Annotated in this window: 45 protein-coding genes and 1 tRNA gene (1 of these 46 running past the window's edge); 22 read left to right on the plus strand and 24 right to left on the minus strand. The window is 47.8% G+C overall.

Annotated elements, in window-relative coordinates:
• Position 1: 1 nt before the first annotated feature.
• From Q1B47_RS07345 to Q1B47_RS07375, 7 genes are all read left to right on the plus strand, one after another.
• Positions 2-77: transfer RNA gene (locus tag Q1B47_RS07345), tRNA-Val, on the plus strand.
• A gap of 213 nt (positions 78-290) precedes the next feature.
• Positions 291-518: a hypothetical protein gene (locus Q1B47_RS07350; RefSeq protein ID WP_299791015.1), complete on the plus strand. Its 228-nt coding sequence runs from the start codon at positions 291-293 to the stop codon at positions 516-518.
• A 408-nt stretch (positions 519-926) separates the two neighbouring features.
• The gene (locus tag Q1B47_RS07355; protein ID WP_299791018.1) at positions 927-1,961 is read left to right on the plus strand and encodes a TRAP transporter substrate-binding protein; all 1,035 of its coding nucleotides are present in this window, start codon (positions 927-929) and stop codon (positions 1,959-1,961) included.
• A 76-nt stretch (positions 1,962-2,037) separates the two neighbouring features.
• Entirely contained in the window at positions 2,038-2,742 is a 705-nt protein-coding gene (locus Q1B47_RS07360; protein WP_299791021.1) for a TRAP transporter small permease, read from the plus strand.
• Positions 2,742-4,139: a TRAP transporter large permease subunit gene (locus Q1B47_RS07365; protein ID WP_299791024.1), complete on the plus strand. Its 1,398-nt coding sequence runs from the start codon at positions 2,742-2,744 to the stop codon at positions 4,137-4,139. The genes Q1B47_RS07360 and Q1B47_RS07365 overlap by 1 nt, the downstream gene beginning before the upstream one ends.
• A gap of 116 nt (positions 4,140-4,255) precedes the next feature.
• Positions 4,256-6,097, plus strand: a complete 1,842-nt coding sequence (locus Q1B47_RS07370) for an ATP-binding protein (protein WP_299791027.1) — start codon at positions 4,256-4,258, stop codon at positions 6,095-6,097.
• Positions 6,084-7,451 carry a sigma-54 dependent transcriptional regulator gene (locus Q1B47_RS07375; protein ID WP_299791030.1) on the plus strand — a complete coding sequence of 456 codons (1,368 nt, stop codon included), beginning with the start codon at positions 6,084-6,086 and terminating at the stop codon, positions 7,449-7,451. The genes Q1B47_RS07370 and Q1B47_RS07375 overlap by 14 nt, the downstream gene beginning before the upstream one ends.
• A 50-nt stretch (positions 7,452-7,501) precedes the next feature.
• On the opposite strand, the gene Q1B47_RS07380 is transcribed toward Q1B47_RS07375, so the two are convergent.
• Positions 7,502-8,782: an MFS transporter gene (locus Q1B47_RS07380; protein WP_299791898.1), complete on the minus strand. Its 1,281-nt coding sequence runs from the start codon at positions 8,780-8,782 to the stop codon at positions 7,502-7,504.
• A gap of 151 nt (positions 8,783-8,933) precedes the next feature.
• On the opposite strand from Q1B47_RS07380, the gene Q1B47_RS07385 reads away from it, so the two are divergent.
• A complete protein-coding gene (locus Q1B47_RS07385) occupies positions 8,934-9,821 on the plus strand; it encodes a LysR family transcriptional regulator (protein ID WP_299791033.1) in 888 nt (295 codons plus the stop codon).
• Between the two features lie 38 nt (positions 9,822-9,859).
• Here Q1B47_RS07385 and Q1B47_RS07390 read toward each other — a convergent pair whose 3' ends face one another.
• The 16 genes from Q1B47_RS07390 to phhA all read right to left on the minus strand — a co-directional run bounded on the left by Q1B47_RS07390 (position 9,860) and on the right by phhA (position 31,346).
• On the minus strand, positions 9,860-12,967 hold the full coding sequence (locus tag Q1B47_RS07390) for an efflux RND transporter permease subunit (protein ID WP_299791036.1): 3,108 nt from the start codon (positions 12,965-12,967) through the stop codon (positions 9,860-9,862).
• Entirely contained in the window at positions 12,964-14,313 is a 1,350-nt protein-coding gene (locus tag Q1B47_RS07395; RefSeq protein ID WP_299791039.1) for an HlyD family secretion protein, read from the minus strand. Before Q1B47_RS07395 ends, Q1B47_RS07390 begins: the two co-directional genes overlap by 4 nt.
• Positions 14,303-14,959 (minus strand): TetR/AcrR family transcriptional regulator, encoded by a 657-nt coding sequence (locus tag Q1B47_RS07400; RefSeq protein WP_299791042.1) that lies wholly within the window; start codon positions 14,957-14,959, stop codon positions 14,303-14,305. The genes Q1B47_RS07395 and Q1B47_RS07400 overlap by 11 nt, the downstream gene beginning before the upstream one ends.
• Positions 14,960-15,377: 418 nt before the next feature.
• Positions 15,378-16,787, minus strand: coding sequence for a multiheme c-type cytochrome (locus Q1B47_RS07405; protein ID WP_299791045.1), 1,410 nt, complete (start codon positions 16,785-16,787; stop codon positions 15,378-15,380).
• Between the two features lie 158 nt (positions 16,788-16,945).
• Positions 16,946-17,923 (minus strand): LysR family transcriptional regulator, encoded by a 978-nt coding sequence (locus Q1B47_RS07410; protein ID WP_299791048.1) that lies wholly within the window; start codon positions 17,921-17,923, stop codon positions 16,946-16,948.
• A 123-nt stretch (positions 17,924-18,046) separates the two neighbouring features.
• Positions 18,047-18,517 carry a hypothetical protein gene (locus tag Q1B47_RS07415; RefSeq protein WP_299791051.1) on the minus strand — a complete coding sequence of 157 codons (471 nt, stop codon included), beginning with the start codon at positions 18,515-18,517 and terminating at the stop codon, positions 18,047-18,049.
• A 19-nt stretch (positions 18,518-18,536) separates the two neighbouring features.
• Positions 18,537-19,193 (minus strand): molecular chaperone TorD family protein, encoded by a 657-nt coding sequence (locus Q1B47_RS07420; RefSeq protein ID WP_299791054.1) that lies wholly within the window; start codon positions 19,191-19,193, stop codon positions 18,537-18,539.
• Between the two features lie 62 nt (positions 19,194-19,255).
• Positions 19,256-19,891 carry a DMSO/selenate family reductase complex B subunit gene (locus Q1B47_RS07425; protein WP_299791057.1) on the minus strand — a complete coding sequence of 212 codons (636 nt, stop codon included), beginning with the start codon at positions 19,889-19,891 and terminating at the stop codon, positions 19,256-19,258.
• Positions 19,892-19,903: 12 nt separating this feature from the next.
• Complete coding sequence (locus Q1B47_RS07430) at positions 19,904-22,339, minus strand: DMSO/selenate family reductase complex A subunit (protein ID WP_299791060.1); 2,436 nt, start codon at positions 22,337-22,339, stop codon at positions 19,904-19,906.
• 36 nt (positions 22,340-22,375) lie between these two features.
• On the minus strand, positions 22,376-24,379 hold the full coding sequence (locus Q1B47_RS07435; protein WP_299791063.1) for an MtrB/PioB family decaheme-associated outer membrane protein: 2,004 nt from the start codon (positions 24,377-24,379) through the stop codon (positions 22,376-22,378).
• Between the two features lie 14 nt (positions 24,380-24,393).
• A complete protein-coding gene (locus tag Q1B47_RS07440; protein WP_299791901.1) occupies positions 24,394-25,341 on the minus strand; it encodes a DmsE family decaheme c-type cytochrome in 948 nt (315 codons plus the stop codon).
• Between the two features lie 1,039 nt (positions 25,342-26,380).
• Positions 26,381-27,040: a maleylacetoacetate isomerase gene (maiA, locus tag Q1B47_RS07445; protein ID WP_299791904.1), complete on the minus strand. Its 660-nt coding sequence runs from the start codon at positions 27,038-27,040 to the stop codon at positions 26,381-26,383.
• 73 nt (positions 27,041-27,113) lie between these two features.
• Entirely contained in the window at positions 27,114-28,100 is a 987-nt protein-coding gene (locus tag Q1B47_RS07450; protein WP_299791066.1) for a fumarylacetoacetate hydrolase family protein, read from the minus strand.
• A gap of 230 nt (positions 28,101-28,330) precedes the next feature.
• Positions 28,331-29,869 (minus strand): transcriptional regulator TyrR, encoded by a 1,539-nt coding sequence (gene tyrR, locus Q1B47_RS07455; protein ID WP_299791069.1) that lies wholly within the window; start codon positions 29,867-29,869, stop codon positions 28,331-28,333.
• A 292-nt stretch (positions 29,870-30,161) separates the two neighbouring features.
• Positions 30,162-30,494 carry a 4a-hydroxytetrahydrobiopterin dehydratase gene (locus Q1B47_RS07460; protein ID WP_299791071.1) on the minus strand — a complete coding sequence of 111 codons (333 nt, stop codon included), beginning with the start codon at positions 30,492-30,494 and terminating at the stop codon, positions 30,162-30,164.
• 54 nt (positions 30,495-30,548) lie between these two features.
• A complete protein-coding gene (phhA, locus tag Q1B47_RS07465) occupies positions 30,549-31,346 on the minus strand; it encodes a phenylalanine 4-monooxygenase (RefSeq protein ID WP_299791073.1) in 798 nt (265 codons plus the stop codon).
• Between the two features lie 296 nt (positions 31,347-31,642).
• Between phhA and galU the strand changes: the two genes are divergently transcribed.
• From galU to Q1B47_RS07485, 4 genes are all read left to right on the plus strand, one after another.
• A complete protein-coding gene (gene galU, locus Q1B47_RS07470) occupies positions 31,643-32,563 on the plus strand; it encodes a UTP--glucose-1-phosphate uridylyltransferase GalU (protein WP_299791075.1) in 921 nt (306 codons plus the stop codon).
• Positions 32,563-33,576 (plus strand): UDP-glucose 4-epimerase GalE, encoded by a 1,014-nt coding sequence (galE, locus tag Q1B47_RS07475; protein ID WP_299791077.1) that lies wholly within the window; start codon positions 32,563-32,565, stop codon positions 33,574-33,576. The genes galU and galE overlap by 1 nt, the downstream gene beginning before the upstream one ends.
• A gap of 134 nt (positions 33,577-33,710) precedes the next feature.
• A complete protein-coding gene (gene napF, locus Q1B47_RS07480) occupies positions 33,711-34,205 on the plus strand; it encodes a ferredoxin-type protein NapF (RefSeq protein WP_299791079.1) in 495 nt (164 codons plus the stop codon).
• 134 nt (positions 34,206-34,339) lie between these two features.
• Positions 34,340-34,744, plus strand: coding sequence for a polymer-forming cytoskeletal protein (locus Q1B47_RS07485; protein WP_299791082.1), 405 nt, complete (start codon positions 34,340-34,342; stop codon positions 34,742-34,744).
• Positions 34,745-34,847: 103 nt separating this feature from the next.
• Here Q1B47_RS07485 and Q1B47_RS07490 read toward each other — a convergent pair whose 3' ends face one another.
• The 3 genes from Q1B47_RS07490 to mak all read right to left on the minus strand — a co-directional run bounded on the left by Q1B47_RS07490 (position 34,848) and on the right by mak (position 37,393).
• Entirely contained in the window at positions 34,848-35,525 is a 678-nt protein-coding gene (locus Q1B47_RS07490) for a DUF2982 domain-containing protein (protein ID WP_299791085.1), read from the minus strand.
• A 22-nt stretch (positions 35,526-35,547) separates the two neighbouring features.
• Positions 35,548-36,327, minus strand: coding sequence for an ElyC/SanA/YdcF family protein (locus Q1B47_RS07495; RefSeq protein ID WP_299791088.1), 780 nt, complete (start codon positions 36,325-36,327; stop codon positions 35,548-35,550).
• Between the two features lie 175 nt (positions 36,328-36,502).
• Positions 36,503-37,393, minus strand: coding sequence for a fructokinase (gene mak / locus Q1B47_RS07500; protein ID WP_299791907.1), 891 nt, complete (start codon positions 37,391-37,393; stop codon positions 36,503-36,505).
• 285 nt (positions 37,394-37,678) lie between these two features.
• Between mak and Q1B47_RS07505 the strand changes: the two genes are divergently transcribed.
• Positions 37,679-39,142, plus strand: a complete 1,464-nt coding sequence (locus Q1B47_RS07505) for a capsule assembly Wzi family protein (protein WP_299791091.1) — start codon at positions 37,679-37,681, stop codon at positions 39,140-39,142.
• A 234-nt stretch (positions 39,143-39,376) separates the two neighbouring features.
• Here Q1B47_RS07505 and Q1B47_RS07510 read toward each other — a convergent pair whose 3' ends face one another.
• From Q1B47_RS07510 to Q1B47_RS07525, 4 genes are all read right to left on the minus strand, one after another.
• Entirely contained in the window at positions 39,377-40,117 is a 741-nt protein-coding gene (locus Q1B47_RS07510) for a phosphatase (RefSeq protein WP_299791094.1), read from the minus strand.
• 168 nt (positions 40,118-40,285) lie between these two features.
• Positions 40,286-41,788 (minus strand): sigma-54 dependent transcriptional regulator, encoded by a 1,503-nt coding sequence (locus Q1B47_RS07515; protein ID WP_299791097.1) that lies wholly within the window; start codon positions 41,786-41,788, stop codon positions 40,286-40,288.
• 70 nt (positions 41,789-41,858) lie between these two features.
• Positions 41,859-45,368, minus strand: a complete 3,510-nt coding sequence (locus Q1B47_RS07520) for a PAS domain S-box protein (RefSeq protein WP_299791100.1) — start codon at positions 45,366-45,368, stop codon at positions 41,859-41,861.
• Positions 45,368-46,285, minus strand: a complete 918-nt coding sequence (locus Q1B47_RS07525) for a phosphate/phosphite/phosphonate ABC transporter substrate-binding protein (RefSeq protein WP_299791103.1) — start codon at positions 46,283-46,285, stop codon at positions 45,368-45,370. Before Q1B47_RS07525 ends, Q1B47_RS07520 begins: the two co-directional genes overlap by 1 nt.
• 403 nt (positions 46,286-46,688) lie before the next feature.
• Between Q1B47_RS07525 and Q1B47_RS07530 the strand changes: the two genes are divergently transcribed.
• The 9 genes from Q1B47_RS07530 to Q1B47_RS07570 form a co-directional block, all read left to right on the plus strand.
• Positions 46,689-48,125, plus strand: coding sequence for a SpoIIE family protein phosphatase (locus Q1B47_RS07530; RefSeq protein WP_299791106.1), 1,437 nt, complete (start codon positions 46,689-46,691; stop codon positions 48,123-48,125).
• A 32-nt stretch (positions 48,126-48,157) separates the two neighbouring features.
• Positions 48,158-48,550 (plus strand): ATP-binding protein, encoded by a 393-nt coding sequence (locus Q1B47_RS07535; protein ID WP_299791109.1) that lies wholly within the window; start codon positions 48,158-48,160, stop codon positions 48,548-48,550.
• 587 nt (positions 48,551-49,137) lie between these two features.
• Positions 49,138-49,479: an STAS domain-containing protein gene (locus Q1B47_RS07540; RefSeq protein WP_299791112.1), complete on the plus strand. Its 342-nt coding sequence runs from the start codon at positions 49,138-49,140 to the stop codon at positions 49,477-49,479.
• Positions 49,480-49,556: 77 nt separating this feature from the next.
• Complete coding sequence (locus Q1B47_RS07545; RefSeq protein WP_299791115.1) at positions 49,557-50,861, plus strand: polysaccharide biosynthesis/export family protein; 1,305 nt, start codon at positions 49,557-49,559, stop codon at positions 50,859-50,861.
• Between the two features lie 32 nt (positions 50,862-50,893).
• Positions 50,894-52,303 (plus strand): exopolysaccharide biosynthesis protein, encoded by a 1,410-nt coding sequence (locus Q1B47_RS07550; protein ID WP_299791118.1) that lies wholly within the window; start codon positions 50,894-50,896, stop codon positions 52,301-52,303.
• Between the two features lie 190 nt (positions 52,304-52,493).
• Positions 52,494-53,741 (plus strand): O-antigen ligase domain-containing protein, encoded by a 1,248-nt coding sequence (locus Q1B47_RS07555; protein WP_299791121.1) that lies wholly within the window; start codon positions 52,494-52,496, stop codon positions 53,739-53,741.
• 569 nt (positions 53,742-54,310) lie between these two features.
• Positions 54,311-55,741, plus strand: coding sequence for an oligosaccharide flippase family protein (locus tag Q1B47_RS07560; protein WP_299791124.1), 1,431 nt, complete (start codon positions 54,311-54,313; stop codon positions 55,739-55,741).
• Entirely contained in the window at positions 55,731-56,774 is a 1,044-nt protein-coding gene (locus Q1B47_RS07565) for a glycosyltransferase family 2 protein (protein WP_299791127.1), read from the plus strand. Before Q1B47_RS07560 ends, Q1B47_RS07565 begins: the two co-directional genes overlap by 11 nt.
• Before the next feature lie 482 nt (positions 56,775-57,256).
• Positions 57,257-57,671, plus strand: partial view of a WecB/TagA/CpsF family glycosyltransferase gene (locus tag Q1B47_RS07570; protein ID WP_299791130.1) — the start only. The gene runs 1,682 nt beyond the window's last position; the window shows 415 of its 2,097 coding nt (coding positions 1-415); its start codon is at positions 57,257-57,259; the stop codon falls past the right edge of the window.

A 57,671-nucleotide genomic window follows, 5' to 3' on the forward strand; every position in this document is an offset into this window, starting at 1 on the left:
AGGTCGATTAGCTCAGCTGGGAGAGCACCTCCCTTACAAGGAGGGGGTCACTGGTTCGAGCCCAGTATCGACCACCACTTTCCTCTTCTCATCATTATCACTTAAGTTCCTTCTTAATCGGAATAGCCCACACTTAGTTCATATACGCTATGCTGCAACCCCTTCGATGATCTTACTTAATCGAATAACATCACTACTCTCTATAACATTTCTCAATATTGCCCTCTAGCCCGCCCTAATACTGCTAATTTCAACTATTCTTCAATAATAATGCATATGAGGATCATACTATGGCAGATGTCAGTCAATCCGCCTCTTTGAGCAGCATAGCGGCCTATTTGAAGCTCACTCACAATTGCGATGAACAAGCGGCATTAAAAGAAGCAAAAGAGGTAATGAATAACCTCGTAATTATGAGGCAAAAAGGCTTCATTACCGGTTGGTATTTCGACGAATATGGCCACTTAGAGTTGCTACCCAGTGAGTCATTAGTCAAACACGTTCCCCCAGAGAAGTAACCGGGAACTCCATCCTATCTGTGCCGGTATTCTCTTACCGGCAGTTCAGCTTGGATAATCAAGCCGGCCATTTCACCTATTTAAACACCTCTTAATCCCCCTTTGAGCTGCTATGGGTGGATTTCCACCCATCAGGCATATCTTCCTAGGCCATTTCCCACTCATATACACAACACAAACAAAACAACACCCTGGCAACATGCGCGCAACAACCGGTTTACCGGTAATTTTTAAAAGTTGGCTTACTCTTTGCTGATAGCAGTATTAAGTGACTGATGCTGTGAAGCATGAACCCACTTTACATTAGCTAAGGGAAGCCAGGTCGTATCCCGACGATGATAAACCCAACTCCAGATATATTTATCCTATTTATCATGGAGATAAAAAATAAAGTTAAGGGAAAAGAAGATGACTAGCAAACTAAAATCTACGCACTTTTGTACACTTACACGTTCACTGAAAATGCTGTTGAAAACAACGGTACTTGCAGGCTTGCTTACCGGCAGTACCCACGCGCTTGCAGAGCCGGTACAGATCAAGTTTTCTCACGTTGTAGCCGAAAACACCCCCAAAGGACAGATGGCTCTGAAATTTAAAGAGCTGGTAGAGCAACGTTTACCAGGTGAATATCAGGTGAATGTATTCCCGAACTCTCAGCTGTTTGGTGACAATAATGAGGTCGCCGCCCTTCTGCTTAACGACGTACAATTTGTTGCTCCTTCACTCTCAAAGTTTGAACGTTACACCAAAAAGTTACAGATCTTCGACCTCCCCTTCCTGTTTGAAAATATGGAGTCGGTAGATAGGTTTCAACAGAGTGAGTCAGGACAAAAGCTGTTAGGCTCGATGAAACGAAAAGGAATTGTAGGGCTCGGGTATCTTCATAATGGAATGAAACAACTGTCAGCCAGTAGTCCGTTAATTCTCCCCACCGATGCAAATGGCAAAAAGTTTCGAATCATGGCATCGGACGTCTTAGCGGCCCAATTCCAAGCCGTCGATGCTATTCCTGTTAAGAAGCCATTTTCAGAAGTATTTACCCTTCTGCAAACCAAGGCTATCGATGGACAGGAGAACACATGGTCAAACATTTACTCTAAGAAGTTCTTCGAAGTTCAGAGTCATATTACAGAAAGTAATCACGGTGTTCTCGATTACATGGTTGTGACATCGGGAACATTTTGGAACAGCCTGCCGGCTGACAAGCGTGTTGTGATCAAAGCCTCTCTGGATGAAGCCGTGGCCTACGGCAACCAGATAGCAGCCGCTAAGGTGAATAAAGACAAAGCGACAATTGTCGCGTCTAAACGCTCAGATGTTATCCAATTAACCACTGAACAGCGCCAAAAGTGGGTCACTTCGATGAAACCGGTTTGGAGCCAGTTTGAAGCCAAAATAGGTAAAGAGCTTATCGATGCGGCTGTCGCTTCAAACAAGCTATAGCAAGCAAAATAACAAGAATAGATTTGGCTGAGGGTAGAAGCTCAGCCCTTAACAGACAGTGAGGGGAGAAAAACTGGTGATAAAACGAATATTTTCTCATCTGGAGGAGGGGTTACTTAACCTGTTAATCACCTCCATGACGTTTCTGGTATTTATCGAAGTTATCGCTCGATTTTTCTTTAATACCGGTTTTCTCTGGATACAGGAGTTAACGCTGACCCTATGTGCCTGGTTTGTGCTCTTTGGCATGTCCTACGGAGTCAAAGTCGGAGCACACATAGGAGTCGATGCATTCGTAGTAAAACTCCCCAGACAAGCCAGAAAAATCACCGCATTGCTGGCTACAACCATATGTATCGCATATTGCGTGATGTTCCTGAAAGGCAGTTGGGATTATCTCACCAAGATGTACGAGATAGGGCTTCCGATGGAAGATATCGACTTCCCTCACCTGCTATTCATGAATATGGATCCGGATCTGGTCTGGGACTCTTTACGTATCGATGTAGAGGAACCAGCTGTTCCCTTGTGGATGTCACAAAGCATACTGTTAATCGGATTTGGGCTACTCATTCTACGCTTTATTGAGCTACTCATCGCGATTTTGAGAAACCAGAAACTTGGTTTTGCCTTAGCCGATGAAGCAGAAGAGAGCATGCATCTGGCCGATGAAGTCAAAGAAGCGATGTCGCGAGAGAGTGAGCCATCAGTCACAGCCGATCACACAATTAAAAAAGTGGATATTTCATCAAAAGATCAAAATGAAAAGGATGACAAATAATGACCATCGCCACCCTATTCATCACCCTGCTCGTTTGTATGATACTAGGTATGCCCATCGCCATCGCGCTGGGGTTTTCGAGCATGCTAACCATCCTGTTATTTTCCGATGATTCATTAGCCTCAGTTGCCCTCAAGCTCTACGAAGCAACATCAGAGCATTACACCCTGCTCGCGATCCCATTCTTTATTCTGTCTTCTGCCTTCCTATCTACCGGTGGAGTGGCCAGAAGAATTATCGATTTTGCTATGGACAGTGTCGGACACATTCGAGGCGGACTTGCTATGGCCTCAGTCATGGCATGCATGCTATTTGCCGCCGTATCCGGCTCATCTCCGGCTACCGTTGCCGCCATTGGTTCTATCGTTATCGTGGGTATGGTTCGCGCCGGTTACCCTGAAAAATTTGCAGCAGGCGTTATCACCACATCCGGCACCTTAGGAATATTAATCCCTCCATCTATTGTCATGCTTGTTTACGCTGCAGCAACCGAAGTCTCCGCCGCACGCATGTTTATGGCGGGTTTGGTACCCGGCTTGATGATGGGCTTTCTGTTGATGTTAGCCATATATCTTGTCGCCAGAGTCAAAAATCTACCATCGAGGCCTTTCCCCGGCGTCAAGGCGCTCGCGATATCCAGCTCTAAGGCGATGGGTGGCTTAGCGCTCATACTCATTGTCCTGGGATCTATCTATGGAGGCGTTGCCAGTCCAACAGAAGCTGCGGCGGTAGCTTGCGTGTATGCATACTTTATCTCTGTTTTTGGCTACAGGGATATCGGTCCTCTGAAAGAGGTTGCATGGAAACATAAACAGGAGTCTTTGATTAGTGCGGCGCTCCGTAATCTCGGATATATGCTTCTCGCCTTTTTGAAGACACCTATCGACAAAGAGATACGCAACGTGGTCAGGGATGGTGCAAAAGTCAGCATTATGCTGCTTTTCATCATTGCCAACGCCATGTTATTCGCCCATGTACTGACCACTGAACGTATCCCTCATATCATAGCTGAAGCCATTGTCGGAATGGGATTACCCGCATGGGGATTTCTGGTGATCGTTAACCTGTTACTGCTGGCAGCAGGAAACTTCATGGAACCATCGGCCATTTTACTCATCATGGCACCGATCTTATTTCCCATTGCCACTCAGCTGGGGATAGACCCGATCCATCTGGGTATAATCATGGTTGTAAATATGGAGATAGGTATGCTGACTCCTCCGGTAGGGCTTAACCTGTTTGTCACCGCCGGGATCACCGGAAAAAGTATGGGCTGGGTAATACAATCATGTATTCCCTGGTTACTGCTATTACTCTTTTTCCTCATCCTCATTACCTATATACCGCAAATATCACTATTTTTGCCCGAGTACATAGATAAATTAAATGGCTATTGAATCTAAGTTAACCCATTAAGCTTACAGTAAATTAAGAGTTTCAAGCGTGTCTAACCAGTAGTATAGTTATTGAACTGTTAGACACGCTATATTTTCACCAGGATATGTATAGCTTTATGGCAATAACAATAAAAACAAAAAACTACCTCTACATCTCGATTTTTTTACTGGCAGGACTTGCAGTCACATTAAAGGCGACACATTGGTTCTATCTTAACGAAGGCTACACACAAACGGCGCAGCAATCTAAGCAGCAGATGACGGAGCTTGTCAATTTCCTCGACGGCTCCCTCTCCAGATACGAGAGTATTCCACACCTTTTATCCACCAACCCCTTACTGAAAAACGCACTCATAAACCGGCAAAAACCAGACAGTATTCAGGCTCTCAACCTCTATTTAGAACAGATACAACATATTACCGAGTCTTTAGACATCTACTTAATTGATACAGCCGGCGTTGCTATATCGGCCAGCAACTGGCAAGAGCACTACTCTTTTATTGGCAAAGACTTCTCCTACCGCCCCTATTTTCAGGAAGCGATTTCGGGAAAACTCGGCCGTTACTATGCCGTAGGCGCCTCCTCAGACAAGCGAGGGTTTTACTTTTCATACCCTATCTATCATGAGTCAGATATTTTAGGGGTTATCGTCGTCAAGGTAGATATCACAGATATTGAGAGACAGAGCAGCGGCATCGTCGGGGCACGTGGATTTGAGTTCGCTATAACGGATCCCGATGACATTATCTTCCTCTCCAGCATCGATAACTGGCTGTTACACTCTTTATCTCCCATAGAGCCAAGCCGACAACATGAAATAGACGCTTCTAAACGATATGCTAACAGGACCATCGACCTATTAAGTATCGAACCCACTTTTGATAGAAGAGTGACCTCGGAGCAAAACAACTACGCCATAGAATCAGGAAGCGGACCAATAGAATATATTGAGAGTCGTAAACCAATGGCAAGAGCGGGGTGGACGGTACACATCATGGCACCTCTTTCACCAATCTATCACTCCTTACCCGCTTTCATGATATTTAACTCCTGCATATATCTGCTATTGGCTCTGGCTGGTTTATTTGGGTACGAGAAGCGTAAGAGCACATTACGAATACAGCAGGCCAATGATCAGCTGGAGCAACGGGTACAGGCCAGAACTCAAGCTCTTGAAGCCAGTAATCAAAAACTCAATGAAACACAAGATGAGTTAATACAGGCAGCTAAGCTCACCGTCATAGGCAGCCTTTCTGCCAGTATAAACCATGAGATTAATCAGCCACTCGCAGCGATTCGAAGTTATGCGCAAAATACCCAGACACTGGTAAAGCGAAACCAGCTGGAGCATGTCAGTGGAAATATCGATACCATCATTTCGCTGACAGACAGACTCGCCGCTATCGTTGGGCAATTTAAGAGCTTCACCAGAAAAAGTCAGGGAGATGACCGGGCCACCGATATCAGCCAATGCATTTCGGACTCTCTTACCATCATTCAACCCGAAATAGATAAGCAAGGCATTGAACTTATCCTCTCACCCTGTAAGGTGGTGTGTGAGGTCTGGGGAGATAATGTCCGGCTACAACAAGTACTCGTGAATCTCATGAGTAATGCCATAGTCGCAATGAGGCATTGCATATATAAAAAACTGACCGTGACTGTTTCAAAAGACACCATGATTCACGTTCTAATTCAAGATAGTGGCTCCGGCGTACAGGAGAGTCAGATGGAAAAGATATTTGAACCCTACTTCACCACCAATGAACGTCAGGGATTAGGCCTGGGATTATCAATATCAAGACGAATTATCGAGTCGATGCAGGGCAAGATCACCGTTTCCAATGCCTGCCTGGGAGGGGCCATATTTAAAATATCATTACCCATCCATCATCAGGGCAAAATCAGCGAAGACCTTTGCCACCAACAGGGAGAGCTATACGATGAACCTCAGTAATCTTGATGATATCCGGGTGATCATCGTCGATGATGAGCCACTTATAGGCTCTGCACTCAAACAGCTATTTGAATTGGAGGGCATTCCATCATTAGCTGTTTCGACACCGAAATCGCTTGCAGAACATCTCCATCTCAACTGGCCCGGGGTCATCATCACAGATGTCAACATGCCTCAGATGGATGGTATCTCCTTGATGGGAAGCTTGCTTGCCAAGGATAAAGATCTTCCCATCATACTACTTACCGGGTTCGGTGACATAGCCATGGCAGTTCAGGCACTTAAGCAAGGAGCCTACGACTTTCTCGAAAAACCCTTTAACAATGAACATATCCTGGATGTAGTGAAACGGGCCTTGGAAAAAAGGGAGCTGACCCTCGAAAACCGAAAGCTGAAGAGAGAGCTGGAATCTCAGAGTCTCCCAGGCCCTCGAATATTGGGCCACAGCCCGGGTATAGAGCAGATGAAGCACATCATACATCAGGTTATTGATATGCCGGCCGATGTACTGATCGAAGGGGAGACGGGTACGGGTAAGGAGTTAGTCGCGCGCTACCTGCATGACCACAGTATCCGCCACCAAGCCAATTTTGTGGCAATTAATTGCGGAGCGATCCCCGAGACCATCATAGAGAGTGAACTGTTCGGAGCTGAGTCAGGGGCATTTACCGGCGCAGATAAGACCCGCATAGGTAAATTTGAATATGCCAACGGTGGCACTATCTTTCTCGATGAGATTGAGAGTACTCCGTTATCCCTACAGATAAAACTACTCAGGGTTTTAGAAGACAGAAGAGTCGAGCGACTGGGCTCCAATAAGAGTGTTCCCCTCGACATTCGGGTCATTGCCGCCACTAAGGTCGATCTGGCTCAGTTGTGTCAAACAGGAGAGTTCAGACAGGATCTGCTCTACAGGTTGAACCTTGTTACCATCCCTATCCCCGCGCTGAGAGAGAGACGTGAGGATATCGGCCTGCTATTTCTACATTTCGCCAGGGTTGCTTCATCCCGTTATCACAAGGCGCTCATCGCACTGAACGCACAGCAGATGACGCAGCTGACCGCCCATGATTGGCCCGGAAATGTAAGAGAACTCAGAAACCTGGCTGAGCGCTATGTCCTCCTTGGAGGAGAAGCCGCGTTTGCCACGGCGATAAACAACTCTGTGAATCTCAACAGTGGCATGTCGTTGCAGCAAAGAGTCGAATTTTTTGAGCGACTCTTAATCGAGGAGGCACTGAGTCATAACAAGGGCAGCATCAAGCTCACCATGGAGCAGCTGGAGATCCCCCGAAAAACCCTCTATGACAAGATGCAGAAGTATGAATTAGACCGTAAGCTGTTTATCCAATAAATATCGCATGGTTTTACCCGATACTTACGACTGAAGATATAGAGCTCAGGTTAGGATACACTGACCTGAGCTGAGTTGAGTCCGTCTACCCTGGCCACTCTGAAGATAAGCAAGGCTAACAACGACAGGGCGATAGATGACCCCAAAACCACCCCGCTCCAGCCCCAATGCAGCCAGAATGGCATCAGGTATGGCCCCCCCAGCGCGGCGCCAAGATAGTAGCAGCACAGATAGAGCGCCGTGGCTTTGGCTCTGTGTCGCTTAGCTCTGAGTGCCACCCATGCATTGCAGCAACTATGAATGAAGAAGAAACCAAACGCCGTCATTAAAAATCCGCTGCAGATAGCGCCGACAGTATCAAACAGAGTGATAACACTGCCAGAGAGCATAAGTAACAGCGCCAGTTTTAACAACTTCTCCCGGCCATAGCGTTTTATCCAGTGCACAGAGTAGTAAGAGGCTAGTGTACCACTGAGATAACAGAGGAAGATAAGTGTCACTTCAAAACGCCCCCAGTCGAAGGGCGAAGACATCAGGTGCAGTTGAATGAAGCTAAATTGGTTGACCATAACCAGAAAAGCCATGCCTCCTACCAGATAGATACTACGCAACTTACTATCCCTGAGGTGAAGCAAAAATCCGTTCAGATCAGACAGGCGAAACGGTGTCAGCGATCTCAAACCACCTCTACTCCTACCCCTCTGTGTGCCTGTGACAGGCGATCCGATGCGTTCTGGTAAAAGGTAATGTACGAGAATCACGCCAAGCAAAGAGAGGAGTAGAATGACCGAGATCAACTCTTGCCAGTTCATATAAAGCGAGAGGCCACCACCTATAAGTCTTCCCGCAATACCTCCCACACTGTTGGCTGCAATATAGATGGCTCCGGCCTTAAGCAATGCGCCCTGACTCAGCTCATCTTTAAAATATGCCATCGCAATTGCCGGAACAGCCGCAAGCAACACTCCCTGCAGTAAGCGAACCACCAGCAGGTGGCTGAAGTCGGTGACAAAAAGCATCAGCAGATCAGAGAGTAGTAACAGATATAAGCTAATCAGTAATGGAGTCTTACGCCCTATCCTATCGGACAAGATGGCATAGAAAAGCAATGAGAACGCCATGGCAAAGCTGGTCACAGACAGCAATAAGGTCGCATGGCTGGTCGCAACCTCGAAGGTTTGCGCGATTAAAGGCAAGATCCCCTGAACCAGGTAGAGGTTGATATAGATGACAACGGAGGCGATTGACACTCCCCAGATCAAGCGGATCTCCCTGCTCTGTTCAGACACTGCTGTGCAGAGGTTTTCATCAGCTAAGCATGGAGTCCCCATTCCCGTATCGTTAAGGCTTATGTTTCGTTGAACCGTCATCTGTCTCAGCAATTTATTACCCACATTAGATAGACATAGGTTAGCACCGACAGTAACATAACAATAATAGATTAAAGCAATTAAACCCATTGATTTTTGTTATGGTTTATTTATGGATATCCGCCAGCTAAAACATTTAGATGCATTGGTTAAAAGTGGCAGTTTCACAAAAGCCGCCCAAAGCCTCAACATGGCCCAGCCCGCCTTAAGCCAGAGCATTAAACGCCTGGAGTTTTCACTCGGTGTCACTCTGGTAAACAGGGGGGGCTCGACCAGTAAACGAGACAAAAGACTCAGCCTTACGGCGGAGGGAGCGGCTCTGCACCAACACGCCTTATTGATTATCAAACAGTTGAAACAGGCCGAAGCCCATATCAAGTCCATGGCAAATTTAACCAAGGGAGAGGTCAGGATAGGAGTTCCCGGTATGCTTGGCTCATTCTACCTCCCCTCCAGGCTGATGGCCTTTCGTCATCAATACCCGGACTTAAAGCTTTCGTTGTTCGAGGGTGGTACCCGGGATACTTTGAAGATGCTATCCCGCGAGGAGGTCGACATCGCTATCATCACGGCTCAGGATCTTAAGCCGGAATTTGACAGCCACCTGCTGCTCACCGAGCAGATGGTAGTTGCGCTGGGAAGTGAACACCCACTGGCCGCTGAAGCCGCAGTCAGTCTGGAGCAGTTTTTCGAACATGAGTTGGTGATGTTTAAACCAGGCTACTTTCACCGCGAATGGATGCTATCGCAGGCAAATAAGTTGGGGCTAAGTGCAAACATTGCCTTCGAAACCAACCTGATCAACCTCATCAAGCAGGTGGTCTCACAGGGCTTTGCCATCACCAGTGTGCTGGAGATGGTGATAAGTAACAGAGATGACATCTTAGCTAAGCCATTTAATCCGGAGGTCTTCCTTGACCTTCATATTGCATGGAAGAGAGAGCGTCCGATAAGTCAGGCCGACAGAGCCTTTGTCGATTTTCTAATGAAGAACAGATAGGCTCTGATCTGAGCCTATCTGTCACTGTCTTCTATGCGCTATATTTTCTGATGTTTCCTCACGACCCCGAAATCTGCCAAAATCGCGTAGGCACAGGGGATGATAAATATCACCATCAGGGTCGAAGCGAAGATCCCGAATACAATCGACACAACCAGTGGCTGCACTACCTGTGCCTGAAGGCTGGATTCAAGCAGCAGGGGTAACAAGCCCGCAGCTGTCGTCAGTGAAGTTAAAAAAACCGCCCTGAATCGCTCCCGGCTGGCACTCACTACCGCTTCATGAACACTATCCCCCTCATCGACATGATGACGTATATATTGCACCAACAAGATGGAATCATTCACTACGATACCGGCAAGGGAGATGAAACCCATAATCGATGGCATAGAGAGGCTATAGCCCAGTAGCAGATGTCCCCATAGCACGCCTATCAATGCAAGCGGGATAGCCAACATGACAACTACAGGCTCGAGATAGCTTCTGAATTGAAAGCTGAGGATTGCGAAGAGCCCAAACATACCAATGATGAAACCTTTCCCGAGTGAAGCCCCCGTCTTAGCCGTCTCTTTCGCCGAACCTTCGAAATCGACCCTTACCCCGGGGTAGTCCTGCATGGCTTGCGGCAACCAATCAGATTTTATCTTAGCTAAGGTCTCATTGGCATTACCCTTGCGGTTATCGACATCGGCCATCACGGTCACCGAGCGCTGGCTATCGATCCGCTGAATCCGAACATAAGAACGTTGACTCTCCAGTTTGGCTATCGCGGACAGGGTAAGCTGATTACCATCGGGTAACATGATGGGGAAGTTAGCCAAAGCGTGCAGATCGCCCGCTTGCACCTTATTCAACCTGACCTCGATCTCGATATTCTCAGGCCCAACCTGGATCTCATCGGCGCGTTGACCAAAGAAAGCACTGCGCAGCTGATTGGCAACCAATTGACCATCGATGCCGAAAGCTTCCGCTCCTGGCCTGAGGCTTACCTTTATCTCCTCCTTACCCGGACGCATATCATCAAGAATACCGTTAATACCATCGAACTTAGCAAGATAAAATTGCAGCGACACAGATGCCTGCTTAAGCATATCCAGATCATCCCCTTGCAGGCGAACCTCAATATCACGACCGGCGGGTCCCATTGTTGGCTGCTTGAAGACCATAGACAAAGGAGACGCCAGCTCACCGGTATTATCGCGCCAGTCCTGAATAAACTCCTCTATCAGAGTATTACGGATCTCTGCCGACAGAAGATCTAACCTGACCGTAGCCACATGAGGCCCCTTCTCCCCCGCATCGGCATTGAAGTTATATTGAGAGGTAATATCCAGGATAAGCTCCTCGCCCTCTTCCACCTCTTGGCTATAGCGTGTTCCTGTCTCTTTCGCGCTGAGGATCACGCGCTCGACAACCTTTTGAGTCTCACTCAAAGGAGTTCCCGGCGGCAAGATAATTCTGACCTCGGCAATATCACCGTCGAGTTCAGGAAAGGGGACAAACTTCAACACCCCACCAACAACGAGTGCAACAGAGCAGAGAAGAAGACCTATGGTAATACCTACGCTGGCGTAGCGCCATTGCACCACAAACCTAACGGCATCGACGAGTTTGGTATTACGAAACTCTTCAAATTTCGCTAAGAAATCCCGTTTGAACTTAAGCTCACCCCTCTCCTCTTTCCCGGGGGCATGGCTCAGTGAATGGTTCAGGTGATTAGGCAAGATAAGAAATGCCTCAATTAAGCTGATGCTCAGCACCATGATAAGTACGGTCGGAATCGCCGAGAGTACGGCTCCCATTTGGCCATCGAGTCCAAGCAGGCTGCTGAAGATCAAGATGGTGGTCAAAAATGAGGAGACCACTCCCGGAGCCACTTTTTTCACCCCTTTAACCACGGCGTCATGGGGCGCAAAACCTCTGTCAACATGGGAGGCGATAGACTCGGCGATGACGATAGCATCATCCATCATGATACCGATAGCCATGAGCAGACCCACTAAGCTCATGATATTAATAGAGACCCCAAAGAGACTCATCAAATAGATGCCGCCCAGAAAGGCGACGGGAAGACCTGCCGATACCCAAAAAGAGTAACGCAAAGAGAAGAACAGCCACATGCTGAAGAAGACCAGTATGATCCCCTGCCAGCCATTGGTTAACATCATATCCAGACGATCTTTGAGCAGCGAAGAGAGATCGTTAGTCAATGTCAGACTCACGCCATCCGGCGCACGTAAACGCTCCTGGTCAATGAAGCTGCTCACCTTCTCTTTTATTCTTAACGCGTCATCGGCTTTATTCTTTTGAACCTTGAGTATGGCCGCGTGCTCGCCGTTAAACAGAATATGTTCTTCATCCAGTTCGAAACGATCGCTGATAGTGGCGACATCACCCAGCCTGACGACACTGCCATCGCTGGCCGAAGAGATCACTGTTTCCGCCAACGCCTGGGGAGTCACCTTTCGCTCGTCAAACCTTAACAGGAGATTTTTATCTTTAAGTTCAATTGTTCCCGCCGGAATTTTTACATTCTGCCGGCCCACTTTATCGGCAATATCAGCCGCGGTCAGTCCCAGACGACGCATATCAACTTGATTGAGCTCAATACGCAACTGGTGATCGGAAAAACCGGCCACCGATACCAGGCTCACCCCGGCATCGATCTTCAACCGACGTTTCAGCTCTTCGGCGTAGCTCTTAAGGTGGGGCCAACTGGCATCGGCCGAGATAGCGATATCCACGACGGGCTCGGCCCAGTCGAGCTCTTTTACCACGGGTGGTTCAATTTGTGACGGAAAATTTTTAATCGCATTGATCTGCGTCTGCACATCCACCAACGAGCGACCGATATCTGCTTTGGCGTCCAGCTTAATGGTCATAGATGCAACGCCTTCCTGCGCGTCACACTTCACCTCTTCGACATTGCCCAGCCCATCGACAGCATCTTCCATCCGCAGGCACAGGCTCTCTTCCACCTCTATCGGCGATGCGCCGGGATAGACAACCGTCGCGGTTACATAGGGAGGAGCAAACTCGGGAAATGTCTCACGCTTTATCGAGCCCAGATTCAATAACCCGAGCAGAAGCAGAGCGAGCATCAACAGGTTGGCTAATGTGGGGTGACGGGTGATGTAAGTTATCACTGACCTGCCTCCTGTGAAGAAGCCTTGGCTCGCTCCGCATCATTCTGGCTTGCACCAGATGAGACCTCTTTTAACGACATCCCCTGAATGGCGGGAATAAGATCGTTCAGCACCACCTTATCACCGGCGGCCACTTCGGCCTGAATCGCGACCTCTTCCCCATTGCGAAACAGAACGGTTACCGGCTTGATCACCAGCTTATTGTCCTGATCCATCAGATATAACTTGTCACCATGTAGCGCCTTTTCTGGCACGGAAAAATGAGGTTTACTCTGACCATATATTAGCGCCGACACGAACATTCCCTTAGTCAAAGGTGGCCTGCTGAATGGCTTCAGCTGACGGAAGTCCTGCTCTACCTCAAGATAGATACCAATGGTTGCCTGATTTGGATTAACGGTTTCTGCAACTCTGGTTACCTTGGCTGGCCAGGAGAAACGGTTGCTGCCCACCTGAAACTCCACATTGGCCTGTAATTCAAGCAGCTCAAATGAGGGCAGGCTGTGCTCCTCGGGGATACTTTTAATACTGCCGACTAAGGTGCGCATATCTTGCAGAGATATCTCGGCCTTGATCTCAGCAGTGCCAAGCTGATGGGCGACCAGCATAGTAGAGCCCAAAGCCACAACCTGATCTTGTTCGATATTAATATCGGAAACCCGGGCATCGAAAGGCAACACGACCTTAGTCTGCTTCAGCCTTCTGCGGGCATCCTCTAATTGCGCCACATCCACACTCTGCTGCGCCTGGGTCACTTTTCTGTCGTCAGGCAGCAGCTTGATCGAGTTTTGTAGATCTTCCACCAGCTTGGTTTGCACCAACAAGGACTGATGCTGGCTTTCAAGCTCAGAGCTCGATACCAGGTTACGCTTCTTGAGGGTGAGCTTACGTTGATACTCCTGCTCCGCGAGGATAAGCTTCTGCTTCTCAATCTCCAGACTACTATTGAGGTTTCTCTCCTGCTGATCGAGTCGGGTCAACTGCGCCTGAGTAGAGTTGAGACTCGCCTCTGCCTGAGCCAGCTTCAGCTCATACTCCAGAGGATCGATCTCGAGCACCAAAGTCCCCTCAGGCAACATCCGGCCCGTTTCAAGCTGAGGATGACGGTAGATGACTTTCCCCCCTACTTCGGCAACCGCCTGCCAAATATGTTTAGGGGTTACCCGGCCAAAGCCCTTTATTCTCGGAGCCAGCTCTTTTTGTTCCAGGGTGAACAGATCAACCGCCCTTGCCTTATCATAACCTTCAACAACGGGTGGTGACGGTTTTAACACTACCGCCAAGACCAGAATCAATACTCCGGCCAGAATACCGGGAAGCAGGAAACGTTTCTTATTACTTGTCATGACTCTGGTCCTTTGTGGGCATTAAGCCCCTTGCAAGCAGATTAGTGTTTTGCTCTGCGAGTTTAGTTAGAAATTCAGGTGTGAGCTGTATGCCTAGTCGGTTCAATAACTCTTCGGGTACAAGAAATGGGAATATTGTCATGGAAATAAAACTCAGTTGAGCGCACAGGCTATCGACATCGTCCCGGAGCAGTCCTCTCTCTTTGAGCTTATCGAACATCATGATGTCATCCAGATCGACGATTTCGTTGAACACCTTGGTTATCTCTTTATTTTCAGGAATACTCTGATCCAGCCCCGCCAGACGGAAGATTAACCTTGGAAAATGAGGATAAGCCGACATGACTTGATAGTAGGTCTGCATAAAACTTGCCGGGCCACTCGCCTGTTTCTCTCTAATCACCTTGTAGAGCTGCTGCTTCACAGGTGCCGCAGTCTCACGAAGCATAGCGGTAAACAAGTTTTCTTTTGAGCCAAAATAGTAGCGAATAAGACCGGGATCTGTGCCTGCAAGTGCCGCAACATCACGAATGGTGACCTGAGAGTAGTCACGCTCGACGAAAAGTGCTCTCGCTGCCTGAACAAGCTTATCGCGATTTTGAGTCTCTCCACTGGGGCGTCCTACTTTATTCTTGCTATCAGGCATACACTATTCCTCAATTAAAGAATTTATTTTAAAAGCAGAGCAAAAGAATTGGCAGTGAAATAATTCCACAAAACCAGCACTAACGAAGAATACAAGAGTTAACAAGCTGTAAAATATAAAGAAAGTAACTATAACATCATGAGTATAGCCCTTTATGTTTGAAGGGGAGGTGATTTAGGAGGTACTTTAGGTCTTTTGCCTTAAAATATCCGGCTTTTTATACTCAGCCTTCTGGCAGAAGACGGTATCTGCTACTAAACGTTTTTCCCCATACTTCGATATTGGAGACGTCGCATAATTTGAAGCTTTTCAAGCTCTGAGCGCACTCTCAGCGGTCATAATGCCCCACTTAGTGTGACCCCATTTATTGCACAGGTAGTAATGCCAGCTGATTAGCTGGCATTACATTATACGCTTATCAGAAGCCTACATCCTTATGGATCTTACCGATCTTCTGCGCTCTGATGTCATAGTCTTCCGCATGACAACCAGAACAACTATCCCAAGCACGAAGCCAAGGCATTTGGAACTCACCGTCTGCTGAGAAGTGTCTTGGGTCGTCCTTTGCGCCTTCAAGGTCAATCTTAAACAGGTGTGATTCAGTAGGCATATGGCAGTCTGTACACTTCGCAATGAACTCGTGAGCTGCTGAAGCTATATCACTCTCTGGAACGTCTGAGAATTGCATAGTATGGCAGTCTGTACACTGTCTAACCATCGCGTTCTCATGGCCAGCTTTATCATGATTTACTGCTGATTGGTGTGGATTGTGACAGGTTGAACAGTTAAAGCTGGCCTTCTTACCCATTGCCACCCCTGTATCAGGGTCAACACCTTTAAGCGTTGCCGCCGCATGTCTACCGCCACCACTAACATCATCTTTACGTCCTTCAGGCTGACCAAACTCACCTACAACTGGTAAACGTGAGTTCATAGTACCCTCACCGAATGCGTGCTCATACTCCGTCACATAATCAGGGTACAGTCTTCGCGCATCTTCAGTTGTATGACACTCGATACATGAAACCGCTTTACCATTCGCCATATCTTCAGCAAGAAAATCCTCTGCAATTCGTGCATCAGCTATTTTAACAATGTTATGTTTTGAAGGCCCTTTGATATGCTCACTACCCGCACCGTGACAACTTTCACATTGAATCCCAGTCATAGCGAACGTCCCTGTCATGCCCGGCATATCATCTTGTCTAAACAAGTTTCTTTCGTCACCAGAGGCAGAGGTATAAGCTTTCCAGCCTGTGGTATGACATCTACCACACGGCCCATAGGGGTGACCGTCCGGCTCAGTGCTCCTTATGTATGGCATCATCATTTCAGAGGTGATTTGCGTTCCCTTTGGCTTTAACATCATACCAGCCTTTTGACCGTTCATAATGTAGCCGTTCTTATCAATAAAGAGATTAGCCGTTATTGTCCCGCCAAGAACATACTTAATATCCTTCCATCCATCAGGGTCACCCAAGGTATTTAAAAGGCCCTCAATGACATCAGCAGCCCCTGTTACAGAAGTGAATGGGTATTGAGGCTCCTCATCATTAATAACCTCCGTTAGCATCATGTTATGACCTGTCTCTAAGAATGATTTCTTATCTGAGTGACAGGCAAGGCATTTCTCAGTTCCAATATACTCTAATGCAACCTCTTCGGGCACTGTCTCAACAGGTGTTTCAACAGGTGTTTCAATTGGTGTCTCAACCGGAACCTCTACAATAATCACCTCAGTGTCATCATCTCCACAAGCTGATAGCATTACTAGCATACTGGCAAACACCAGCGTTTTACATGTTGTTCTAAAATGTATTAAGTTCATCATCAATCCCTAAATAAGTTTTTCCTGCATTCGCAGTAGAACCAATATAAAAGAACCCAAGATAAATGATGTAATTAGGTAGTTAAATTGTGACTGATAATTGAAGATTCATGGAGCTTAATTTCAATATATTCAAAAGGTTATTTCAATAAGGAGAATCAATACCTATAATCATGAAGAGCCAGTAATTCTTTAATGGTATTGATTATTATTTCCCTGTTTTCAACTGTGTATCTGCGATGGGAAACTGGTTTTTCAATTAGATAGTATTTGGAAGGTAGCATATTTCCATGAAGCTTCTTTACCTCGACTTCAGGTAATCGCTCGACATGGATCCCCGGCATATTCTTATAAATTTCAGCCTCTACCGCTGGAATAAATGCCAGGCTCTCCATGGTCAATAAATTGCTGTACCACTGCTCTTTACCTTTAACCTTTTCAACACTGACAAGCTCTATTCCCGATTGATGGCTATAGACTTCCAGGGGGGCCATCTTGTCATTAAGCCCCTTACATTCCAGATAAAGAGAGGGGTATTTACAAATTTCATTTAAAGTAAAATGGGGAAGCCTCGTCCAAATGGGATGTCTCACATTTCCGGCCAGATAAATGGAGTCTAAGGTACCTAAATGTTCAAAATTAAGATCATGGTGACAAGTGGTATCTAAGGCCACCCCTAAGTCTAACTCCCCACTGTGAATCAACTCAGCTGAGTCATCTTTCCAAGTATGGAGCCGAATCTTACCAATTCGATTAAGAGAATAATTATTGGATAAAATCAGAGAGAGACTCGCCATGATCCCCGGCATCACCGCGATATTAAGAACGGGCGTTGAGTCATGATGGCTTACTTCAAACGCCACTTGTTCAATTTTTGCCACCGAATAGCAAAACCGACATATGGGCTCAAAAAGATGCTCGGCTAACGGAGTTGGTTTCAAACCAAACTGACGGCGATAGAAAAGCTGATCATCAAACGTCACCCGTAAAGTGGTTAGGCAGCGACTGATTTTAGGCGCAGATACATTCAGCTCTTTTGCTGCAGCATTCGCATGACCGGTTTGAAAAATGATTTTAAAGACCTGTAAACAAAATACATCGAGGTCACTGATTCTCTTAATTGCTTGATTATTCATTTGATATTAATTTTATCTATTCATGTTTATAAATAGGGTCAGAATCTGAGAGATCCCCACTAATTTAAAAATTAGCTTGCGGCGCATCATATTCAGGCCTCCGGCAGAAATCTGCACCAGCCTTTAAACGTTTCTTCCCATGCTGCGATACTGGTTACGTCGCAGACTTTGTAGCTTTTCAAGCTTCTGACAAAGTTCGAAAATATGCTCCTGAAACAACTTGAGTTCCGCCCTATACCCAAGCTCACTTTTAGAGGAACAGGCTTTAGAGGGGTATGCTTTAGAAGCATAGTGTTTTGCAATTTGGATGATCAGGTGCTCGGCTTGATTGAGTTTGTCATGCTCAATCTGTTTGACGATAAGCAGCCTGAAACAATCGAATAAGATAATAAGCATATGAGCATCATCGAGACTCTCCTCCATAAACTCATCATCCAGGCCATAGTAGCTCATGGCAGCAATCAGATTTGCCACTGTCGTTATATTCGTTACACCGCAGAACAGGTGCCCCACCTCTGTTTCGAGTACCAAGGCAATTTTTTCGGCAAACACAGACTTCTTCCACTGCTCACCTACAGATCTTATAAAATTCATTTGTCACCGCCCCCATACATTAACGGAACAACTGAGTGGATATCGGCACAATTTGCAGTGACCTGGTCAGTTCATCCAGATAGCATTTAGTAAGCCGTGCTATCCCCCGATAAAAATCACTCTCGGCGTGATGATGCATTAACTCGAGACAACGGTCAGACCAAGGCAGTAGATGTTGCTGTAGCAAGATGATGCAAGTACCTGTTAGCTCAGGGCTTTCCTTCTCGGAGAGTTGACCGAAGATCTGATCCAGTGCGGCAAAGAATAGTCCCAGGTGGTCGACAGGCTGATTCGAGTCCAGCTCAAACGTGATCCCCCTCTCTCGGAAGAAGCTCATTAAGGACTGAGTCGATTCGCCGTTGAGTAGTTGCTTCTCACTCAAATAGACAGAGCCCCAAGGGGCGGCGCTGGGATCGCCCGGTCCATAAAAAAGCTGACCGTAATCCAGCTTGAGTGACAGGCTCTGCTCCGGACTCCAGTGTTTCAAGTAGTTGTTAATTAGCTGCTTAGCCAGCGACTCACTCTTATCCTTCGAATAGTCGGGCCAACTGTCTATGCTCTTATGTGCAATAAAGCTACCGATAAGCTCAACGCTGGGATCATAAAACAATACGTTGTGTAATATACGGGCGATCCCCTGATATTCCAGGTAAGTGTCTCTGGTTAACGTTGCCATAGGCTCCTCTGTTTGGTTACAAATGTTAACAAGCGGCACCCTCACCGGGCGCCGCTAACGGATCAGACCTCTGAATGGTTTAAGACAACCCCATCTATGCTGCCGCTGGCGCGGGCATGACGATTGGCCTTCATCAGCAGATTCGGCGATGTAATACTGCTGCTTGGCAAGGGAGCGAAGTTGGGCTTAACGGCGTTGGGGTATTTCTCCTTGAGTGCATCCATAGTGCCAAAGTCGATGGCGCGCATCGGACATGACTCCACACAGGTCGGATTCTTACCTTCGGCCAGCCGCTCAAAGCAGCCATCACACTTGGTCATCACCTTGCGGGTCTTATCTATCTGCGGTGCATCATAGGGGCAGGCACGGGCACAACTCTCACAGCCGATACACAACTCAGACGCAACATGCACCAGGCCATCTTGCTTACGCTTATGCATGGCACCCACCGGGCAAGCCTTGACACAGGCGGGCTCACTACAGTGATTGCACCCGATAGAGGTATAGTAGGCGAACACATTCTGGTTGATAGTGCCATCGGCATTCTCGGTCCACAGACCGCCACCATACTCATACACACGACGCCAGTTGATGCCTACGGGCAGATCCTTACGATCCTTACACGCTACCTGGCAGGTCTTACAACCCGTACACTTACTTGAATCGACATAAAAGCCGTATTGAACATTATTACTCATTGTTAACTCCTATCAGGCTCTGCGGATCTCGACCCGGTTAGTATGCTGTGGATTGCCTTTCGACAAAGGCGTAGGGCGTTGCGAGGTGATGGTATTGATATTGCCCCCCTTATCGATGCCCCCCTCGAATCTCGACCAGGCACCTTGGCCCAGTGCAGTAACACCTATCATGATTCGGGGCGTCACCTTGACTTCGACCTCCAGAGTGCCGCGATCATTGAAGACGTGCACCAAGTCGCCGGTTTTGAGATTTCGCGCCTGAGCATCGATAGGGTTCATCCACACGGCGTCTTGCACCACCTCCCTGAGCCAGGGGATATTATGGTAACTGGAGTGAACCCGTCCCTTAGTGTGGTAACAGGTCAGCTGCAGTGGATATTGTTCCCGGGTTTCACTGTCTTCATAGCCATCCCATGTGGGGATATATTTGGGCAGGGCCGAGATAACATCCCCTTCACTGAGCTCCCAGGTTCTGGCCTTGTGCGCCAGGCGTGATGAGTAGATCTCAAGCTTACCCGATGGCGTATAGAGTCGGTTTGTTTCAGGATCGTCACGGAATCCCTTCAGAGCAATGTAACTACCGTGGGGCAGATACTTACGATAAATACCTTGCTCCAGCATCACCTCTTTATCGGGCAAACCCGGGTTGGCCGCTTGTGCACCGGCGTACATCTCAGCCAGCCACTGCTGCTTCGTCTTACCCTCTGTGAACGCCTGCTCAACTCCCATCCTCTTGGCGATCTCGGTGCAGATATCGTAGGAGTGACGGCTTTCAAACAAGGGCTCGATACCCGAGCTCATCTGAATTAAAGTCGCCGTACCACCTGCAACATTATTCTGATTCACCAGCTCTTCATCTTCCAGCCACGTCGTATCCGGTAATATGATGTCTGCAAACTCGGCACTGGGAGTCATCACATTATCGACCATCAGAATAAATTCACATTTACTCTCATCTTTGAGGACTTCGCGGGTTTTATTGACATCGGAGTGCTGATTCACCATCGAGTTGCTGAACCAGTTGACGATCGCCTTGATATCGGTGCCCAGTTTGCCATCGCCATTTTCATCCAGCTCGACTCCCCGTACACCATCTTTGAGCACCGACATGTTCTTACCATCCTCGACGGCCTGAAGATAAGTGAAGAAAGATATTTGTTTAGTAACCGGATTGGTACCAGACGGCAGGGTAGGCGCAAAAAAGAAGCCCCCCCTACTCTGACCGCCGTTAGTGGTGCCGGGTAAGCCTATCTTGCCCAGCAGGATAGATAACATATAACCGGCGCGCATATTGTTTTCACCCGCCGCGTGACGGTTCAATCCCAAGCCTAAATGAATAAATGGCGCCTTGGCTGCAGCAATTTCTCTGGCCAACTCGATAATGGTATGCTCGGGGATACCTGTGATGCTCGCGGCTCTGGCGGGGGTCTTGGCATTAGCCCCGGGATTCAGATCGCCAACAGTTGAGTTATCCAGAATATAGGACTTATAACTCTCCTCGTAGCCAACGCCATCGGGCATAGTCTTTTCATCGTATCCGACGCAGTACTTGTCCAGGAATGCCTGATCGACTTTATTTTGGGTGATCCACTCATAGGCGAGCGCCTCAAACAACGCCGCATCGGTCCCGGGACGAATGGGAAGCCACTGATCTTCCTTACCCACGGCGGTATCGGTATAGCGCGGATCTATGATGATGGTCTTTAAATTATTTTTTTGCTTAATATTCAAGAAATCATAACTGATCCCGGAGCCACTCATGCGGATCTCCGATGGGTTATAGCCGATAAATACCGCCAGATCAGAGTTTTCTATTTGAGTGATACAACTGCCCTGCAGACCATCATAGGGAGTGCCGAAGGTATAGGTTGCCGCTTCAAATAGTTGTGCATAGCTATAAACACCATACTTGTCGAGACAGCCGCCGATGGCATTCATCAGACGTTGCGGCATACCAAACACCGATTTGAAGTGAGCAAAACTCCCGGTTCCAGTCATGTTGAAGATGGACTCATTACCATATTGATCGATGATACCCTGCAGCCTTTCGGCGACAATATCTAACGCCTCATCCCAACTGATCCGCTCAAATTGGCCACTGCCGCGGGGGCCGACACGCTTCATGGGGTATTTTAACCGCTCGGGCGCATACACACGCTTTCGTAGCGTACGTCCCCGCAGGCAGGCACGCACATCGTGATTACCATATGTATCTTCGGTGGTGAACTCAGACTCGATGCGGGTGATCACCCCATCTTTTGAAAATACCTTGACCGGGCAGTTAGAGCCACAGTTCACCAAACAGGAGGACCAGTTCATGGTTTCATCTTCAGTGACCGGAGGCGTTGGTGGCACGACATCGACATCACTCGAGCTGGAGTTACAGCCTGCGACCGTCGCGGCGCAGCCCATAGCGGCACTCATTTTTAAGAAACTTCTGCGTTCCATTATTTTTTCCTCATTAGTAATGATTAGCTGCTGGCACTAGCGCAACTGGTAGCTAAACGACAACATCACCTGGTGCGCGTTATAGTTATGGTTAAGTTTGCCCTGGGTTGTTAAGCCATCTATGGCGTTGACATCGACCTGTGCATTGTCGGTGTCGTAGTATCGTTCGTACCGGTAACCCAACCTGACGGCCATCAGATCGCTCAGCAGATAGTTGGCATACACCTCAGCACTGTGGTTGTAGGAGTAGTAATCCCCCTGAGGCTCAGTGATGACATAGCTCACCTGCTTATCGCTGTTTGAATTGGCAAACAGATAATCCAGCCCCAGACTCAGCTTGTCTTGCATCAACCCGGTGTAGTTCATCCCCGCCCCCAGATTGATAAACTCATCTTCAACCTTGGCTGACCAATCGGCGGTGCTAAAGCGCTGACTGCCATTTTGTTGTGACTCGATCCACTGCTGACCGGCAATGACGTAACCGTTAAGCCGTTTATCAAACTGCAAAGTGATATTCAGGTCATAGCCGTAGTCTTTGGCCGACGTTAGACCCAGCTGAGTGTCGCTATAATCGTCCTCGGCATAACGGCCAACGAAGTTGACATTAATCCAGTCTGTTGGCAGATGGATAAACCTGGCCTCGAACTCGCTTCTGTCTCGATCGGCAAGGTAGTACTTACGTAGCAAAGGGTTACTGATGCTCGAGGTTTGAGCACCGGCTTGATATTCACAGCCATCACGCTGGCTATAGCTTGCTTTCAGCTTGAGCTTACTGCCCTCAAAGCTGCGGATATCCAGCTTAGTCCAGACGATGCTTTCGTCGGTCTGTTCACGGTCACTGTTGCTACGCTCTAACTCTTCGCGATCAAAGCCCGCCATTAAGCGATAGTCGCCATTGATGCGGTAGCTGAAGTTAAACTTATAGCCAAGCTTTTCGGTATCCAGTGGTACATTTTGTTTAAAAGCTCCGCCTACGCCGTTAGGCTCAAGCTGGGCGAACTCCCAAACTGAACTCCTGTTATCACGTTTGCTGTAGATAATGTTGCCATCCAGGCGCAGTCGATTATCCAGTATCGAGTTAATGGAAAGCTTGCCATCCATAGAATCGACCTGACCGTCCCAGTTTTGAACAGGGTTACCACTCACCTGAATGAGCTCTGCATCCTGTATCATGCGTCCCTGGGCGAAGTGAGCATTGATCACGGTGCGCCCCAATCGATATTGGCCTGCGAGGCTGAGTTGATATGCACTATTGTCCGGTTCAGGCGTATAGAGATCATCGAGATAAGTCAGACTAAGGGAATCGATTTGGTTATCAAATTCGCGGTATTGATAGTTAAGCGATGTCAACCAGTTTTGGCCACCTATGTTCAGGCCCGTATTCAACTTGTCCGTCTTTGTATCGACCGGCTTGCCAAAATTAATGGGACGCGGCGTCACCATGCTCGCGCTCTGATAACCAGTCTTCTCTTCCTGGCTATAACGGGCAAAGACTTGGTAGTCTTGCTCGCCCCACCGATGCCCGGCCGCCAGGCCCATCCCAACCTGTTTACGCTTAAGCGATAGCTCTTGGGTTTGCACCTGGCCACTCGGGGTTAACGTCCCATCGGCATACCAAAGATTGCTCTTCGCATTATCGTGTTGATATTGGCTTAGCTGACGATAATCTAACTCGGCTTGGTAACTACCGACCTTACCCGCTTCAAGGTGAGCGCGGCTGTTCGCAAGACCCAGATTAATCGCCTGAGCTTTGGCTCGATAACCGGCTTTGCCACGATACTGCACATCGGCATTCAGCACTCCATGGGTACCATCTTCGCTGTTGAGTGCTTCAGCACTATGGATATCATCACTGTCACTATAAGCCGCGCCTAGCTCAACACTACCGCGGTAACCTGTTGTATCGGGGCAGCGTTTGCATTGAAATTTGTCAGTATGAACACCGCTGGTGTTGGCCTTGTTCACACTAAAATCGACGGCCATCGGGGTGCCGGAAACAGAGACGAGCGCAAGGGTGATGAGGTTTAGTTGATATTTCATTTTTTACTCCTCAATTAACGTTGCAGCTTGCTGCCTGCAGGATGGTTAGAGCCATGAATTTGGCTGTGACAGTTAAGGCAACTCTTACCGCCGCCAAAGGCATCATGACCATCTTGTGGTACTACCCGACTGGCATGGCCATCATCCATATGACACTGCTGGCAAAGCTGGGGAGCGCGGCTGCTCAGCAGTGATTCATTCACACTGCCGTGAGGGTTGTGACAACTGACGCAGTTTTCGGTGGCGGGTGCATGCTCCCATAGAAAGGGACCAAGCTTCTCTGCATGACAGCTGAAACAAGTGTCATTAACTGTGACTTGATTAAGGGCACTCTCACCCATGGAGCCGTGTGGGTTATGACAATCTATACAGGTCATATGGTCCCATTTCAGCGGATGAGACGAGCGCTTGTTCATATCCGCCTTTTTCTGAGGGTGACAACTGGTACAGGTATCGTTGACATTTTGCGGATCCAGTATCGGATCTTTGGCAATATGGATTTGGTGACAATCCGAACAGGCCACCTCATCGAGATTATGACTACTGCTGTGCCATGCCATCTGCTGTGGATCGTTATGACAGCCGAGGCAGACACTGCTTCGGCTAACAGCATCGAGCTTACTGCCTTTCCCAAAAGCTATCATGGGCTCCTTCCCGCCCTTATTGTGCTTTCCGAGGGGACCATGACAGGCTTCGCATTGCAGACCCCTCATGGGTGAGTTTGCCTGTGCCTCTTGGCCGTGGACGCCTTCGAACAATGCCATCACAGTGTTATTTTTCTTGTGGCACATCAGACAGGTATCGGCGCCTTTTTTAGAATATTTGCCTTCTGAGAATTTAGTCTCCAGCTTCTGCGTAAGCAGTTCTGTAGTTAATTGCCCCCAAGGAACTGCCTGTATAGAAAATGAGAACAGCACCGAAATTACCATCCCATAAAATATATCACCCACACGAATTCGCATCATTATCCGACCTTTTAAGCTTTTATTTATCGATCAACAGAAGATATAAAAAGAAAGATTCACTAGTATTAATACCAGTGTTTTCGACAGCAAATATATTAACCAAACTTATTTATTTCAATAAGAGATAAGTGCAAACATGATCTACATCAGTTTAAGTTGGAGGAAGTAGAAAATAAAAAAAGATTAAAAAAGCAGGAAGCCAAACTTAATTCCACAATTCAAAGAGTTTAAAGAATAAAGCAGCAAGAAGACATTACAGAGTACCACAATTAAAAAAGCAACATTAAGACCATAAAATACAACCCGAAACAACGACATACAACAAAATAAGAATTAAAAGGAATTATAAAAACTAGACTGAGCTATCAAAAAAAATAAAATCGAAGCCCGAAAAAATATATCAAAGCCAAAACTACGCACCTTGAAACACAAACAAAATAATAATTCCTCAAACATCACGCAAAAAAGAATTTATTGAATAAAACAACACAACACCAAACCATCACAGCTAAAAATTCAAAACCATATAAAGTATATACTGGCGATAATTCTTCAAATATGAGTTATTGATGAATATATTTACAACAAAAATCATGGCCATTAATTTGAAAAACTGATTATTTGAAATCACAATTAAGTATTAACAATTTCATTAAGACAGCTTTAATAATCTTTATAGACTGCCAAACTAGACGACCAAACAATGCTTCAGCTGCGATGTACACATATTCAATCGAAGATGATGATGGTTGTCAGCTCTGTGAGACTTGAAAGCTGCCAGTGCGACATAGCGCTTACCTATGCCTAACAGATTATGAGAGAGACAGAGGCATTAGCAGGGTGATCGGGCTCAGAATTATCAGAGAGGAACTCTCTGCGCTTTAAGGAGCTGAGTCTGGCTCAGAGACAGGATTAGCAGAACTTCAGCTAATGCATCTCGACGAATCTTCAAAAACAGATATGGGTGATCTGCCGCATTGCTCATTGCCATGAATTGAGGTGGGTGGGACTTGCATCTGCCCACCCGGGCGAGTCGTTAGCCAGCGTCGGCCTGATTTTCGGGAGCGGCATTGATAAAGGCATCGAGTCGATTGCAATTTTCGACGATGCGCACAATATTCGGGTATGGCGACAGGTCAACCTTAAAGCGGTTGGCATTATACACCTGAGGGACCAGACACAGATCAGCCAGAGTAACAGTGTCACCAAAACAGTACTGACCTGAGTGTTTAATCAGCTGTTTTTCCAATGCCCTAAAGCCTTCATCTATCCAGTGGTGATACCAGGCCGACTTAGCCTCATCATCGAGAGCAAGCTCTTTGGATAGATACTGCAGTACTTTAAGGTTATTAAGCGGATGCACTTCACAGGCTATAGACATCGCCATAGAACGTACTATCGCCCTGTCATGGAGATCTTGAGGAAGTAGTGCATTGTCAGGATACTTTTCATCCAGATATTCTATGATGGCGAGAGATTGAGACAAGACGACATCGGCCTCCTCTCCCTTAGAGTCACTTTCGATTAGCGCCGGCACCAATTCCTGAGGGTTTAATCCGGCATACTCAGGTTTATGTTGCTCTCCGCCATCTTTGACTAAGTGAACAGAGATCTGCTCGGCATCGAGCCCCTTATGATTGAGGGCGACTCTTACCCGGTAAGCCGCACTCGAACGCCAATATCCATAAAGCTTCAACATAGTTACTCCAAATTCGGTTTATATAAAAAAGGCCAATTCAATGAATCGGCCTTTTGAAGCAAGATGTAAATTATCCTTTATACTCGACAACTTGCTGATCGATGGAGCCAAAGATGCTCTTTTGATTATCATCGAGCATCTCAATACGGACTCTGTCGCCAAACTTCATAAACGAGGTGGACGGCTTGCCCTCTGCTATCGTTTCCAGCATGCGCGTTTCGGCTAAACAGCTTGAACCTGCGCTGCGGTCATAATTGGATATGGTTCCCGAACCGATAATGGCACCGGCCCCCAGAGGACGAGTCTTAGCCACATGGGAGACGAGTTGACTGAAATTAAATGTCATATCCACGCCCGCATTCGGGCGGCCGAAAAGCGAGTCATTGAGGTGGGTGATCAAAGGCAGGTGCACCTTAGAGTCTTCCCAGCGAGCCCCGAGTTCATCAGGCGTCACCGCAACGGGTGAGAAACTACTGGAGGGCTTGGCTTGATAGAAGCCAAAGCCTTTTGCCAGTTCACCGGGGATAAGATTGCGCAGTGACACGTCATTGACCAGCATCAAGAGTTTGATGTGCTGCTCGGCATTCTCACTCTTAACGCCCATAGGTACATCATCGGTTACCACCGCGATTTCTGACTCAAAATCTATGCCCCAATCTTCACTGGCTAACGGGATATCGGCCTTAGGCCCAATGAAACAGTCTGAGCCTCCCTGGTACACCAGAGGATCGGTCCAGAATGATTCCGGCATCTGAGCGCCACGGGCCTTACGCACCAGCTCGACATGGTTGACATAAGCACTACCGTCGGCCCATTGATATGCACGTGGCAGAGGCGATAGGCACTGCGCCTCATCAAAGTCGACGGCACTGTCTATCAAGCCATCGTTAAGCGCTTCATATAACTCTTGCAGTTGCGGCTGAAGCAGCTCCCATGCATCGAGTAGCTGCTGCATGGTATTGGCGATGGCGGGTACGGCCACCGCTTTAGATAGATCTTTACTCACTAACATCAACTGACCGTCGCGACGGCCATTGTTATAACTGGCTAACTTCATACCTGCTCCTGTGCGAAATCTCACCATACGATAGCTCGTATGTTTATCTGATTTACAGAAATACCTTAAGCATAGACAGATAGGAATAGTGTGACATAAATCACGCCGAGCACCATAAAGCGCTAAAACGTAAACAAAAAATTACACTCTATCTATCCCGCTCAAATATGGGCTTTTCACACAGTAACTGATGAAAAACCCGGCATCGATGTGGCAACAAGCTTTTACATCTATTTTTGCTTGCTGATCTTGTACTCTCTTAGTTTATTAGCAATCGCCGTATGGGACACACCCAGCTTCTTGGCTAACTGACGTGTACTCGGATAAGCCGGATAAAGCCTTCTGAGCAGACTCGACTCGAACTGCTTCATCGCCTGATCCAGGCTCCCCTCGAATTGGTGGTCGAAATAACCGAAGCCTTCGGCATAGGAGGGAAGCTTTAACTGCTCAACCGATAACTCGGCCGAACCGTCCCACATGGAAACGGCGCGAAAGATGGCGTTCTTTAGCTGTCTTACATTACCGGGCCACGCATAGTTGAGCAGGTGTTCACGACATTGAGGCGAAATACGTCTGATTGGGATAGATAATTGCTGGCTGTAATGCTCTAAAAACATCTCGGTCAAGGGGATGACATCGACCTTTCGCTCTCTAAGCGACGGCATATGAAAGCTCAGTACATGGATTCGATAATAGAGATCCTCTCTGAATTCACCCGTTTGACAGAGTTCGGCCAGGTTTTTCTGGGTCGAACAGATGATTCTGACATCGGCCCTTACCTCTTGATCCTCACCCAGGCGTCTGAAGCTGCCATCTTGCAGTAAACGCAACAGCTTTACCTGAGCGGCCTTTGACATCTCTGCAATCTCATCGAGAAAGACGGTCCCCCCCTTGCCCTCTTCGAAGAAGCCCCGTTTGACTATCTCTCCATTACTGACATAACCAAAGAGTTCCTCCTCCGCAGCACTATCGGGCAAAGCGGCGCAGTTAATAGCAATGAAAGGGTGCTCTCTGCGCATGCTCGCATCGTGACACGCACGCGCCATCAACTCTTTTCCGGTACCAGTTTCGCCGGTGATCAGTAAGGGGGCATCGAGCTGCGCCATACGCCTTGCCTGAACCAGTACCTCTTTCATCTTATCACTGGTGGCGAGCACACTCTCAAAGCCCGTTGTTTGACTCTGCAGGGCGTTAAACTGCTTACCGACTCTGGCTGGAGATTTAAGTGATACCACCGCCCCCGCCAGGATAGACTTATCATTCTCATCGGGCAGATAAATCGGCAACATCTCAGCCAGATACTCATTTTGGCCTATGTTCACCCGCGTCGCCTGGGCAAGGACCAGTGTTTCACTCAACCATCGGCTGAAGTTAAAACCCTGAACCCAGTGGTTAAGGGGTTCATCGAGTACCTCATGTTCACTCATTCCTACAGTCATGAGGGCCGACTCATTCACGATACGTACCCGCCCCTTTACATCTATAGAAAACACCGAGTCAGGCAGTGTTTTTAACAGTGTTTTCAGGGCGTAGTGCTCTTGTTCCGAAGGCATAAAGGAGACGGTACGTACATCATGAACCCCCTCGACCTTTCTGATCAAAGGCAGCAGCTCACTTAGAGTATCGAAACTCACCTCGGCAAACTGTAAGTAGAGAAACCCCTGGTTACTGGCATCGATGGCAATCAAGTTGATCCCGTAACCTTCCAAAATCATCAAAATATCTTTAGCTAAACCAACACGGTCCAAGCAACATACTTCAAGACGCATACTGAAATATTTCCCTTTATTAAGAGTATTGTTTTTATACCAATTTTATCTAATACCTGTTCATTCAGCGGGAGTTTAAAGCGCTCAAAGCAACGAAACCGGTATTAGGCTCTGAACTCTCAATGCGAAAAATAAATACAGCGAATAGAAAAGAGAGCAACTCAGGCGCTTATACCCTAGAAGGTTATTTATAATGTGGCAAGTCTTGTTTACACCAGATTGGATTAAAGTTGAAAATATCAGCAGGAAATGTACCTTTAACCTGCTGATAATTTATGGTTAAAGCTTCGTTTTACAACTGGTCGGTCTTGGCTGCCATAATGAAGTCATTACGGTGAAGGCCTTTCACTGAATGGGACCACCATGTCACGGTCACCTTCCCCCACTCGGTTAAGATCCCCGGGTGATGGAAGTCTGCTTCGGCCAGCTCCGCCAGCTTATTGGTAAATTCCATTGCCAGTTTAAAATTCTTAAACTTAAATACCCGCTCCAGCTGCATGATGCCGTCACGCACTTCTACGCTCCAATCGGGGATCATACGGATCAGTTCGGCAAGTTCACTGTCGGTCACCTTAGGGGCATCGGCCTGGCAGGCTTCACACTTCATATCGGCTAATTTAGTCATCTTAATTCCTTTACCTCTTATTTTAGTTATTGTTTTTTCTTGCCATTAAAAATACTATCCGACTTTCGACTTAGGCTCAAAAAGCGGTTCAAACAAACCTAGTTTCTTAGCCTCGCGTACGCCAGCCATGATATCCATCTTTACTATCTCATCGAGAAAATCGATGCTGTCTATGACATAATAGACAGGTTGCATAATGTCGATACGATATGGGGTCCTTAACACATCTAACAGATCGAAGGGCCTTATCTGTGGCTTATCGCCCATGGCGTATTGAGTCTCACCAGGTGAACTTAAAATACCACCGCCATAGATCTGAAGCCCGCCATCTTTGGCTCTTATCAAACCAAACTCTACGGTAAACCAGTATAACCTTGCCAGAAACACCCTATCCTCTTTACTGGCAGCCAGACCAAGCTTGCCATAGGCATGAGAAAAACGGGCGAAAGAGGGGTTGGTCAACAGCGGACAATGGCCAAAGACCTCGTGAAATATATCGGGCTCTCTCAGGTAATCGAACTCCTCTTTGCTGCGTATAAAGGTCGCAACGGGGAACTCGCGGTTAGCCAACAGCTCGAAGAAACGTTCGAAGGAGATAAGTGCCGGTACCGCAGAGGTCTTCCAGCCACTGGTCGCTAAGAGTGTCTTATCTATTTCGCCCAGCTGGGGGATCTTATCACCCGAAAGGTTCAGCGCTTTCAACCCCTGTCGGTACTCATCACATGCATACTTAGACAGATTATCCAGCTGCCTCGCATACAACTCTTGCCAGATATCATGCTCTTCTTCGGGGTAATGGATGTGACCGTTTGCATCGGGCAATCGGGCCACGTACTCAGTCATTTTACTCATGGTATATTTTAGTTATTTATGATTCCCATCTTCATAGTTGACCAAAGAGAGCTTTTTGTTAACTGCATCACAGTTTATTTTCTGCTCTCTCCAACCCCGAGAGCGTAACAAAATGCTTACAACTCCTGCTACCAATTTAGTATAAACCATAAGAAACAATAAATTATCTCGTCATCATTTATTGACGAAAACTAAGTTAGTATTAGATTTTCCTGTAAGTTCACTATTAACATGGCTTTTCCCCGTTAATTTATTAAAATATGTTTACTGAGCTTTAAGTGTATGAAAGGGAAAGAATGAAACCACACAGAATTCGTAAAGCCGTTATCCCCGTTGCGGGACTGGGAACAAGGATGCTTCCTGCCACTAAAGCTATCCCCAAAGAGATGTTACCCGTCGTCGACAAGCCCTTAATTCAATATGTGGTCAACGAAGCCATTGCGGCAGGTATCAATGAAATAGTATTAGTTACCCATGCCAGTAAAAACCCCATCGAAAATCACTTCGACACAAGTTTCGAACTCGAAGCTCAGTTAGAGCGACGTGTAAAACGCCAGTTATTGTCTGAAGTACAGTCGATCTGCCCTCAAGGGGTTACCGTTATCAGTGTGCGTCAATCTCAGGCTAAAGGCTTGGGGCACGCCATCTTATGCGCCAAGTCCGTCGTAGGCGACGCTCCCTTCGCAGTATTACTGCCCGATGTCATCGTCGATGAGGCCAGCTGCAACCTCAACAAAGACAATCTGGCGGAGATGGTAAAATTGTTTGAGCAAACCGATACCGGGCAGATAATGGTTGAAGGCGTCCCCGGTGATCAGGTTGACCAATATGGTATCGCCGATGTGAACGGAGAGGAGCTTCACCCCGGCCAGTCATTGCCCCTGGTTCAACTGGTCGAAAAACCCAGGATAGATGAGGCGCCGTCTAACCTCTCAGTTGTCGGTCGCTATATTCTTCCCGCCGATATCTGGCCGTTATTGGCCAAGACCCCTGCGGGAGCTGGCGATGAGATCCAGCTAACCGATGCCATCGCTATGATGATGGAGAAGAAAACGGTTAACGCCTACTACATGAAGGGTAAAAGCCACGACTGCGGCAATAAACAGGGTTATATGCAGGCCAGCGTCGAGCATGCCATGCGTCACAAAGAGATCGGAGACGATTTCAAGAATTACCTGAGAAAGCTGGTAGAAGACTTTGATAAGGATCTGAAATAATGACTATATTGGTCACAGGTGGGGCAGGATATATTGGCAGCCATACCGTGGTTGAACTGTTAAACTCAGGGCAGGAGGTTGTCATCATAGACAATCTCGTCAATTCGAGCATCGAAGCACTGCAAAGAGTAGAGAGTATCACAGGAAGAACGGTCACCTTCTATCAGGGCGATGTTCTCAATAAGGCGCTGCTTCAGAAAGTATTCACTGATCATCGGATCCACTCCGTCATCCATTTTGCAGGCCTTAAAGCGGTGGGTGAATCTGTAGCGCAGCCGCTGAAATACTATGAGAATAATGTCACCGGTACCCTGGTGCTCTGTGAAGTCATGGCCGAGCATGACATTAAAAACTTAGTCTTCAGCTCTTCCGCTACCGTTTATGGCGATCCTGCAACTCTTCCCATCACTGAAGATTTCCCCACCGGGGCCACTAACCCCTATGGTCAATCTAAACTCATGGTCGAACAGATTTTACAGGATCTCAACCAGTCAGATCCGAGCTGGAACATTGCAAGACTACGTTACTTTAATCCGGTTGGTGCCCACATAAGTGGCCTTATCGGTGAAGACCCCAATGATATTCCCAATAACCTGATGCCCTTTATTGCCCAGGTGGCCGTAGGCAAACGGGAAAAACTGAGTGTGTTTGGTGGAGATTATCCCACTCAAGACGGCACCGGAGTACGTGATTATATTCACGTGGTCGATCTCGCTAAGGGTCATCTGAAAGCGTTGGAAAAGCTCAAGACTGAGCCGGGGTTAGTGACCTATAACTTAGGCACAGGTCAGGGCTATAGCGTGCTCGATATGGTCAAAGCCTTCGAGAAGGCCAGTGGAAAAACCATTCCATACCAGATAGTGGCCCGCCGTCCCGGCGACATTGCCGCATGCTATGCCGCTCCTCAGAAGGCAAAGGCGGAGTTAGGCTGGCAAGCGACCCATACACTCGAAGACATGGCCGCAAGTAGTTGGAAGTGGCAATCGACCAACCCCAACGGCTACTCCAGCTAAATGATGGTTTAGTTTCCAGATAAAAAAGTAATGGTTGGTATCGCTTCCATATGATATTTACCCTGTAGGAGCGGCTTTAGCCGCGAACACTTGAGGCATAGAGATACCAGCCCTCTCTTTAAAGAGACAGGTAAATGAGTGAGATAAATCAGAGTCGTCGACGGCTGTTTAGCCGAAGAAAATCGAACGCCATCAGACCGCCGTGGAGCAGACAGGATATCGAGTTTACCGATATCTGCACACGTTGTGACAAATGTATTCAGACCTGCGAAACCCGGATTATTATCAAAGGCGATGGGGGCTTTCCCGAAGTCAACTTCGCCATAGATGAATGTACTTTCTGCAAAAAATGCGCTGATATATGCCCCGAGCCACTGTTTATAGAGACAGATAATGCTCCATGGCAGATCGCGGCCAAAATTAACGATACTTGTCTCGCCCGTAAGGAGATCTGGTGTCAAAGCTGCAAAGATGCCTGTGATCCACGCGCCATTCGTTTTATTCCGGCCATAGGCCAGGTTCCTCAACCCCAGATAGACATAGAGCTCTGTACCGGTTGCGGTGCCTGCGTCGCCCCCTGCCCCAATGGTTCAATCAGCCTACTCGATAATACCAGAGCAGACTGTTGAGCAAGAACACGCCAATACGAGCCAAAATAATGACATTGAAGTGCCAAATATTAGTGGTTTGTTTATTGTTAAATTAAGGTTAGTATCTGAATATCTCGAATCCAGCGATAAACCATTTTATTCGGAAGTAAGATATGTTCGGAAAAAAGAAAACAGCAGGACTAACCTTTGTCGCCCCGGGTACCAAGTTATCAGGTGAAAGTCACTTTGCCGGTGAGGCACTAATTGGTGGCGAGGTATTCGGAAAAATCAGCTCAACAGATAAAATTACTATTGAAATCGATGGTTATGTCGATGGAGAGCTGCACTGCGACGAGTTAAAGGTCGCAGGACACTTCAAAGGAAAGCTCAAATGCGGCAAACTCAACATCACCAGTACGGGCACCGTCGAAGGTGAGCTAACCTGTGAATCTATGGAGATCTTCGAGGGCGGTCAGTTTATCGGCATGCGCATCAAAGAGGATATCGCACTGTTAAACAGCTTAGATAGCCATGAGCCGATACAGTCTGAGATTCAAGCTAAGCTGCAGGCGAGCTAACTTATACCTTAGCCACACATCATAGAGCAGCCCTCCGGCGAACAAGGATGTTCAGCAAGCTAACTCATAACTCCGACTCTAACTCAACCGCAGCTCAGTTGCACTAATCCCCTAACTCTCTAATCTGCAAAAGATAACTCCTCAACAAGCCGATAAATTCATCTGATGTTCTGTCTAAGCAGTCGACTGGTATGTAGATATGGTAGCCCAGGTTTTTGCTGAGCATCTCGCAGCGATGACCAAACATAGCCAACACCCCCCGATATCGCTCCCCGTTTACTACCAAAGGAGTAAACTCAGAGTTCATGTAAGACTCCAGCTCATGTAGCTCCTCATCTAAGGTCACAGCTGACATGAGCAGTGGCCTTTGCTCTGTCAGTAAGCCGGTGGCAAGCCGGCCGGGAATGATATCCAGAACCGGGTTGATCTGTTTGAGTTTTATCCCAATGAAGGGAAGTTCTACCATATCTATGCCATCGACGCCTCTTGGAATATCGAAGCGCTGAACATTATCCCAGGCGATAAAAAGACTGCCTCTTCGATGGTGATAATAAAGCCCCTCCTGATTCAGCTCTAAGCTCACCTCGGGTTCGATCAGCTTAGATATACCGAGTACCGCAGATATAGCCCCCAGAGCAAAGCAGAGCATACCCGGACCAAATAACCCGGAGTTGGAAAGAAACATCCCCAGGCCAATGGTCAGTCCAAGCACTCCCAGGAAGGTCAGAGTTAAGGCATTTCGCTTAGTGTGCGAACGAATTTGTACGACTTCAATATTCAAGACAGATCCTAAAACTTTACTATCATAGATCGACTGTCTGAACGCTTTCATCCGACAGTTCGATATCTCTTTGATGTTTTATCTGAAACCATAGCTGGCCAACATACTCATGTATCGCTCTTTGTGAAGACCACAAGTTGTGTGCATCTAACCTCCACCAGTAGCCCTGCCGGGTTATGAAATCTGTAGGCGCGGCTTCAGGTTTCAATCCAGTATTTATAAATGTTGCCATTGCTCTGGGCATATGGCTGGCTGAAGTAACGAGTCTGAAAGGAGCTGTTCCCACCTCCCACTTCATAAACTGCGCCTCCTCTATGGTGTCCTTTGCCAGAGGAAAGGTGATAATACGGCTCTTAGGGATACCCAACTCCATTGCAGCCGCAGCCATCACCTCTGCCTGGGGACGAGAGTCTGTTCCGCCACTCCAGCCGCTGAACACCAACTTACAATCTCTGCCAAGCTTAAACTGACGGATCCCTTCACTTAACCTGGCGAGCGCCGTAGAGGAAAGCTGCTGAATGGCGGTTCCGGTAATTGAATCATCATGACCACTTCCCAACACCATGACCAGGCACCCCGCTTCAATAGGATGACTATTAACCGGGTACTGGCTCTCCAGCGGAGAGCTCAGAAGATTACTGCCCGGTGTGCTGCTGAGAAATACAAGTAACACAATAGCGACAGACAAGATCGAACGAACTAACTTTCTGTTACGTAATATCACCAGCGCAAATATCAGTAATAACACCAAAAGAGGCACCGGCATAAAGAGTTGAGAGATTATCTTTTTAAACCAAAACATCACATTCAAAATCCATTTTAAAATTTTCGCGGGCTAGTCTAGCATAATCACTCAGCCAATTATCATCATTACCTGAGCCTTTGTTTGTAACCGATTGCAAACAACGATGCTATCAAGAGTTCATACGGCTGCTCATACTACTGCCGATAACATCGCCCGAATAGAATAAAAGTACTTACCACAACCAGGCGGCGCCACGCACACCCGATGAGGCTCCGTACATGTTCTGCACCACAGGTGTACGGCACTCTCTGCCCAATACATATTCAGGCAACAGTCCGGGAAGCCCCGGATAAATCGCTTCGATGTTAGATACACCGCCACCGAGGACGATCACATCGGGATCCAGGATATTAATCACATGGGCCAACGAACGTGCCAGCCTGTCCATATATCGGTCAAATGCAGCCTTTGCCTGCGGATCGCCTCTCTCCATCAATGCCACAATCTCAACACCACTGCCGGCATCGCCCCCGGCAGCCCTATAATCTCTCACGAACCCGGTTCCGGAGATGAAGGTCTCGATACAATCTTGGTTACCACAGAAACAGGAGGTGGTATTGAATTCATCTTTTGTCATCCACGGCAGTGGATTGTGCCCCCATTCACCACCGATACCATTACCACCACCGTGTACCTTGCCATTAATGGCCACACCCGCGCCACAACCTGTACCTAAGATAACGCCAAACACCACCCCTTTTCCCGCTGCCGCACCATCAATTGCTTCGGAGATGGCAAAACAGTTTGCGTCGTTAGCGACCCTGACCTCTCGCCCCAAACGCTCTGCGAGATCGATATCCAGTGGGTGCCCGTTGAGCCAGGTAGAGTTTGCATTTTTAACTAACCCGGAAAAGGGGGAGATAACACCCGGGATCCCGACACCAACACTTCCTGTCTGCGCCAATATCGACTCGGCTTCATTCACTAAGCTTTCTATGGCATCCAGTGTGGCAAGATACTCTCGTGGCGTCGGGATCCTCTTACGATACAGCTCTTTTCCTTCACCATCCAAAGCAACGACTTCTATTTTCGTTCCACCAAGATCTATGCCTATTCGTAACATCGGCTCTTTTCCACTCCCGCTCAATTTTAAATCAACGCTCACCTCTCTATGGGAAGGGTACATACCACAGAGCATGAAAGAATAACTATTGCCCGCCCCGGATATGGCAACACCCACACAAAGAAGAGGAAACCAAGTCATAACAAATTTGCCACCTCCGGCTCCATTTTAATATGAAAACCATGATGCCAGGTTAATTTATTCGCCGCCTCTTTTACCATCTGTTTAAATCACTTACTATGCCGGGCAATGAGGTAAGGGATCACAGTGACATAAGGGATCACAATGAAATTTAAGATACTATCCGGATTATTTCTTTTGGGGTGCAGCTCGGCGCAGGCCGCATGGTGGATCGAACCCGATGATTTGGCGCTGCGCGCCGATATACAGCTGCTTTCAGATACAGGCGTGATAGTACAGCCTGTCACGACCTATCCGCTGATGTGGGCGGGTTTAAAAAAAGATATGGACAACGCCGATCTCTCCCAATTATCCAAGCTGCAGGCTGTGGCGTTTGAAAGAGTCATGAACGCCTACAAGAATGCTCATCGAAGCTTTGACAGCAACATAGAGGTCGCCGCAGCCACAGATACGACACGCTTTATCGGTTTTGGACAGGACTACCGCGACAAGGCTGAAACGACAGTGAATGCCGAAGTGACTAAAGAGTGGTTTAGTGGGCGAGTCTCGGCCAGTTACCACTACGATCCTATCGATGGTAATAGCGCAAGATTGGATAACAGCTTTGCAGCAGTCATGCTGGGAAACTGGATTGTCAGCGCAGGCGCGCAACAAAAGTTCTGGGGACCGGGCTGGGATACGGGGTTAATTCAGACCACCAACGCCCGTCCCATGCCGGGGGTCACTTTTAGCCGCAATAACAGTGAAGCGTTCGAGACACCTTGGCTCAGCTGGGCCGGTCCCTGGACCTTTACCACCAGCTTCAGTCAGATGGAGAGTGACCGCTATGTACCTGAGGCAAGACACTGGGGCGCACGCGGAACCCTGAGACCGATATCTAAACTCGAGATCGGTTTCTCATGGACCATGCAGTGGGGCGGCGAAGGTTACGGTAACAGCTTAAGTGACTGGTGGGACGGACTGTTTAATGGCGGCCAGGTTGAAGGCGAGCTTGAGAACGGTCAGGAAAATATGCTGGCGGGTTATGATTTCCGCTGGTCCGATACCGCTTTCGGGATCCCGTACGGGATCTACTTCGAGCGTATTCATGAAGACTATCACACCGAAAAACACAAACTCATTAACGCATCCAATATGGGCGGTATCGACTTCATGCTGAATGATATTAATACCCGTGTGTTTATCGAATATGCCGATACCACAGCCTCATGTGGCGTCGATGACAAGATATACAACTGCATGTATGAGCATGGCTTCTACAAAGATGGCTACCGTTACTATAGTAAGAGTCTGGGCAGCACCTACGACAATGACTCCCGCACACTGGTTATCGGCGGGATCACCCAACTGGGTGGCGGTCAGAACATCACCAATAAACTGAGATGGCTAAAGCTCAATGTCGACAGTAGCGATGTAGCCTCTCCAGGCGGAAACCCGGTATCCCATGGCGAGTATGAGCAGATGTATCAGTTTGACACCAGCTATCACCGCCCCTTCTATCGGGGTACCTTAAAGTTGGGTGGCACCCTGGGCTATAGCAAGTACATGACCTCAGGCGGCAACGACTGGGACGGCACCATATATGCCGGTTGGGAAAGAAGTTTTTAATCTGAAGAAGAGCCTAACACCTGAGACGCTCACCAGGTGAGCTAATCGACGCCAGCTTTGCTGACTGTATAAGCCGAGACGACACTCACTACGCGAGTTAATTGACGCCTGCATCGCTGGTTAAAAAAAGAGACTGAGCACGAATGCCAGTCTCTTTTCTTTTCCTGATAGAGCGCAGCTCATCGAATAGTCATTGCCGTCCGCGAAGCGATAGGCCAAAGGCCGTCTTCTTAACTATAACTCGGCAAAATCATCCAACGTCGTGTGTCCTCTTTTAGAGAGAAACTCGAGCAGCGCCTCTGGAGTTCGATTCAGCAGTCGCTCCTTGGGAAACTTTGCAGCCTCGATGATAGCAAGGGCCTGGGGGAACTCGCCTAAGCTGAATGCGACGTGGGAGTCCGAGCCCATCACCAATAAGCCCCCCGCATCACGAACCGCTTTTGCGATAGCGATACAATTTGCCTCACTGCCTTTTCGGGACATCTCAAACGAGGAGTTATTGATCTCCAATGCAACATCACATCGTGCAGCAGCCTCCGCCACAGCCGTAATATCGATAGGGTATGCCGGATTCCCCGGATGAGTAATGATATCGACATTGCCACTTTCTATGGTATTGATCAGCGCCTTGGTGTGGGTCTGTTTATCCGAGGGAGGAAAAACGGGTTCATGAAACCCGGCCAGCACAATATCAAGCTCTTTGAGGTAGTCACCAAAATAATCGATCTCTCCCGCATCATTTTTTATATTGGCTTCGATACCTCTTAAAATACCCACACCATCGACTATCCTGGGTAACACTCTTAAATTAACAAAATGCCAGAAATGGGGAGCATCAGCCATATCCGGGCCATGATCCGTTATCGCAAATAACTTAAGCCCCCTCTCTTTAGCCACAGCAATGTAATCATGAACCGTACTATAGGCATGGGTGGAGGCTATGGTGTGGGCGTGAGTGTCAACAGGATACTTCATAATGACTCTTCTTTATGTTGGCAGAGAAAATATCAGTATTCGGAAGTCTACGCCTTATCAGCCGCTTATCCTAGAGCTTAGATAACTAAAAAGGCGTATACATCGGCGCTATCTCTTTCAGAAACGTCATTAAATCAGACATATGAGCCATTGTTCTGGGGCTGAATATTAACTCTCAGCAGCCTCATGTAGCTCATCCCAACTCTGGCGCTTACGATAGATCGTCGAAGCACTGATATCTAACAACGCAGCGGCTTTTGGAACATTGCCATCACAACGGGCTATCGCAGCCTCGATCGTCTGCTTCTCAGACAGCCACAGAGGAATGATCGGTTCAGGTTTATCTGAACCGGGAGCAGGTGATTGCGCCTCCGGCTCACTCACCGACTCGACATCACGGGGCGTGATAGACTCATCGGCCCCCCCCTTGGAAACCGCAGGGACATTAGCGCTTGTCATGGCGACAACTGACTGGGTTTGAGTATCGGGCAGTGACTGCAGCAGTGGGGGTAACATCGACTCATCGACTATATCGGAGGCATTTAACACAACCACTTGTCGTATCACATTTTGCAGCTGGCGCACATTGCCGGGCCAGGAGTAACTTTGAAGCAGCTTTTTAGCTCCGACAGAGAAGCTTTTAAACTCCTTCCCCTCCTCAAGGTTGTACTCTTTCAGTAATTTATCGGCCAGTAACAACACATCTTTGCCCCTCATTCTCAGGGGAGGGAGCTCAACAGGGATCACATGAAGCCGATAGAAAAGATCTTCCCTGAATCTGCCCTGCTTGACCTCCTCCCAGGGAACTCTGTTGGTCGCGCTCACAAAGCGGACATCGACCCTCTCCTCCTTCGTTCCTCCCACCTTCTGAAAAACGCCTGTCTGGATAAACCTCAATAACTTGCTCTGAAGCTCAAGATCCATCTCACAAATTTCATCGAGGAAAAGTGTTCCCCGATCCGCACGACTCGCGGCTCCCTCTCTGTTCGCCACGGCACCGGTGAATGCACCTTTTGTATGCCCGAATATCTCACTCTCGATAAGGTCTTTAGGGATTGAGGCACAATTTAAAGCCACAAAGGGTTTATCACTACGGTTACCCGCATGGTGTATCGCCTGGGCACAAACCTCTTTACCTGTGCCACTCTCTCCGACGATAAAAACTGAGGCTTTACTGTTAGCCACACAATCTATGGTCTTATATACCGTCTGCATGGCAAGGGACTCTCCCACAAAGCCCATGTAGTTCTCTTTTGGTAGGCTTTTCTCATAACTTTCGACTAAGTTAACAAGTTGGCGCTGTTTTAAGGCGTTTCTCACTGTGATCGAAAGCCGCTTAGCATCGAAAGGCTTAACCAGAAAATCAAATGCCCCGCTCTTCATCGATTCTACCGCCAGGTCTATCGTTCCATGGGCGGTTATCATGATAACTGTGATGCCGGGATAGCTGGACTGGACTTTTTGCAGTATCTCCATTCCCGACATATCGGGTAACTTGATATCTAATACCAATAGATCCGGTTGCCATTGAGCTAACTCGGTTAAGGCATCCTCTCCGTGATTGACATGAGTAACCTTTGCACCTTCGGAGCGTAAGTATTCGGTATAAAGCGCGCCCAGCGACATGCTGTCCTCAACAAGTAACGCTGTAAAAGATTGATTAACTTCCATATTTAACATCACCTATAATAAAAAACCGAACAACTTAATGACCGGAGAAACCTTTACATCGAATTCCCTGTCAGGCCGCAAAGCGTGCTTTAAAGGCCTTTATCGTCTCTTGTCCCACCAGCTGAACTTCGCTCATATATGACTCGACTTCCTCTTTATCTTGCTCTCTGGCGCTCCTCTCAAGACTTTTGGCCACCTCATACAGGGCCTGGGCACCAAAGCTACCTGAACTGCTTTTTAGCGTGTGTGCCTGATTATCAATTTCAGTAAAATCCATCGGATGCATCAAAGAGTTAAGTGTTTCCAACCTTTCATTGGTCTCCTGAAGGTATACAGTAAACATCCCCTTCATAGACTCAACACCTAAAGCCTCGGTAAGCTCGGCAAGTACTGATTCATCAAACAGTGTCTGTAGAGCTAGCTCGTCGCCATCGGTAACATTATCCCGTGTTTCACTGTCCGTTTTAATGACCATTAGCCCCCCACTCGACGTATCATTATCCAAGTGTAATTGGCCCCCCTCATCTTCACAACTTTCCGGGGTAAGTTTCGCCCTGCCTTCTATAGCAGTACTTTCGAGTCCGGTAACTTCCGGTAACCATTTATTAATTATTCTCACTAAATCAAGCTTATTTACAGGTTTAGGAACAAAATCTTTCATCCCGGCCGACAGGCAGTTTTCAATATCCTCCGGCTGTACATTAGCTGTCATGGCCAGAATAATGGTACCGGGTTGATGCAATAGAATATTTTTAGTCGCTTCAACACCATCCATCTCCGGCATTCGCATATCCATCAAAATCAAACCATAGTTCTTTTGAGCCGCCATATTAACGGCCTCGCTACCATTATTGGCATACTCCACTTCGAAACCGGATTTGGTCAACATTGCACCGGCAACAACTTGATTCGAAGGACTATCCTCGGCCAAAAGCAGTAGCTTATTCTTAGTCGTGAGATCCGGAAGCATAGCTTCACTTTCGCCCTTGTGTTGGTTATTAACATCATCACCACTCAATAACCCCAGCATCATCTCACGACTCAAGGGTTTGTTTATCATCTGATCCAGGCCAATATCTGACACCACACCCGACATTTCAGGCCTTAATTCAGACATGAGTATCGCAATTGCCCCCCCTTCAAACAGAAAATCCCGCTTAAGGAGGTTGGTTAACTTCAAACTTAACTCAGACAAACCGGTATCATCGATCAAGATAAGGTTAAAGCGCCCCTTCACCTCTGCGGCACTGAGGATATCGCTAACCCGGCTGACATTAACGCTAGTCACCCCATACTGGCTATATTGCTTGCTTACCAGGTGGGCGACGGTTTTATCTGGATGGACCAGTAACACTCTGGCATGAGCAGGCAGATGAACAAGTGGATTTAATTGCCGCTCCTCAAGTTTTAACAAAACATCAAATCTGAAGCAGCTTCCGTGTCCAAGACGACTACTTAACTCAATCCGCCCTCCCATCATCTCGATAAGCTCGGCGCAGATAGCTAAGCCCAGTCCGGTTCCCTTGTAATTAGTGTTATGTTGGTCATGAACCTGGCTAAACTCCTTAAACAGTTTCTTTTGAGCCGCCATGCTCACACCAATACCTTCATCGGTGACGGCACAATAAAGCTGCACCTCTTCGTGATGACTATCAGGGATCCACATCTCTACCGAAACGCAGCCAGCAGTCGAAAACTTTATGGCGTTATCGACAAGATTATGAATAACCTGACGTAAACGTTGTGCATCACCTTTTACAAACTCAGGCACATTGCGATTGATAAAACATGCGAGATTGACCCCCTTTTCGTGAGCCTTAGGGGCCAATATCCGCATTACCTGAGCCACAAGCTTCGCCGGTGAAAAGCTAACACTCTCCAATCTCATCTGCCCGGCCTCAATCTTTGAAAAATCTAAAATATCATTAATGGTGCTGAGCAGTGCGGTACCGGCTTCTTTTGCCGTATGAGCATAGATGCGCTGTTCCTTATTCAGCTGTGAATCGAGCATCAGTTCGACACTTCCTAAAACCGCATTAAGGGGAGAACGGATCTCATGACTCATAGTTGCCAGAAACCTTGACTTAGCCTTACTGCCCGACTCGGCTTGATCTTTTGCCTGTTTTAACTGAGTCTCATACTCGATTCTCTTCGAAATATCATGCAGAAAAGCGGTCAGTAAGATCTCATCCCCCAACTGCACGGGGATCATCTTCATCTCAACAGGAAATGCGCTGCCATCGCGCTTGACAGACATCACCTCGATGCTTTTCTTTATGGCAGGCCCCTCGCCGGTTTGCCTGAAAAGCTGCAGCCCCTGTTTAAAACTTTTTCTCTCAATATCGGTAAAAATAAGATCTTCGAGGAGTTCACCTAAGGCCTGCTCACGTCTGTGACCGAATAACTTACAGGCTGCATCATTAAACTCCTGCACTCTTCCGGTGATATCTATGGTGATCAGGGCGTCCTGACTGGCTTCAAGGGTCGCCAACAAGATGGTCTCGGTACGCAGCGCTGCCACCTCTTTACGCTTAATATCACTTAAGTCTTTCACCAGTCCCAATAACATAGTTTCATTTTCGATAGTCATCCTGGAGACCGACAGCTCAATCGGAAACAACTTACCGCTCCTGTTTTGCGCCATGAGCTCTCTTCCGTTACGGGCGTCGCGGCCTGAGCGAATAAACCTTTCCAGAAAACTACCATGCATATGCCGTTCATGTGCCGGCATAAAAATGGAGACATTCTCCCCTATCAACTCATCGAGTTTGTAACCAAACAGACGGCAGACCGCGCTGTTAACCTGAGTGATAACTCCGGCAGTATCGACGATGATAAAGCCATCTACCGCAGTTTCTAAAATCGTACTCAGACGGGTGTTGGCACTTTCAAGCTCGCTCCTGTTGCTCTCGACCTTCTCAATCATCCGGTTAAAAGCAAGGGTTGTTTGACCTATCTCATCCGTTGCGGTCACGGGGATCTGTATCCCCGTCTCTCCCCTTAAAATACGTTTAGAAGCCGTTTTAAGTTCACTCAGATTGCGGGTCAGGTAGTGCCCCAACAGCCACGAAAAAAGTGCAACCAGCAGCATCTCTAAACCGGCAATAGAGAAAAAGCGGGTTGTCGCGCTCATCAGGAACTGATCAAACTCATTCACACCGACACCAATTTCAACCCGCCCGAATATATACCCGGACTCCATAATATCGGCTTCGACATCCAATACCCCATCATCGACGCTGGATATCCCCAGATCACGACCGGCTTCAGCCTTCATAGGTTCGCCGGATTGCACTTCTCCAAGCCGGACCAGGAGTGAGTTTTTATCATAGACGTTGACATACAATACTTGCGTATTTGCCAACAACTCATTGGCTAACACCTGCAGGGTAGAGACATCGGTGCTGATCACCGCATCTTTTGCTGCTGCGGCAAAGAGCGTCACGATTGAATCGGCGCGTTTCTCAATTTCAGCCTCATTTGAGCTTCTCAGGTAATCCACACTGGTATATACCAACAGCAGCAGTAAAACCCCCTCAATGAGTGCAATGCCGAGTACCGTTTTTAATCTGAAAGACACTAGTTTTCTCCTTTGGCTGAGGAGTTATCCGCTTCATTTTGAGCTGCCAGTGGCTTTTTAAATCCACCTAAACCCAGCGCTCTTACATCGTCCCAATCGCTGTTTTTGGCGGCCTCAAAACTATTAAGCCCTAAGGTATTTAGCACTTCTCTCCCCTGAGGAGATGATGATAATTCGACAAAACCTTGCCTCAACTCATCGACTATCTCAGCCGGAACCCTGGGATGAACGGCGATGGCATGGGGGGTATAACCAGGAGTCACCCACAACACCCGTAGCTGGCTTGTCGTGGCCATGTCCATTGTCTTGAAGGTTCTTTTAACCCCCCCTCCGGCGTCGGCCAATCCCTGCGCCACCGCCAGATAAACAGAATCATGTGAACCGACATATCTGTTCTCGTTCTCTAAGCCTCTCAGTTTCAGGTTTGCTCTGGGAAGTACGCTGGCCGCAAATGCGGCAGGCGCAGGAAACGCAACTATTTTTCCCGACAATTCATCCAATGATTGGATAGGTGAGTCATGCCTGACAACGACAATGCCCTTTATCTTCTTATCCTTCTGCTTGACTAAGGCCCGATACCCCGGATTTTTGCTAAATACAGTGTAGTGATATGGGTTCATATAGGCGACATCATACTCCCCGGAGGCGAGCCTCCTCTCGAAGGTAGGAATATCCGGCGCCGTTGCAAAACGCACTTGAATATTTGTATTTTGCGATAACTCAGAGAGTACCGGAGACCATAACCGGGCAAGTGTACTGGCAGCCTGCTGAGGAACCACGCCAAAGGTTATCGTCCGTGAAGCATCTAACTTATTGGTATAAATTGATTTATCATTGCCCGCCCCATAAACACTCAGACTAATACTTAACACTGAGGATAGAAGCAGGAGATGTAATTTCGACCAAGACATTTTCATTTTGCATATCCTTAGCTGTCTGTATCCCTATACTCAGGCAAAGCTTATGCCAGAACAGCACTAAGCCTTAAACATCGACATGAACGCCTCTCATTAAGGGATCGCTCACCGGAAAAGCTGAACCCGGTTATAAGAGTACAAAGAGTGCAAGCGCTCGATATGAAACAGCAGGCTTATCTAAAAAGATAAGCTAAATCCAGAAGTTAATAGCTAAGCTTTTACCTAATATGAATGAGGTGTTTGCATTTTGCAATAAAGCCTCAGCTTTCACCTCTTCGCTATGTGCCGGAATGATAACTGCTAGAATTTTTTACCGTAAATACAAAGCAGTAAATAATTCCCTTCTCAGAAGGCATGCACCTTGCTTATCTCATCTGGTATCAAAACTTGATGAGTGAGAAATATGATAATGGTTATGGAAGAGTCTGCGACTACATTTCAACTTCAAACCGAAGATCTCTCCATTCTCGTGGTTGAAGATACCGAAAGTGAACGTTGTTTTATCAAGCAGTTATTGAAAAGTATGGGGATAAAGGTTTCAAGCTGCAGCAGTGGCGAGGAGGCGATCGAATTCTTCCGGCAAGAGCAAGCCGACATCATCATCAGCGACTGGCGGATGCCTGGGATCAGCGGGCCTGAGCTCTGTAAATATCTCAAAGAGATGAACCCAAGCCTTTACATTATTCTGCTGACAGCAAATAACCAAACAAAACATACCGTTATTGGCATAGAATCCGGCGCCGATGACTTCCTGACCAAACCCTTTATCCCAAGCATACTTAAGGCCAGGGTATTAGCTGCTGCGCGCATAGTAAGCATGCAACGTCAGCTGAAAAACAGAAACAGTGAGCTCAGCAGGTCATTGACAAAGGAGCAGGCATATCTACACCAGATACAGAATGATATTGATAGCGCAGCCAGGCTGCAGGGTGCGCTGCTTCCGCCCTCGTGCACACTTCAGAACGGCTGGAAACTTGCCACCCAATTTCAGCCGGCACAAGAACTGGCCGGAGATATCTTTCAATGCTTAGAGATCGATGACTCTCATCTGGGTTTTTATCTTTTAGATGTCACAGGGCATGGAATCGCCGCCTCGATGCAGAGCTTTACCCTCGCACAAAGATTAAATTGCAACAGCTGTGACTGGGCAAGCCTGGACCCCGCACTTATCGTCAACCAATTAAACGCTGACTTTGAAGATCCTGAGCATTCAGGCAAATTTGCCACCTTAATTCTCGGAGTGGCCAATACAGTAAGCGGCAGAGTTAAATTAACCGTTGCCGGTCACCCGCTTCCCATACTGCTTAGCGGAGAAAAGGCAGAGCTGGTGAAACTGACTTCCGGCATACCCTTGGGCATAGACAGTAACTACCGATATGAGTTCGACACCTTTAACCTGAAGCCGCAGCAGAGCCTGCTACTCTATTCTGATGGTTTATATGAGTGCCGGCACCCAAGCTTTGGTGAGTTTGGACAACAGAGACTAATCAAGAGCTGCTCCAAGGCACACCAACTCGAACCCGAATCTTTACTTCACTACCTGTCTCACTCCCTCGACCTTTGGCAGCAGAAAGTCCCTCAGGATGACATCTCTATGATGCTGCTCTGTGTACCAAATCTTTCGGGCGCTGAAACAGATGACGAAAAGGGCCAGGGTGACAAGCCTGACTCGGGAAAAGGTTGCGCAAATAACCTCTCATGGGTCGATACGCCTCTGCCATTGAGTGACCAGCTTCTGATCGAGGGGGAACTGATTGATAGTGAACCAATAGTGGCTGAGTTAACCAGGCGCAGATATCCGAAAAATAAAATGAGCGGTGAGTCAATTAACAGTAACTAAACAGAAAATATTGAGTTTGTACCGGAGGGTTTATGAATAGTATTCAATTAAATTTATCTCAAAGTGTCTGGAGCAGTAACTTACTGTGTCAGGAGTTGGAGCAATTTCTGCAGCAAAACAGCGTACAGATCCAACAGAGGTTTAAAGTGATCACCTGTATACTCGAAGCACTATCCAATGTTCTCGAACATACGGATAACCAAGTCGAAGACATTGTCATCATCATGCATTGTAACCAGGATCGCATAACCGTAGATCTGTTAGATAAAGCCCCCTATTTGCCTATGGGCGATCAGGTTGAATGCCCCTCTCCCTTCTCTATCTCAGGCCGAGGGCTATGGATCATTCAAAACTGGATGGATCAGGTCAGATATCAGGCATCCGTTGCCGGCACACACCTTAGGTTAAGTTTATTGAGGAGTTAATATAGGACCGGCTTTAGCCGGGAATGATTAGATTCCTTGAATAAAAATTCGCGCCTAAAGTGCGCTCCTACGAAGAAGGGGGGAGATTGGAAAACAATAGTGTAGGACCGGCTTTAACCGGGAATGATTAGATTCCTTGAATAAAAATTCGCGCCTAAAGTGCGCTCCTACGAAGAAGGGGGGAGATTGGAAAACAATAGTGTAGGAGCGGCTTTAGCCGGGAATGATTCGATTCCTTGAATAAAATTCGCGCCTAAAGTGCGCTCCTACGAAGAAGGGGGGATTGGAAAACAATAGTGTAGGACCGGCTTGAGCCGGGAATCGCTCACCCCATGATAAAAAGCTTCATGGCTGAAGCCCACTCCTACAGCGGCTAAAGCGCTAATATGTGTAAACACCTCCTTTGCATTCTGCCTCGCAATTTCATTTTCCGCTTTAAACACCATGCTAATTAAACTGCCTCCCTATATTTACCCTTTTAATTCAACAAGATAAATATTGGCCTGAGTTGTGCAATCAAGCTTGTAAAGGTAAATAGTTTATATAAGTAAAGAATTCACCCAATAGTTCTCAGTAAGGAGCTTCATATGACATTTTCACCATTAGCACTCGACAACGCCTGCTTAATTACACTCCCGAAAGAGATGGTGATGGCACAGACTCCCACCCTCAGGGCCGCGATCACACGTCAAATTGAAGCAGGTAGCAATAAACTCGTATTAGACCTGCATAAAGTTGAATATATCGACTCCAGTGGCCTATCCATTTTAGTCTCAGCATTGAAGCTCACTCAGAAAAAAGCCGGTGAGATCATTCTACTCTCCCCCTCTGACGGTGTTCGGGCTTTAATCGAGCTCACGCGGCTCCATCAGGTATTTACTATCTATGAAGATCAAGCGGCCGCAATCGAACATATCTGTGAAACATGATGCTTGCTCGGGTCCCTGCAGCCGTAAATGCAGCTCTAAACACCACTGAACTGCAATATTAAACCGGGAGTTGCCAGATGTTTTTTGATTTTAAACAGAAATTAAAGGCAAGTTTATCACTGACTCTGTTCGGCCTTTGCTTGAATGTTACAGGTTGTGTAACTCCAACACTGACTCAAGAGAAGGAGCTTTGTCGTCAGGAAACCAGCTTCACAAAAAGCAGTGTCATTGAGGAGGGGGAGCAACGTGAAGTTAAACCTTGCCACTATTACGATAGCTCAACACCATATGTGAGAAAGAGGTGGCAAACAGACTCTCAGAAGCAACAGAGTTCTAACGAACAAGCTTCCTCACTGAGCGCTATAGAGATGAGAGGCTCAATTGCACAGCTCGAACTGCTCTCCCGCTTTAATGAGCTACACCTGTCTGTTGGCGACAGGCTTAATATCGAGATCCTCAACGGAGAGGAGTTCAGCAGCCAGGTCGAAGTTAACGCCGATGGATATATCTACCTTCCCTTTATTCCCGGAGTTGAGGCGCGGGGATTGAAAATCGAGGCACTGAAAAGCTGCATACGTCAGGTATTGATCGAAGAGCAATTAATGCTTGCCGGCTCTATCAGAATAAGCATCACCCCCCTGAAATGGGCACCTATCGAGGTAAGTGTCTCCGGCGCAGTTTTTGAGCCAGGCACTCACTTTATCAATCATAAGTCAGATACAGAGATCACCGATGATAATGGCGGACATACGGGAGACCAGGCGTCAGGGAGAAGTATCGCCGCGGCGCTAAGATCATCGGGTGGTATCAGCCCTGACGCCGATATCAGTGCCATTAAAGTGACCCGTGGCCAACAAACTATCTCCCTTGATCTATCGGGGGCCATCACTGGCAGCTCTACCCCTCACCTGACGCTGATGGCAGGCGATCATATTCATGTTCCTCAGCTGAACCGGTTTAATGATGAGCTGGCCAGACCCTCGCAGATCACGGCTCCGGGCATCAGGGTGTTTATCTCTAACCTGACTCAACCCGCCAGCAGTAACTCGCAGTCGGCAGTCGATACTGAAGCGACTCGCTTCCCCTACGGCACCCGGCTGCTTAGCGGCGCTATAGGTGCCAACTGTATCGGGGGGGCACAAAGCACCAATGCGAGCCGACACATAATATTGATCACCAAGAACCCGCTCACCAAACAGATAGATGTGGTCGAACGTTCGCTGGACAACTTAATGGCTCACTCGTGGAAGCCCAACATGAATCCGGTGCTGCTTCCCGGTGATGGTATTGCCTGTTACGACTCCGGCGTCACCAACATTCGTGAAATCGCCAAGACCTTCACCGAAATTTTGCTGCCCGCAACCTTGCTCGGCGTACTTTAAGGCTTGATAGAGATATTCCCAAGGATGACAAGATGAAAAATAAACATCACCCTAGCCAGCTTCTATGGTTAAAGCGAGCCGCAATAAAGGGCAGCAGCCTGCCCGTTAATGCACGTCGCCGGGTGTATATAAAAACGGCGTTAGCGGCTCTTATCCTCATCTGGACACTGGTGATAGCAGCAATCGTCAACACACCCACACGCTTTGTCAGTAAGTGGACACTCATTCTGCCCGGCGCAGGTGCCGGAGCATTAGTCAACTTAGACAGCATAGGTCAAGCCACCAGCACAAGCAGTTCGCCCTACTCAAGCTCGGCTATCGATCCCAGAGAGAACTACAAGGCGCTCTCCATGAGTCAGGTCTTACTCGATGCCGCCGCCAAAGCGGTAAAGCTGACACCTCAAGCCATGGGCAAACCTAAACTAAAACTGCCAAACCAGACAGGCTTGATGCAGTTCAATATCAGCAGCAATACAGCACAAGGAGCGCAGGACAAAGCGTGGGCCCACTACCACAGTTTACAGGCCCTGCTGTCACAACTCAGGGAAGATGAGATTCGCCAAAGAGAAGATGGGATCAAGATGGGTATCGATGGCTTCGCCACTAAGGTGAGTCAGAGTCAGGAGAAGATACTTAACTTTCAATCTCAGATTGGCCTGGTTTCACTGGATCAATTTAAGGAGCTCGCACTCACGATAGAGCGGCTCAGACACAACAAGGTCAATATGGTTTCCAAGCTACAGGGGGTGATCGCAAGCCAAAAGATGCTGGAGTTGCACCTGTCTCTGAACGCCAAACAGGCTGCAGATCTACTCAAATTAAAGAATGACCAACTGTACCAACAGCTACTGGTTATCTACACAGAGTCGACAACGAGTCTCGCCGAATTTTCCGGCCGCTATGGTAAGAAGCATCCCCAGATAATGACCCAAACTCAGCAGCAACAGGCACTTTTCAATGCTCTGAGAGAGCGTTGTAAAACGCTTCTGGGTTATCAGGATGACACCTTAATGCTGATGCTCTCTGCAGACGATATCGATGGACGGGCACAACTGATGCGACAACTGCTCTCATTAACAACTGAAGCGGAGGGGTTAAGTCACGAGATCAGCGCCCTCACTCAGCAGATAAACGCCTGGGACACCCGTCTTGAAGACAGTAATGATGATGCGGCAAAACTTGAAGATCTTCACCGGGAGCATAAGGTGGCAACGGCGGTATTTACCTCAGCACTAGCGAAGATGGATGTCGGTAAAGCCGACATCTATTCCGCTTACCCTCTGGTTCAGCTGCTGGCTCCGCCAAGTCTGCCGTTAAAAGCCAACTCCATGGCAAAGGTTTTAACCTTGCTCGGCGGAGCGGTGGCCTCCATTTTCTCACTGGCAGGCTTATGCATCATGTGGATAAGAAAGCCGATACTGCAAAAGATCTTAACGACATAGAGATGTCCGCCGCAGAAAAGGCTTTAACCGGGAACAGGTCTAAGCGTTATTAATAGCTTCGCGGCTGAAGCACGCTCCTACAGAGGGGGCGGTGTGTTTGTCTCTTGTATAAGACCGGTTTTAGCCGGGAAAAGTTGGGGATTACAGGAACGAAGCTTTAGCTTCTAGGTTATATATAAAGGTAATGCATATGAGCAGAGACACGCTCAAACCACAAAACAGTGACGAGAAGCTCATCTGGGTAAGCATCACCTATACCTATCTGTTTTGGCTCCTGGGTGCCATGTACATCGTCGCCCCCGTCATAGGTTGGATCTTGCTCCTACGCATGTTCAAACGCTTTGTCTTTGACAGACAGGATTTCGTCATGACGACGGCTCAACTAAACTGGATAGCAGGCATGTGTATCATGCTGGTAGCGCTAGTGATCGCTCACTTTGACTATGAACTCGGCCTGCCAAAATTGATAAAATCCAGTATAGGGTGGGCAAAAGGCTGGGCACTGCTCGCCATTTTTCCCCTGATAGGCTCACTCAACATACGCCCGGAGATCATCTACCGAGCCACCTGCATCGTGTGTAAACACAGCCTCATCCTGTTTCCCTTTTGTCTCCTCGCCTGGGTCTTTGGATTACCGGGCACCATATATGTCTCGCCACTTAGTATCATAGGCGGGCCGGGCCCTGAGTTTTTCAGTGTCAGCCTATATGAGATAGACCCGGGCAGCGGCACCCCCAGGTGGCGGCTGTTTACCCCCTGGGCTCCGGCGCTGGGTATGATGGGAAACCTGTTTCTGAACTTCGCCATGCAGGAAAAAGACAGATGTTTTAAAACCTACGGCATAGTGGGCAGTCTGCTGCTGGTCCTGATCTCTCAATCACGACTGGCTCTGCTCTGCTACCTCACCTTACTCGGGTATTTCGCCTTTATTCGCTACCATAGATCGCCCTGGCTCTACTTTATCACCACTCCGGTTACCCTTCTTTCCGGCATTTTCGGCACACAGGCGATCGAAAAGATTGAGATGAGTATCGCTGCAATAAAAGCCGCCAGAGCCGGCTCCACCAGAGTACGTCAACACCTTGCCGATATTGCACTGGAGCGCTGGGCCAACGAAGCCCTGGTATGGGGCCATGGCATAGTAGAGCGTGGGCCGCACTTGGTTGAATATATGCCGATAGGCTCACACCACACCTGGTACGGCCTGCTGTTTGTGAAGGGGCTGGTTGGGGCGATCTCGCTCGCTCTGCCTTTTCTCGTCAGCTTCATCACCTTGATAGGCTCTATGTTTAAATCACCGGTGGCCGCATCGGCAATGGCAGTATTACTGCAGCTGTTTCTATATACCTTCGGAGAGAATCTGGAGATCCTCGCCTATCTCTTCTGGCCGGGGCTGATCGTGATTGGCATAGCCCATAAGCGTAGCCACCTTGCGTAGAACCGGTTTTGGTGTAAGACCGGCTTTAGCCGGGAAAAGCTTTTTCCATAATACAAGCTTCGCGGCTGAAGCACGCTCCTACAAAAGAGGTTAAGGCCCATTACGCTACCGGGTAAGACCGGATTTGATGTAAGACCGGCTTCAGCCGGGAACTGCTCACTCCAATATTAAAAGCTTCGCGGCTGAAGCACGCTCCTACAAAAGAGGTTACGGCCTATTACGCTACCGGGTAAGACCGGATTTGATGTAAGACTGACTTCAGCCGGGAACTGCTCACTCCAATATTAAAAGCTTCGCGGCTAAAGCACGCTCCTACAAAGGGTCATTTTCAATTCGCATTTTGCAACAGATCAGCCGCAGAACAGAAACAGAGAAGCAGAACTCACGGCCTCACACCAATGCTTAAAATAAAACATCCTATTAAATCAAACAGCTAAACAAAGGCAACTAGTTGGCATGAAACCTGTAGTACATAGATAAAGGTAGCTAAAGAAGATTTAGAGAGGGGTTAAAGCGTCGTTGAAACACGTTTTTAATCACTCATCGATATCACATAAAAGGTTTCTTTAATGAATACGACACCCAAGCCATCTACAGTAGCCGAACAACCGACTAAAAGTACTTTCTCGAAAAGTCTTTTCTGGTTAGGTTCGGCCCAGGTGCTTGGCCGTATCGTAAGGTTAGCATCCAGTATCATCTTGGCGCGCCTGTTGACTCCGGAGATTTTCGGACAGGTAGCCATCATTCTCGCCTGTTTCGAGCTGATCTGCACACCGACAAGGCGCATCACCTCGGCCGCATTGATCAAGATGGATGATGTATCGTTAGCCGCATCACTTGCCAATGCAAACAAAACCAATTGGATTGCCACCTTAACCGCCTTCGTTGCCATGAGCTTACTCAGTTGGCCCCTTGCCCTCTTTAACCAAGACTCGACGCTTATCGCGCCTATGATACTCATGGCAACAAGCTATTTGTTACTCCCCTTCGGAATGTTATACGCCGCAATTAACCTCAGGGCCAATAACATGCGCCGCGTGGGCCGGGCTATTCTGTGGCAGACCATCTTAGATGGGCTGCTGACAGCCGCCCTTGCATTAATGGGCCTGGGAATTTGGGCCATCATCTTGCCTAAGGTATTAGTCATTTTTGTCTGGATTGCCATACACAGATATCGAAACCCGCTCCCACAACTTATGTCTCAACCACAAACAAGCCCTAAGCCACTAAAATCTGAGAGCGTGATAACGCCAAAAGAGAATACCTTCACCAGTTCAAACCATGCAAAGGCTGAACAATGGTCTATCGGTAAATTATTCAGCTTTGGTTCTCAGGTTGGCTTAAGCGATTTGAGCATCGCCCTGAGACAAAATATCGATTACCTCCTTATCGGATATTTTCTGGGCGTCGAAGCGTTGGGAGTATACTTTTTCGCATTTAATACCAGCTTAGGGATCAGCTTAGGGATCATCCAAAGTTATGGTACTGCCTTGTACTCCCACCTGTGTGATAAAACCGGACAAGTCTGGCATTCGACAGGCAATAAACTGCTTCAGCAACGCTATGTGCATTCGCTGATACTGATCCTCAAGATCACCATTCCCGTTATCGTACTGCAATCGCTACTCGCTCCCCTCTATCTGCCGTTCGTATATGGAACGCATTGGATAGAGGCCGGCGCACTTCCTGTATTTATTTTACTTTGCCTCAGTGGTCTGGTGAGGCCTCTTGGAGAGGCGAGCAGTCAGCTGCTCATCAGCCTGGGTGAGAGTAAATTAAACCTCTCATTTAACATTGGCTTTACCTTGCTATTAGCCATCACCATCGGCATATGCAGCCAATGGGGCTTAACAGGCGTAGCTCTGGGGATCTTAATCATCCATCTGATCGCAATGCCCGCATTCAATCTCTATATCCACTACTTTATCTTGAGCTCCCGTAAGGGGGAACAGCCAGACCAACTCAAGGGTTTTAACCAGGAGGTTCACCATGACGCCTAAAGTATCTGTAGTTATGCCTATCTATAACGTTCAACACTTTGTCAAACAGGCTATTAACTCTGTGTTAGCTCAAACCTTCACAGATTTTGAGCTCATTCTTGTCAATGATTGCTCCACCGATAAAAGCCTTGAGATTAGTCGCACCATACTCGACCACAGGATCCGTATCGTTAATCACACCACCAATAAGGGACTCGCCGCGGCGCGTAACACAGGGATCCGCCACGCCATAGGCAGATATGTCGCCTTCATCGACTCCGATGATATGTGGCATGCAGATAAGCTTATGCTGCATGTCGAGCACCTTAACCGCTCTCCCAAGATAGGAATAAGCTTCTCCCGTTCAAGCTTTATGAATCATAAGGGTAAGCTGATCCACTTCTTCCAGATGCCGCAACTGAAGGGGATCACCGCCGCACACTTACTGTGCAGAAACCCGGTAGGCAATGGCTCTGCCCCTGTAGTGCGCCGTGAAACCCTCAACGATATTCGCTTCCAGCCACTCGATCACAGCGAAAACTACAGCTGTTATTTCGATGAGAAGTTTCGTCAATCGGAAGATATCGAATGCTGGTTGCGCATAGTCGCAACGACAGATTGGAAGATGGAGGGGATCCCGGCGCCGCTCACCTTCTACCGCCTCAACCAGGCGGGACTCTCATCGAACATCATGAAGCAACTCGCGTCGTGGGAGCAGATGATAGATAAGGCCAGACTGTTCGCTCCCAAGCTGCTGAAGAAGCATGAGAAGAGTGCCAGAGCCTATCAGCTCCGATATCTGGCTCGTCAATCGATTCGAAACGGACAAGGTCGGGCTGCAATTACACTGATTAACAAGGCACTGAGCGTTTCGCCTTCGATAATGCTCGATGAGACCGGCAGAACCTGTGTCACCTTGACTGCGGCCTACCTGCTATGGCTGCTGCCATCATCGATGTACAAGGTGTGCGAAAACATAGGTCAGTTTGTCATGGGCTACCTGCAGAGAGCGCGCATCACCAGAGACGGAGTGAAATCGTCAATGATATCGTAAGACCGGCTTTGGTGTAGGAACGGCTTCAGCCGGGAAAGGTGATACAAACAGGGCCAAATTCGCAACTACAAAAGCTTCGCGGCTGAAGCACGCTCCTACAGAGGATGAAGGCATCTGTCTCTTGTGTAGGACCGGCTTTGTTCGTAGTTAACAACTTCGTTATTCAAACATCGAGGTTAAAGCCATTCCTACACTGTCAATTTCCCACTCCTATATGCATGGCGGCAAATTATCACGGCCGATTTACTCTTACTTGTCACTTAAAACTTACCGCTTATCACTTCCCGAAAAGTGATATCAAAGGTAAAACCATTTATGCATTGCAAACTGCAACTGCGAATTTTTTCATACTGAAAAAACCAAGCCACATGAAGTTAAACAACTGAAAATATTGAGAAATAAAAACTGGCTCAAAGGATGCATTACCTTAGTCACGAATCATACTTCACTCAACTGGCTTTTTAAGCTTAAGGAAGACAAGGATGACAACACAGACTCATGCCACTCAATCGGGAATAAAACCCTTTTCCGTAAGAGCCATCGATATCCTGGCTGCAGTGCTGCTGATCATCGCAGCTTCGCCTGTGTTGATCCTCAAATATGGCTACAGGAGATGTCGATATGGTTCAGCCATCGAATACGTCTACATCTATGGCCTGGATAATAAACCGATCGCCCTTTATCAATTCTCCGGAGAGGGAATATGCTGTCAGTGGCCACACCTGCTCAACTTACTCAAAGGTGATATTTCACTACTGGGCACAGAGCCAAGCTATGCTCTCGATGAAACCGGTATGGGTAACCGGACATCACCTCACCCACTGCAGTACCCGGAGCTTGCAGAAATCAAACCCGGCTTGCTCTCTTTTAAGATGATGCACCGGCAAATTGGGTTGA

It is taken from the genome of uncultured Shewanella sp. (genome assembly GCF_947501225.1).
Taxonomy (GTDB): Bacteria; Pseudomonadota; Gammaproteobacteria; order Enterobacterales; family Shewanellaceae; genus Shewanella.

Excerpts from the sequence above, each read along its gene's own strand:
- Q1B47_RS07355 (WP_299791018.1), top strand. The coding sequence starts at position 927 with ATGACTAGCAAACTAAAATCTACGCACTTTTGTACACTTACACGTTCA.
- Q1B47_RS07545 (WP_299791115.1), top strand. The coding sequence starts at position 49,557 with ATGTTTTTTGATTTTAAACAGAAATTAAAGGCAAGTTTATCACTGACT.
- galE (WP_299791077.1), top strand. The coding sequence starts at position 32,563 with ATGACTATATTGGTCACAGGTGGGGCAGGATATATTGGCAGCCATACC.
- Q1B47_RS07550 (WP_299791118.1), top strand. The coding sequence starts at position 50,894 with ATGAAAAATAAACATCACCCTAGCCAGCTTCTATGGTTAAAGCGAGCC.
- Q1B47_RS07560 (WP_299791124.1), top strand. The coding sequence starts at position 54,311 with ATGAATACGACACCCAAGCCATCTACAGTAGCCGAACAACCGACTAAA.
- Q1B47_RS07540 (WP_299791112.1), top strand. The coding sequence starts at position 49,138 with ATGACATTTTCACCATTAGCACTCGACAACGCCTGCTTAATTACACTC.
- Q1B47_RS07450 (WP_299791066.1), bottom strand. The coding sequence starts at position 28,100 with ATGAAGTTAGCCAGTTATAACAATGGCCGTCGCGACGGTCAGTTGATG.
- Q1B47_RS07375 (WP_299791030.1), top strand. The coding sequence starts at position 6,084 with ATGAACCTCAGTAATCTTGATGATATCCGGGTGATCATCGTCGATGAT.
- Q1B47_RS07440 (WP_299791901.1), bottom strand. The coding sequence starts at position 25,341 with ATGCGAATTCGTGTGGGTGATATATTTTATGGGATGGTAATTTCGGTG.
- galU (WP_299791075.1), top strand. The coding sequence starts at position 31,643 with ATGAAACCACACAGAATTCGTAAAGCCGTTATCCCCGTTGCGGGACTG.
- Q1B47_RS07350 (WP_299791015.1), top strand. The coding sequence starts at position 291 with ATGGCAGATGTCAGTCAATCCGCCTCTTTGAGCAGCATAGCGGCCTAT.
- Q1B47_RS07370 (WP_299791027.1), top strand. The coding sequence starts at position 4,256 with ATGGCAATAACAATAAAAACAAAAAACTACCTCTACATCTCGATTTTT.
- phhA (WP_299791073.1), bottom strand. The coding sequence starts at position 31,346 with ATGAGTAAAATGACTGAGTACGTGGCCCGATTGCCCGATGCAAACGGT.
- mak (WP_299791907.1), bottom strand. The coding sequence starts at position 37,393 with ATGTTACGAATAGGCATAGATCTTGGTGGAACGAAAATAGAAGTCGTT.
- Q1B47_RS07400 (WP_299791042.1), bottom strand. The coding sequence starts at position 14,959 with ATGCCTGATAGCAAGAATAAAGTAGGACGCCCCAGTGGAGAGACTCAA.
- Q1B47_RS07555 (WP_299791121.1), top strand. The coding sequence starts at position 52,494 with ATGAGCAGAGACACGCTCAAACCACAAAACAGTGACGAGAAGCTCATC.
- Q1B47_RS07430 (WP_299791060.1), bottom strand. The coding sequence starts at position 22,339 with ATGGAACGCAGAAGTTTCTTAAAAATGAGTGCCGCTATGGGCTGCGCC.
- Q1B47_RS07435 (WP_299791063.1), bottom strand. The coding sequence starts at position 24,379 with ATGAAATATCAACTAAACCTCATCACCCTTGCGCTCGTCTCTGTTTCC.
- Q1B47_RS07565 (WP_299791127.1), top strand. The coding sequence starts at position 55,731 with ATGACGCCTAAAGTATCTGTAGTTATGCCTATCTATAACGTTCAACAC.
- Q1B47_RS07380 (WP_299791898.1), bottom strand. The coding sequence starts at position 8,782 with ATGGGGACTCCATGCTTAGCTGATGAAAACCTCTGCACAGCAGTGTCT.
- Q1B47_RS07460 (WP_299791071.1), bottom strand. The coding sequence starts at position 30,494 with ATGACTAAATTAGCCGATATGAAGTGTGAAGCCTGCCAGGCCGATGCC.
- Q1B47_RS07485 (WP_299791082.1), top strand. The coding sequence starts at position 34,340 with ATGTTCGGAAAAAAGAAAACAGCAGGACTAACCTTTGTCGCCCCGGGT.
- Q1B47_RS07535 (WP_299791109.1), top strand. The coding sequence starts at position 48,158 with ATGAATAGTATTCAATTAAATTTATCTCAAAGTGTCTGGAGCAGTAAC.
- Q1B47_RS07495 (WP_299791088.1), bottom strand. The coding sequence starts at position 36,327 with ATGTTTTGGTTTAAAAAGATAATCTCTCAACTCTTTATGCCGGTGCCT.
- Q1B47_RS07385 (WP_299791033.1), top strand. The coding sequence starts at position 8,934 with ATGGATATCCGCCAGCTAAAACATTTAGATGCATTGGTTAAAAGTGGC.
- Q1B47_RS07510 (WP_299791094.1), bottom strand. The coding sequence starts at position 40,117 with ATGAAGTATCCTGTTGACACTCACGCCCACACCATAGCCTCCACCCAT.
- Q1B47_RS07365 (WP_299791024.1), top strand. The coding sequence starts at position 2,742 with ATGACCATCGCCACCCTATTCATCACCCTGCTCGTTTGTATGATACTA.
- Q1B47_RS07525 (WP_299791103.1), bottom strand. The coding sequence starts at position 46,285 with ATGAAAATGTCTTGGTCGAAATTACATCTCCTGCTTCTATCCTCAGTG.
- tyrR (WP_299791069.1), bottom strand. The coding sequence starts at position 29,869 with ATGCGTCTTGAAGTATGTTGCTTGGACCGTGTTGGTTTAGCTAAAGAT.
- napF (WP_299791079.1), top strand. The coding sequence starts at position 33,711 with ATGAGTGAGATAAATCAGAGTCGTCGACGGCTGTTTAGCCGAAGAAAA.
- Q1B47_RS07420 (WP_299791054.1), bottom strand. The coding sequence starts at position 19,193 with ATGGCAACGTTAACCAGAGACACTTACCTGGAATATCAGGGGATCGCC.
- Q1B47_RS07425 (WP_299791057.1), bottom strand. The coding sequence starts at position 19,891 with ATGAGTAATAATGTTCAATACGGCTTTTATGTCGATTCAAGTAAGTGT.
- Q1B47_RS07415 (WP_299791051.1), bottom strand. The coding sequence starts at position 18,517 with ATGAATTTTATAAGATCTGTAGGTGAGCAGTGGAAGAAGTCTGTGTTT.
- Q1B47_RS07505 (WP_299791091.1), top strand. The coding sequence starts at position 37,679 with ATGAAATTTAAGATACTATCCGGATTATTTCTTTTGGGGTGCAGCTCG.
- Q1B47_RS07395 (WP_299791039.1), bottom strand. The coding sequence starts at position 14,313 with ATGACAAGTAATAAGAAACGTTTCCTGCTTCCCGGTATTCTGGCCGGA.
- Q1B47_RS07410 (WP_299791048.1), bottom strand. The coding sequence starts at position 17,923 with ATGAATAATCAAGCAATTAAGAGAATCAGTGACCTCGATGTATTTTGT.
- Q1B47_RS07515 (WP_299791097.1), bottom strand. The coding sequence starts at position 41,788 with ATGGAAGTTAATCAATCTTTTACAGCGTTACTTGTTGAGGACAGCATG.
- Q1B47_RS07405 (WP_299791045.1), bottom strand. The coding sequence starts at position 16,787 with ATGAACTTAATACATTTTAGAACAACATGTAAAACGCTGGTGTTTGCC.
- Q1B47_RS07530 (WP_299791106.1), top strand. The coding sequence starts at position 46,689 with ATGATAATGGTTATGGAAGAGTCTGCGACTACATTTCAACTTCAAACC.